Origin of the sequence: Massilia brevitalea, assembly GCF_030711405.1 — a bacterium.
In the GTDB taxonomy this organism is placed as follows: Bacteria; Pseudomonadota; Gammaproteobacteria; order Burkholderiales; family Burkholderiaceae_D; genus Telluria; species Telluria brevitalea.
In genome coordinates this window covers 114,536-166,756 of sequence record NZ_JAULSI010000009.1, presented here as the reverse complement: position 1 = coordinate 166,756, position 52,221 = coordinate 114,536, and the positions used below count along the sequence as shown (strand labels likewise).

Annotated in this window: 51 protein-coding genes and 1 rRNA gene (1 of these 52 running past the window's edge); 33 read left to right on the top strand and 19 right to left on the bottom strand. The window is 63.7% G+C overall.

The genetic code is table 11. The features are described 5' to 3' along the window. Positions 1-232 precede the first annotated feature (232 nt). From QWL29_RS07995 to rrf, 5 genes are all read right to left on the bottom strand, one after another. Positions 233-2,653, bottom strand: coding sequence for a penicillin acylase family protein (locus QWL29_RS07995; RefSeq protein WP_305822354.1), 2,421 nt, complete (start codon positions 2,651-2,653; stop codon positions 233-235). A 195-nt stretch (positions 2,654-2,848) separates the two neighbouring features. Continuing rightward, positions 2,849-3,664, bottom strand: a complete 816-nt coding sequence (locus QWL29_RS07990) for a M48 family metallopeptidase (RefSeq protein ID WP_305822353.1) — start codon at positions 3,662-3,664, stop codon at positions 2,849-2,851. After that, a complete protein-coding gene (locus QWL29_RS07985; protein WP_305822352.1) occupies positions 3,661-4,134 on the bottom strand; it encodes a YbjQ family protein in 474 nt (157 codons plus the stop codon). The genes QWL29_RS07990 and QWL29_RS07985 overlap by 4 nt, the downstream gene beginning before the upstream one ends. A gap of 1 nt (position 4,135) precedes the next feature. Continuing rightward, positions 4,136-4,450: a YbjQ family protein gene (locus QWL29_RS07980; RefSeq protein ID WP_305822351.1), complete on the bottom strand. Its 315-nt coding sequence runs from the start codon at positions 4,448-4,450 to the stop codon at positions 4,136-4,138. A gap of 361 nt (positions 4,451-4,811) precedes the next feature. Continuing rightward, positions 4,812-4,924: ribosomal RNA gene (rrf, locus tag QWL29_RS07975) — 5S ribosomal RNA — on the bottom strand. 145 nt (positions 4,925-5,069) lie between these two features. Here rrf and QWL29_RS07970 point away from each other — a divergent pair. From QWL29_RS07970 to QWL29_RS07920, 11 genes are all read left to right on the top strand, one after another. Then, positions 5,070-6,557, top strand: coding sequence for a B12-binding domain-containing radical SAM protein (locus tag QWL29_RS07970; protein ID WP_305822358.1), 1,488 nt, complete (start codon positions 5,070-5,072; stop codon positions 6,555-6,557). A gap of 56 nt (positions 6,558-6,613) precedes the next feature. After that, a complete protein-coding gene (locus QWL29_RS07965) occupies positions 6,614-7,747 on the top strand; it encodes an MlaE family ABC transporter permease (protein ID WP_305822350.1) in 1,134 nt (377 codons plus the stop codon). Beyond that, positions 7,747-8,604 (top strand): ABC transporter ATP-binding protein, encoded by an 858-nt coding sequence (locus QWL29_RS07960; protein ID WP_305822349.1) that lies wholly within the window; start codon positions 7,747-7,749, stop codon positions 8,602-8,604. The genes QWL29_RS07965 and QWL29_RS07960 overlap by 1 nt, the downstream gene beginning before the upstream one ends. 1 nt (position 8,605) lies before the next feature. Next, on the top strand, positions 8,606-9,553 hold the full coding sequence (locus tag QWL29_RS07955) for an MlaD family protein (protein WP_305822348.1): 948 nt from the start codon (positions 8,606-8,608) through the stop codon (positions 9,551-9,553). Between the two features lie 8 nt (positions 9,554-9,561). After that, complete coding sequence (locus tag QWL29_RS07950; RefSeq protein WP_305822347.1) at positions 9,562-10,182, top strand: ABC-type transport auxiliary lipoprotein family protein; 621 nt, start codon at positions 9,562-9,564, stop codon at positions 10,180-10,182. Beyond that, positions 10,179-11,339, top strand: a complete 1,161-nt coding sequence (locus tag QWL29_RS07945; RefSeq protein ID WP_305822346.1) for a VanZ family protein — start codon at positions 10,179-10,181, stop codon at positions 11,337-11,339. The genes QWL29_RS07950 and QWL29_RS07945 overlap by 4 nt, the downstream gene beginning before the upstream one ends. 53 nt (positions 11,340-11,392) lie before the next feature. Next, positions 11,393-11,719: a (2Fe-2S) ferredoxin domain-containing protein gene (locus QWL29_RS07940; protein WP_305822345.1), complete on the top strand. Its 327-nt coding sequence runs from the start codon at positions 11,393-11,395 to the stop codon at positions 11,717-11,719. A 13-nt stretch (positions 11,720-11,732) separates the two neighbouring features. Beyond that, positions 11,733-12,368, top strand: coding sequence for an alpha/beta hydrolase (locus QWL29_RS07935; protein ID WP_305822344.1), 636 nt, complete (start codon positions 11,733-11,735; stop codon positions 12,366-12,368). Positions 12,369-12,530: 162 nt separating this feature from the next. Next, positions 12,531-13,676 carry a D-alanyl-D-alanine carboxypeptidase family protein gene (locus QWL29_RS07930; protein ID WP_305822343.1) on the top strand — a complete coding sequence of 382 codons (1,146 nt, stop codon included), beginning with the start codon at positions 12,531-12,533 and terminating at the stop codon, positions 13,674-13,676. A 261-nt stretch (positions 13,677-13,937) separates the two neighbouring features. Beyond that, positions 13,938-14,855, top strand: a complete 918-nt coding sequence (locus tag QWL29_RS07925; protein ID WP_305822342.1) for an aldo/keto reductase — start codon at positions 13,938-13,940, stop codon at positions 14,853-14,855. 3 nt (positions 14,856-14,858) lie between these two features. Then, positions 14,859-15,167, top strand: a complete 309-nt coding sequence (locus QWL29_RS07920) for a metal-sensitive transcriptional regulator (RefSeq protein ID WP_305822341.1) — start codon at positions 14,859-14,861, stop codon at positions 15,165-15,167. Between the two features lie 117 nt (positions 15,168-15,284). On the opposite strand, the gene pssA is transcribed toward QWL29_RS07920, so the two are convergent. Then, positions 15,285-16,055 (bottom strand): CDP-diacylglycerol--serine O-phosphatidyltransferase, encoded by a 771-nt coding sequence (pssA, locus tag QWL29_RS07915; protein ID WP_305822357.1) that lies wholly within the window; start codon positions 16,053-16,055, stop codon positions 15,285-15,287. Positions 16,056-16,216: 161 nt separating this feature from the next. Between pssA and QWL29_RS07910 the strand changes: the two genes are divergently transcribed. Next, the gene (locus QWL29_RS07910) at positions 16,217-17,290 is read left to right on the top strand and encodes a CAP domain-containing protein (RefSeq protein ID WP_305822340.1); all 1,074 of its coding nucleotides are present in this window, start codon (positions 16,217-16,219) and stop codon (positions 17,288-17,290) included. A 5-nt stretch (positions 17,291-17,295) separates the two neighbouring features. After that, entirely contained in the window at positions 17,296-17,961 is a 666-nt protein-coding gene (locus QWL29_RS07905; RefSeq protein ID WP_305822339.1) for an Hpt domain-containing protein, read from the top strand. Between the two features lie 26 nt (positions 17,962-17,987). Here the strand turns inward: QWL29_RS07905 and QWL29_RS07900 are convergent, their stop codons facing one another. The 7 genes from QWL29_RS07900 to rpmH form a co-directional block, all read right to left on the bottom strand. Then, entirely contained in the window at positions 17,988-18,161 is a 174-nt protein-coding gene (locus QWL29_RS07900; RefSeq protein WP_305822338.1) for a hypothetical protein, read from the bottom strand. Positions 18,162-18,548: 387 nt separating this feature from the next. Next, a complete protein-coding gene (locus tag QWL29_RS07895; RefSeq protein ID WP_305822337.1) occupies positions 18,549-19,115 on the bottom strand; it encodes a DUF1439 domain-containing protein in 567 nt (188 codons plus the stop codon). Positions 19,116-19,295: 180 nt separating this feature from the next. Beyond that, a complete protein-coding gene (mnmE, locus tag QWL29_RS07890) occupies positions 19,296-20,675 on the bottom strand; it encodes a tRNA uridine-5-carboxymethylaminomethyl(34) synthesis GTPase MnmE (RefSeq protein ID WP_305822336.1) in 1,380 nt (459 codons plus the stop codon). Between the two features lie 66 nt (positions 20,676-20,741). After that, on the bottom strand, positions 20,742-22,397 hold the full coding sequence (gene yidC / locus QWL29_RS07885; RefSeq protein ID WP_305822335.1) for a membrane protein insertase YidC: 1,656 nt from the start codon (positions 22,395-22,397) through the stop codon (positions 20,742-20,744). 11 nt (positions 22,398-22,408) lie between these two features. Beyond that, on the bottom strand, positions 22,409-22,669 hold the full coding sequence (gene yidD, locus QWL29_RS07880) for a membrane protein insertion efficiency factor YidD (RefSeq protein WP_305822334.1): 261 nt from the start codon (positions 22,667-22,669) through the stop codon (positions 22,409-22,411). After that, on the bottom strand, positions 22,666-23,097 hold the full coding sequence (rnpA, locus tag QWL29_RS07875) for a ribonuclease P protein component (protein WP_305822333.1): 432 nt from the start codon (positions 23,095-23,097) through the stop codon (positions 22,666-22,668). The genes yidD and rnpA overlap by 4 nt, the downstream gene beginning before the upstream one ends. A gap of 28 nt (positions 23,098-23,125) precedes the next feature. Next, positions 23,126-23,260, bottom strand: coding sequence for a 50S ribosomal protein L34 (gene rpmH, locus QWL29_RS07870; protein WP_040378179.1), 135 nt, complete (start codon positions 23,258-23,260; stop codon positions 23,126-23,128). Between the two features lie 336 nt (positions 23,261-23,596). Here rpmH and dnaA point away from each other — a divergent pair, with 336 nt between their 5' ends. The 4 genes from dnaA (at position 23,597) to QWL29_RS07850 (ending at position 30,237) form a co-directional block, all read left to right on the top strand. Next, positions 23,597-24,994 (top strand): chromosomal replication initiator protein DnaA, encoded by a 1,398-nt coding sequence (dnaA, locus tag QWL29_RS07865; protein ID WP_305822332.1) that lies wholly within the window; start codon positions 23,597-23,599, stop codon positions 24,992-24,994. A 356-nt stretch (positions 24,995-25,350) separates the two neighbouring features. Continuing rightward, entirely contained in the window at positions 25,351-26,457 is a 1,107-nt protein-coding gene (gene dnaN, locus QWL29_RS07860) for a DNA polymerase III subunit beta (protein ID WP_229439883.1), read from the top strand. Positions 26,458-26,544: 87 nt separating this feature from the next. Then, positions 26,545-29,046, top strand: a complete 2,502-nt coding sequence (gene gyrB / locus QWL29_RS07855; RefSeq protein ID WP_305822331.1) for a DNA topoisomerase (ATP-hydrolyzing) subunit B — start codon at positions 26,545-26,547, stop codon at positions 29,044-29,046. Positions 29,047-29,250: 204 nt separating this feature from the next. After that, positions 29,251-30,237, top strand: coding sequence for an HNH endonuclease (locus QWL29_RS07850; protein WP_305822330.1), 987 nt, complete (start codon positions 29,251-29,253; stop codon positions 30,235-30,237). A gap of 45 nt (positions 30,238-30,282) precedes the next feature. Here QWL29_RS07850 and QWL29_RS07845 read toward each other — a convergent pair whose 3' ends face one another. From QWL29_RS07845 to QWL29_RS07830, 4 genes are all read right to left on the bottom strand, one after another. Next, on the bottom strand, positions 30,283-30,720 hold the full coding sequence (locus QWL29_RS07845) for an IS1096 element passenger TnpR family protein (protein ID WP_305822329.1): 438 nt from the start codon (positions 30,718-30,720) through the stop codon (positions 30,283-30,285). Further along, entirely contained in the window at positions 30,717-31,817 is a 1,101-nt protein-coding gene (locus tag QWL29_RS07840) for an ankyrin repeat domain-containing protein (protein WP_305822328.1), read from the bottom strand. The genes QWL29_RS07845 and QWL29_RS07840 overlap by 4 nt, the downstream gene beginning before the upstream one ends. A 39-nt stretch (positions 31,818-31,856) precedes the next feature. Beyond that, entirely contained in the window at positions 31,857-33,572 is a 1,716-nt protein-coding gene (locus QWL29_RS07835) for a UvrD-helicase domain-containing protein (protein WP_305822327.1), read from the bottom strand. Positions 33,573-33,645: 73 nt separating this feature from the next. Further along, positions 33,646-34,821: an acyltransferase family protein gene (locus QWL29_RS07830; protein ID WP_305822326.1), complete on the bottom strand. Its 1,176-nt coding sequence runs from the start codon at positions 34,819-34,821 to the stop codon at positions 33,646-33,648. Positions 34,822-35,098: 277 nt separating this feature from the next. Between QWL29_RS07830 and QWL29_RS07825 the strand changes: the two genes are divergently transcribed. From QWL29_RS07825 to QWL29_RS07795, 7 genes are all read left to right on the top strand, one after another. Continuing rightward, positions 35,099-35,824: a CHASE3 domain-containing protein gene (locus tag QWL29_RS07825; protein WP_305822325.1), complete on the top strand. Its 726-nt coding sequence runs from the start codon at positions 35,099-35,101 to the stop codon at positions 35,822-35,824. Then, complete coding sequence (locus QWL29_RS07820) at positions 35,824-36,093, top strand: hypothetical protein (RefSeq protein ID WP_305822324.1); 270 nt, start codon at positions 35,824-35,826, stop codon at positions 36,091-36,093. Before QWL29_RS07825 ends, QWL29_RS07820 begins: the two co-directional genes overlap by 1 nt. A gap of 110 nt (positions 36,094-36,203) precedes the next feature. Further along, entirely contained in the window at positions 36,204-36,827 is a 624-nt protein-coding gene (locus QWL29_RS07815) for a GGDEF domain-containing protein (RefSeq protein WP_305822323.1), read from the top strand. A gap of 251 nt (positions 36,828-37,078) precedes the next feature. Further along, positions 37,079-37,573: an Hcp family type VI secretion system effector gene (locus QWL29_RS07810; RefSeq protein WP_305822322.1), complete on the top strand. Its 495-nt coding sequence runs from the start codon at positions 37,079-37,081 to the stop codon at positions 37,571-37,573. Positions 37,574-37,581: 8 nt separating this feature from the next. Then, complete coding sequence (locus QWL29_RS07805) at positions 37,582-37,962, top strand: hypothetical protein (protein WP_305822321.1); 381 nt, start codon at positions 37,582-37,584, stop codon at positions 37,960-37,962. Further along, the gene (locus tag QWL29_RS07800; protein WP_305822320.1) at positions 37,943-38,524 is read left to right on the top strand and encodes a hypothetical protein; all 582 of its coding nucleotides are present in this window, start codon (positions 37,943-37,945) and stop codon (positions 38,522-38,524) included. Before QWL29_RS07805 ends, QWL29_RS07800 begins: the two co-directional genes overlap by 20 nt. A gap of 87 nt (positions 38,525-38,611) precedes the next feature. Continuing rightward, on the top strand, positions 38,612-39,193 hold the full coding sequence (locus QWL29_RS07795; RefSeq protein ID WP_305822319.1) for a hypothetical protein: 582 nt from the start codon (positions 38,612-38,614) through the stop codon (positions 39,191-39,193). 23 nt (positions 39,194-39,216) lie between these two features. On the opposite strand, the gene QWL29_RS07790 is transcribed toward QWL29_RS07795, so the two are convergent. Further along, complete coding sequence (locus tag QWL29_RS07790; protein WP_305822318.1) at positions 39,217-39,780, bottom strand: flavin reductase family protein; 564 nt, start codon at positions 39,778-39,780, stop codon at positions 39,217-39,219. Beyond that, positions 39,777-41,417, bottom strand: a complete 1,641-nt coding sequence (locus QWL29_RS07785; RefSeq protein WP_305822317.1) for an ATP-binding domain-containing protein — start codon at positions 41,415-41,417, stop codon at positions 39,777-39,779. The genes QWL29_RS07790 and QWL29_RS07785 overlap by 4 nt, the downstream gene beginning before the upstream one ends. 176 nt (positions 41,418-41,593) lie before the next feature. On the opposite strand from QWL29_RS07785, the gene QWL29_RS07780 reads away from it, so the two are divergent. The 9 genes from QWL29_RS07780 to QWL29_RS07740 all read left to right on the top strand — a co-directional run. Beyond that, the gene (locus QWL29_RS07780) at positions 41,594-44,083 is read left to right on the top strand and encodes a hybrid sensor histidine kinase/response regulator (RefSeq protein ID WP_305822316.1); all 2,490 of its coding nucleotides are present in this window, start codon (positions 41,594-41,596) and stop codon (positions 44,081-44,083) included. A 127-nt stretch (positions 44,084-44,210) separates the two neighbouring features. Further along, the gene (locus QWL29_RS07775) at positions 44,211-44,675 is read left to right on the top strand and encodes an Rrf2 family transcriptional regulator (protein WP_305822315.1); all 465 of its coding nucleotides are present in this window, start codon (positions 44,211-44,213) and stop codon (positions 44,673-44,675) included. After that, positions 44,650-45,570, top strand: a complete 921-nt coding sequence (locus QWL29_RS07770) for an NAD(P)/FAD-dependent oxidoreductase (protein ID WP_305822314.1) — start codon at positions 44,650-44,652, stop codon at positions 45,568-45,570. The genes QWL29_RS07775 and QWL29_RS07770 overlap by 26 nt, the downstream gene beginning before the upstream one ends. A 348-nt stretch (positions 45,571-45,918) precedes the next feature. Then, the gene (locus QWL29_RS07765) at positions 45,919-47,790 is read left to right on the top strand and encodes an AI-2E family transporter (RefSeq protein ID WP_305822313.1); all 1,872 of its coding nucleotides are present in this window, start codon (positions 45,919-45,921) and stop codon (positions 47,788-47,790) included. A 70-nt stretch (positions 47,791-47,860) separates the two neighbouring features. Continuing rightward, positions 47,861-48,502 (top strand): HAD hydrolase-like protein, encoded by a 642-nt coding sequence (locus QWL29_RS07760; protein WP_305822312.1) that lies wholly within the window; start codon positions 47,861-47,863, stop codon positions 48,500-48,502. 181 nt (positions 48,503-48,683) lie between these two features. Next, complete coding sequence (locus QWL29_RS07755; RefSeq protein ID WP_305822311.1) at positions 48,684-49,154, top strand: MarR family winged helix-turn-helix transcriptional regulator; 471 nt, start codon at positions 48,684-48,686, stop codon at positions 49,152-49,154. Further along, complete coding sequence (locus QWL29_RS07750) at positions 49,151-51,199, top strand: FUSC family protein (RefSeq protein WP_305822310.1); 2,049 nt, start codon at positions 49,151-49,153, stop codon at positions 51,197-51,199. Before QWL29_RS07755 ends, QWL29_RS07750 begins: the two co-directional genes overlap by 4 nt. Continuing rightward, the gene (locus QWL29_RS07745) at positions 51,196-51,402 is read left to right on the top strand and encodes a DUF1656 domain-containing protein (RefSeq protein WP_229439865.1); all 207 of its coding nucleotides are present in this window, start codon (positions 51,196-51,198) and stop codon (positions 51,400-51,402) included. Before QWL29_RS07750 ends, QWL29_RS07745 begins: the two co-directional genes overlap by 4 nt. A gap of 13 nt (positions 51,403-51,415) precedes the next feature. Further along, positions 51,416-52,221: the 5' portion of an efflux RND transporter periplasmic adaptor subunit gene (locus tag QWL29_RS07740; protein ID WP_305822309.1), read on the top strand. It continues 124 nt past the right edge of the window; 806 of the gene's 930 nt are visible here — the first part of the coding sequence; the start codon lies at positions 51,416-51,418; its stop codon lies beyond the right edge, outside the window.

Here is a 52,221-nt window from a genome sequence, read left to right as displayed (position 1 = left end):
ATTCTCGTCAACTCCTTCTTTGCTTCAGCTCAGTTTCCTGAGTTTGCTGGTGGAAGATCAACTACTTGATTTCGTTGACGTTTTCATACAGCGCTGAAGCGGAGGCGAATCATAGCAAAGGAGGATGAGGTATCGCAAGGGGATTTTTTTCCCGATGATCGTACGGTGAGACCGCGTGGGCTCGAGAGCCCACCCTACGGGCGCTTCCGGAAGGTGGGTTCGAGAACCCACCCTACTCTTTCAGCGTGACCGTCGTGTAGTTGGGGTCGGCCTTGATCTTCGCTGCGGTGAAGGGCAGCACCGGCCACTCCTTGCGCGAGAAGACCTGCGTCTGGTCGGCGTACCAAGGGGACTTGGGATCGGTCGACTGGCCGTAGGTCAGCATGGCTTGCGCCACCGGGCCGGCGTCGTCGAACGTGACGGTCTGGATATAGCTTTGGCCCCAATGCACGCCTTCATAGCCACCCGTGCCCAGCGGGTTGCGCATGGTAAGCGAGTTGTAGGAGCCGTCGAGGTTGCCAATGCCGCCGTGCAGCGGAATCCGCACGCCGTTGCGCGGTTCGACCTGGTAGTCGCCGAGGCGGCCATCCAGGGGGATACCGAGGCCTTGCAACTTGACTGCGGCATTCTTCAGCGCGGCCAGCATGGCGGGCACGGCTGCCGGCGCTACCCCGGAAGGCGTGTGCACCGGGTCGGCCGGGTTGAATAGCACCGCCCACTTGTTCGGAATCGCCACCGCCGTGTTCCAGAACTCGCGGAACAGGACGGCGCCGCGGCTGTCGATGTTCACGCGGCGGTCCCAGGCGCTCAGCACGTTGCAGGCCTGGACCAGCACGGCGTCGGCATTTCCGGCGCAGGCCGGCAACAGTTCGGGCAGCACCAGCTCGGCGGCGTACAGGCGGTTGGCAAAGGCCAGCTCCTGGATATCGCTGAGCTTGAGTTTGCCGCGCTGGGCGATCATGTCCTCGAACTGCAGGAAGCCGATGCGGGTACGCAGGCTTTGCTCGACGCCCACGCGGCCGTACAGCGGCGAATAGCCGAGCGGCGGCGCCCCGGTCAGCAGGGCCTTGGGATTGCTCAGCCAATAGCTGTCGTTCGAGTTCCCGACGTAATCGGTGCGCATCAGCCACGGAGCATTCGCCGGCGAGTAAATGCCCGGCGGTGCGCCTGCATCCTGGCCCCAGCCGCAGCTGCTGCGCGAGCCGTCGAACAGCAGCGCCGCCTGCAGCAGCAGGCAACCGTTGGCGAACTTGTCGGCATTCATGTGCGGCACCACGCTGGCGTCGGCATACAGGGCATTGCCTGCGCGGTCGGCCGCCACCGTATTCACCCAGGGCAGGCCCACCGATTGATCGAGCGAGGTCTTCAGCCCCTGTACGCTAGTGGCGGTGCCGATGCCCAGCCATTGTTCGATCAGGCGCGTGTTGTTGCGGTTCGGGTCGGCCAGCACGTAGGCGGCGCTGGCGGTCCAGGTCAGGCCCGCTTCCGGCTTGACGATGACGGCGCCCTGCCTGGCAAAATAAAAGGTCTTGCTGCGCTTCTGGATGGCGCCGTCGGCCTGCAACAGGTCCACCGTCACCGTCTTCGACGTCATTTTCTCGCGTGCGCCATCGACCATATAGGTCGTGCCGCTGGCGTCGCCGGCGTCCAGCGCCAGCCGGAAGGTGGTGAAGTGCATCGCCGTGGTCACGGTATGGCTCCAGGCAACATCCTTGTTGAAGCCGATGACGATCACCGGCACGCCGCCAATGATCACACCCATCGCGTCGTAGCGGTTCGGCACCGTCAGGTGGGCCTGGTAGAAGCGGTCGGTCGTGGTCCAGGGATAGTGCGGGTTGCCGAGCAGGAGGCCACGGCCGCTGGCGGACAGGTCCTTGCCGACCGCCAGCGCATTGCTGCCGAAGCCTTGCCGGTTCAGCTTGTCGAGCCGCGCCACCAGGAAGGAAGGGTCGACCTTGCGCGGGGCTTGTTTGGCCAGGCTGACCGGGGCGGCCGGCGTGCGTCCTGCGGCGACGAATTCCCTGGAGAATGCCTGGCCGGACGCGTGCAAGGCTTTTTCGGCGATCACCAGGATCATGTCGTCGACCGTCATCGGGCGTACCCAGCGCGCGCTGGCGCAGGGAGCGGGCAGCTTGCCGGCGTAATCCTTGAGGTAGCGGTTGTAGCCTTCGGTGTAGCCGGCGAGGAGGTCGCGGGTTTCCTGGCCGCCGGCAGCATAGTTGGCGCGCAATTGATCGAGGTCGATATAGCCCTTGAAGAAGAAGTCGCTGTCTTCGTTCTTCAGGTCCATGAAGCCGCTGGCGGCGCCGTATTCGTCGGCGCTGCGTTTCGGCGCGCGCGCTTCGCCGCCGAAGAAGGCCGAGCGCTCGCCGCGCACGGTGAGCAGGGAATCGGCGAACATGCAGACATTGTCCTGGGCATAGGCATAGGCCAGACCATAGCCGAGGCTGCGGAAATCGTTCGCCTGCACATGCGGCACGCCGTGGGTGGTGCGGGCCAGCTCGACGGAGATGCGCGAGGCGGTGGCCGGCGGCGGGAGCGGCGCGGCTGCATCGTCGTCGTCGCTGTGGTGACAGGCGCCCAGGGCCAGGGCGAGGGATGCTGCAAGGAGGAGTCGGCACGATGGATAGCTCGCGCTGTTACTACGCTTCATATGGACGCTTTCTGCGGCAGGGCCGCGTGACCGGGTGGGGAAAGTGAACCTACATGGGGCAGGCATGCCCCAGATTGATGCGAAGAACCAGCTTGAATGCTGGCATGCCCTTTATAAATTCGTCAAGCCGATGGGCTCGCTATTGCTGCCGCGCTTTTGCTTGTGTGGCTTTTAGGAGGAGCTTGCCGGCGTAGCTTACTTTGGGGCAACGAGCGGGACTACGGCGCGGGTCTGCAGGCCCTGCTGCGCGATGGCCGTCTTCAGCGCAGCGATGCGCTCCTGCATGGCCGGGTGGGAAGCGAAATAATGCGAACCCGCGATGTCTTCGCCCTTGTCGAGTGCTTCGAAGAACTCGGTGGCGCCGCCGGCGTGGCCATAGCGGCAGGCCAATACCTGCAAGGCGCGGGCATCGGCCGCCGATTCGCGCGAACGCGAGTAGTTGGCGTCGCCCAGCTGGCGCACCGGCGCCAGTACGCTGGCCAAGGCCGAGGTATCGCCGCTGAGCAAGGCGGCAAGGCCATACAGCACGATGCCGCGCCCCAGCGCCCGCAGGTGGTCGCGATGCGACAGGTGGGCCATCTCGTGGGCCAGCACGAAGGCCAGGCCGTTTTCTGACTGCACGTGTTCCAGCAGGGCCGAGAACACGTAGATGTTCCCGCCCGGGAGCACGACCGCGTTCGGTACGGTCGATTCGGTCAGCTTGACGGTGGCCAGCCCGGTAAAGCCGGCGCAGCTGCGCAGGCTGTCGACCAGCGCCTGCAGCCGGGCCTCGCGCGCGTTGCCCTGCCCCGGCGCGGCGATCTCGGGCGCCTTTTGGGCAAGCAGGCGCGTCAGCGAGGCTTCGGTGGAGGCGTCCATGCGGTCGACTACCGCATCGACCAGCAGGCCGAGCAGGAAAAAGGCGAGCAGCCCCAGCAATGCCAACCTGAACAGAATCGACAGAAAGTCCTTGAGCGGGTGCTCCTCGCTGACGTTGTCGTTCCGGCTGGGCTGCGAGGGCAAGTACTTCATGCCGCGCCTGGTTCCACCATATAGATGGCGGTGGCAAAGGCAAACACCTCGACGGCGCCGATGCCGCCCCTGGCATTTCTCGACAGCGGCGCCGTCTCCAGGCGCAGGTTCACGATCTCGTGGGCGCCGGGGCAGCTTTCCTTCAGGCGCAGGATGGCTTCGCGCTTGGCGCGGTCGAGCAGGCTTTCATACGATTTCACTGGGCCGCCGACGATGCTGCGCAGGCCGGCGGCGGCGCGTTTGAAGTAATCGACCGAGACGACCACGCTGCCGCCCACCAGTTCGCTGCGTGCGACCGCCCCCTGCAGCAGCGGATGGCGGCTGGCCGTGGCCGGCAGGTGCAGCCAGGTTTTTTCGCGCTCGTGGATCGAGCGGTAGTGGCGTTTCTCGTTGAACTGCCCGAACACGAAGCCGAGCACGAGGGGCACGACCCAGATCAGCAGCGGGAAGAAGGGAGCAAAAGCTTCCATGTCAGGCGACGGTGACCGCGGTCCCGTAGACGTAGATCTCGGCAGCGCCGACCGCCACCGAGGAGGTCGAGAAACGCACGTTGACGATGGCATTCGCGCCCATCTGCTGGGCCTGCGCCTTCATGCGTTCGATCGCCTGGTCGCGCGATTCGTTCAGCAGCTCGGTGTAACCGCGCAGTTCGCCGCCGACGATGTTCTTCAGGCCGGCCATGATGTCGCGGCCCACGTGCTTGGCGCGCACCGTGCTGCCCGAGACGACGCCATGGCTGGCGGTGATGGTCTTGCCGGGGATCGTTTCGATATTGCTGAGGAACATGATCTGCTTTCATGAAGAAGTGGCTGAGCATGTATTTTATGCATGGATATTTACGGAATGCAATGCAGGTAGGGTGGGCACTCCGTGCCCACGCGTGACGCATGCATGGTGTTGGCATAAAGCGGGCCAACACCGTGCACGATTTACGCGTGGCACGAGTGCCCACCCTACGATTTCATGCTGTAACAAGCACAAAGCAAAAAGCCCGCTAGCTTTCGCTAACGGGCTTTCGCATTTACTANCCGTGCACGATTTACGCGTGGCACGAGTGCCCACCCTACGATTTCATGCTGTAACAAGCACAAAGCAAAAAGCCCGCTAGCTTTCGCTAACGGGCTTTCGCATTTACTACATATAACTAGCCTGACGATAACCTACTTTCACACTGGTTGCAGCACTATCATCGGCGCAAAGTCGTTTCACGGTCCTGTTCGGGATGGGAAGGGGTGGGACCGACTTGCTATGGTCATCAGGCATAACTTGCTGGAAAACTGTTCCACAACTGGGCAACAGGCTTCCTGAATTCCGGCGTGCATTCTAACAGGCAAGTTCGCATTGCGCTAGTGTTCACCGGAGCCCAGCGCGTAAAATGGCTGTTTCGTCCGAACCGCCGCCCGCCATGACCATCCTGCTCGCCACCCTGAACGCCCGCTACGCCCACGCATCCCTGGGCCTGCGCTACCTGCTGGCGAACATGGGGCCGCTGCAAGACCAGACCCAATTGATGGAATTCGTGATCGGCGCCAAGACCACCGAGGTGGTCGAGCGCCTGCTGGCGCGCAAGCCGCGCATTGTCGGCTTCGGCGTCTACATCTGGAACGTGGAAGAAACCACGAAGATCGTCGCCATGCTGAAACGCGTGGCGCCCGAGGTGACGGTCGTGCTGGGCGGCCCGGAAGTGTCGTTCGAAACGGGCGAGCAGGAGATTTGCAGGCTGGCCGACTACGTCGTCACCGGCTGGGGTGACGTCACCTTCCCGAAACTGTGCGGCGAGATCCTGCACGGCCCGAAGCCGTTGATGAAGGTGCACGCCGGCGTGCAGCCGCCGATGGCGGAGATCGCCCTGCCCTACTCTTTATATAGTAGCGAGGACATCGCCCACCGCACCGTCTACGTGGAAGCCTCGCGCGGCTGCCCCTTCAAGTGCGAATTCTGCCTGTCCTCGCTGGACAAGACGGCCTGGCCCTTCCCGCTCGACGACTTCCTGGCGCAGATGGAAGATTTGCATGCACGCGGCGCACGCCTGTTCAAGTTCGTCGACCGCACCTTCAACCTGAACGTGAAGACCAGCCTGCGCATCATGCAGTTCTTCCTCGACAAGCTGGAAGCCAACCCGGACGACCCGGTGTACGCCCACTTCGAGCTGGTACCCGACCACCTTCCCGAAGCGCTGAAGGAAACGATTGCGAAATTCCCGGCCGGCGCCCTGCAGTTCGAGATCGGCATCCAGAGCTTCAACCCGGAAGTGCAGGCCCTGGTCAGCCGGCGCCAGAACAACGAGAAAGCCGCCGACAACATCCGCTGGCTGTGCGAACAGTCGCAGGCCCACCTGCACGTCGATTTGATCGCCGGCCTGCCGAGCGAAGACATGGCCAGCTTCGCACGCGGCTTCGACCAGCTGGTGGGCCTGGGCGCGCACGAGATCCAGTTCGGCATCCTGAAACGCCTGCGCGGCACGCCCATCATCCGCCACACCGGGCCGTTCGCCATGGTCTACGACCCCTACCCGCCGTACACGGTGCTGGCCACCAGCACGGTCGACTTCACCACCATGCAACGCCTGGTGCGCTTTGCCCGCTACTGGGACCTGGTGGCGAATTCGGGCCGCTTCGCGCACACGATCAAGGTGCTGCTGGGAGCCCAGCCTTTCGTGAACTTCATGGCCTTCTCGGACTGGATCTACAGCCGCACCGACGCCACCCACCGCATCGCCCTCGACAAGCTGGCGAAACTGGTGGGCGAGTGGCTGGTGGAGACCGGCATGGGCCGCGAGGAGGCCGCGCGTTTGCTGGCCAGCGACTACGCCGGCAAGGCCGACGCCAAGGCACACACCGCGCCGCAACCGGTTGCCGCCCCGGCGCGCCAGGTACGCCATCTGGCAGCCTGAGCACTCTACAGGAGCGCATCTCAGCAAATTTGGCCGATTCCTTTTACACTGCAACAATGCAGATTGATAATGCGCCAATATTAACTATCCAGAAATCCGCCTCCGGCGCCGGGCAATCTGTCATGGCGAGCGGCGTCTGGCAGGTGCACGCCCTCACCGCCAGCGGCAAGCTGAAGGGGATCAACCGTTCCCTGGCCGCCCTGAAAAAGGCCGGCACGCTGGAATGGGACCTGACTGAAGTCGACAGCATCGACCACATCGGCGCCCAGATGTTCTGGAATGCCTGGGGCAAGAAGCGCCCCGCGCAGCTGAAGCTCGACCCGCGCCAGGAAGAACTGTTCGCGCGTATCGAGAAGGCCAGCGAGATCAGCATGCCGCGCCCGCGCACCAGCGCGCTGAACTGGATCATCGTGCTGGGCCAGGGCTTGCTGACCTTTTTCGAGCACCTGCACAGCTTCATCGAACTGATCGGACGCCTGGTGCAAGACCTGGGCCGCCTGGTGCGCCGCCCGAATACCGGGCCCTGGCGCGAAATCTCGGCCAACATCTACCACTCCGGCTTCCAGGCCCTGGGCATCACGGCCCTGGTCGGCTTCCTGATCGGCGTGGTGTTGTCTTACCTGTCGGCGCAGCAGCTGCGCCAGTTCGGCGGCGACGTCTACCTGGTCGACATCCTCGGCATGGCCGTGATCCGCGAACTCGGCCCGCTGCTGGCGGCGATCCTGGTGGCCGGCCGTTCCGGTTCCTCGATCACGGCCCAGCTGGGCGTGATGCGGGTGAACGAGGAACTCGACGCCATGCTGGTGATGGGCATCTCGCACGGCTACCGCCTGATCATGCCGAAGGTGATCGCGCTCGGCATCGCGATGCCGCTGCTGGTGGTCTGGACCGACGCCATGGCCCTGCTCGGCGGCGCGGCCTCGGCCAAGATCGAGCTGGGCCTGTCGTTCCGCTACTTCCTGCAAAAGCTGCCGGACGCGGTGCCGCTGGTGAACTACACGATCGGCCTGCTCAAAGGGATGACCTTCGGCATGCTGATCGCCCTGGTGTCCTGCCACTTCGGCCTGCGCATCAAGCCGAATACCGAAAGCCTCGGGCGCGGCACCACCACCTCGGTGGTCACCTCGATCACCGTCGTCATCCTGGCCGACGCCGTGTTCGCCATCATCTTCAGCGGGGTCGGTTTCTGATGGTCGAAGAAAACAAGCGCCAGCAACAACTGAACCGCAAGCCCGAAGAAGACGTCGGCCCGCCGGTGGTCGACATCCGCAATTTGTGGACCAAGTTCGGCAAGACCGTGGTGCACCAGGACCTGAACCTGGAAATCTATTCGGGCGAAATCCTGTCCATCGTCGGCGGCTCGGGCACCGGCAAGACCGTGCTGCTGCGCCAGATGCTGGGCCTGAACCAGCCGACGCGCGGCTGCGTGCGCGTGTTCGGCGAAGACATCAGCGCGGCCGGACCCGAGCAGCTGCAGCGCATGCGCAACCACTGGGGCATGCTGTTCCAGGAAGGTGCGCTATATTCGGCGCTGACGGTGTTCGACAACATCGCCCAGCCGATGCGCGAACTGCGCGCCCTGCCCGAGGATGTGATCCGCGACGCCGTGCTGCTGAAGATGGACATGGTCGGCCTCGGCGCCGAGCACGCCAACAAGATGCCGTCGGATCTGTCGGGCGGGATGGTCAAGCGCGCCGCGCTGGCGCGTGCCCTGGCGCTGGAGCCGCGCCTGCTGTTCCTCGACGAGCCGACCGCCGGCCTCGACCCGGACCTGTCGGACGCCTTCGTGGCGCTGATCCAGTCGCTGCACCGGGAACTGAAACTCACCGTGGTGATGGTGACCCACGACCTCGACACGCTGTTTGCGCTTTCCTCGCGCATCGCGGTCCTGGCCGAGAAGCACGTGCTGGCGGTGGGACCGTCGCGCGACGTGCTGCGGGTCGACCATCCGTTCATCAAACATTTCTTCCTCGGCCCGCGCGGCCGCCGGGCACTCGAAGTGCTCGACGAACGCGACGAAGCCGCCGAAGACGAAGCGAAGGAGTGACATGGAAAACCGATCTTATGCCCTGATGACAGGCGTGTTCACGATTGCCCTGCTGGTGGCCACCGTGCTGGTGGGCCTCTGGCTGAACCGCGACAAAACCGAACTCTCGCCCTACGAGATCGTCACCACCCAGTCGATCCCGGGCCTGAACCCGCAGGCGACGGTGCGCTACCGCGGCCTGGAAGTCGGCCGCGTCGACGAGATCGTGTTCGACCCGAAGGTCACCGGCCAGATCCTGATCCGGCTGTCGGTGGAAGACGGCTCGCCGATCACCACCACCACCTTCGCTTCGCTGGGCTACCAGGGCGTAACCGGCATCGCCTTCATCCAGCTCGACGACGAGCGCACCGGCTCGCCGCTGCTGAAGACGGAAAAGGAGCACGTGGGCCGCATCCCGCTGCGTCCGGGCCTGCTCGACCAGCTGGAAAAGCGCGGCCTGGCGATCCTCGACCGCACCGAGGAAATCACGGCGCGCATCAACAACCTGATGAGCGAAGACAACCAGAAGACCATCATCGGCGCGTTCGACAACATCAGCAAGGCCGCGGCCGCGTATGGCGAGATTCCACAAAAACTCGGCCCGACCATCGACCGCCTGCCGGCCCTGGCCGACAAGATCGACCGCAGCGCCGATTCCTTCGGCGCCTTCTCCGACAGCGCCAAGGCCACCGCCGACAACTTCGACCGCCTGGCCACCGGCCTGCAGGCGCCGGACGGCCCGCTCAACCGCCTGAACGGCGCCATCGATTCGCTCACCGGCGTGACCGCCGACCTGGAAGCGGAAACCCTGCCGCACGTGGTGCGCATGACCGACGAGGCGAGAACGGCCCTGCGCTCGGTGCGCCGCACCGCCGATTCGCTCTCGGACCGCCCGCAAAGCATCCTGTTCGGCGCCCCCGACGCCCAACCCGGCCCCGGCGAACCGGGCTTCGTCGCCCCGACCAAATGAGGACCTCCATGATTTCGCCCCGCATTCTCGGCGCCGCCGCCCTTGCCATGAGCCTTGCCCTGGCCGGCTGCGCCTCGTCGAGTAAAACCAAGGCCAACAACGACCAGTACGACTTCGGCCCCCTGGGTGCGCCGGTCACCCAAATGACCCAGGCGCCGATCGCCGCCGTGGTCGTGATGGACGTCACCGGTTCGCCCGCCCTCGAGAACGAGCGCATGCTGTACCGCCTGAACTATGCCGACCCGCTGCAGGCGCGCACCTATGCCAACAGCCGCTGGAGCGCGAACCCGCTGATCCTGGTCACCCAGCGCATCAAGGCGCGCCTGGCCCAGTCCGGCGTGAAGGTGCTGTCGGCCACCGACACCATGAACAACGTGCCGATCCTGCGCATCGAGGTCGACGACTTCACCCACGCCTTTGCCAGCGCCGGCCAGAGCGAGGGACAAGTCGTGCTGCGCGCCTCGGTATTCCGCGGCCACACCCTGCTCGACCAGAAGACCATCAGCCGCGCCTCCCCGGCCCCGAGCGCGGATGCCGCCGGCGGCGTGCGCGCCCTGGCCGCCAGCACCGACGCCGCAGCCGCCGACATCGCCGCCTGGCTGGCCGGAATCGACACGCAGGCAAAATGACCACGAAGGAAGTCAAGGACACGGCCTCGGGCGCTGACCTGCCCGAAGCCGCGCCGCGCCGTGGCTCGCCCGTGGCGCGCGCGGCCTTGCTCGCCTACTTCCTGCTGATCGTCTACGCCAGCTGGTATCCCTTCACCGGCTGGCGCAACAATGGCCTGCCGGTATTCTCCTTCCTGAACCTGGTCAAGCAGCGCTACTGGACCGGCTTCGACGTGATGGTCAACATCGTCGGCTACGTGCCCCTGGGCGTGCTGCTGGTGCTGGCCCTGTATCCTTTCGTGCGCGGTATCTGGGCGGCGCTGCTGGCCGCCATCCTCGGCGTGCTGGTCTCGGGCGGCATGGAAGCGGTGCAGAACTTCCTGCCCAGCCGCGTGCCCTCGAATCTCGATTTGCTGACCAACAGCGTCGGCTGCCTGGCCGGCGCCTGCATCGGCCCCTTCCTGGCGCGCGGGCTGCTGCAGGAAGGACGGCTGCAACGCCTGCGCCAGCGCTGGTTCGCCCCGCACGCCAGCCAGGGCCTGGTGCTGCTGGCCCTGTGGCCGCTGGCCCAGATCTACCCGCAAAGCTTCTTGTTCGGCCATGGCCAGGTGCTGCCGATGGTGTCGGGCTGGCTGTCGGACCTGTTCGACGAAGACATCGACCTGGTCGCCATGCTGCGCCCCGGCCCTGCCATGGGCGTGGAACAGTACTGGCTGTCGGAAACCATCATCACCGCCTGCGGCATGACCGGCGCGGCGCTCACCCTGCTGTGCCTGCTGCGCCGCAGCGCGCCGCGCTATACGCTGGTGATGCTGATGCTGTTCGCGGCGCTGGTGCTCAAGACCCTGGCCAGTTCGCTGCTGTTCCGGCCCGATAACGCCTTCGTGTGGGTGACGCCGGGCGCCGAGGGCGGCTTCCTGATCGGCCTGATCATGCTGGCCGGCCTGGCCTTTGCGCCGCAGATCGCCCAGCGGCGGCTGGCGGTGGTGACGCTGGTGCTGAGTTTGATCGTGGTGAACACGATTCCGGCAAACCCGTATTTCACGTCCACCCTGCAGGGCTGGGTGCAGGGCAAGTTCCTGAACTTTAACGGGGCGGCCCAGTTCCTCTCGATTACCTGGCCCTTCTTTGCGCTCTGGTTCCTCCTGCTGCCCTCGCATAAACTCAATCGGCATTAGGACGGCGCACAAGAGCGCGTATCATGGCGCATGCCCTCTGCATTGGACACGATATGAATGACGACAAACCCTTCTACGAACACCACGTCTTTTTCTGCATGAACGTGCGCGAAGGCGAGAACTGCCGCCAGAGCTGCGGCAAGGCCGGCGCCGAGATCGCGCAAAAGCATGCCAAGAAACGCATCAAGCACCTCGGCCTGAACCAGCCGGGCAAGGTTCGCATCAACCAGGCCGGCTGCCTGGAGCGCTGCGAGGAAGGCCCGGTGCTGGTAGTCTACCCGCAGGGCACCTGGTACACCTATGTCGACACCAGCGACATCGACGACATCATCGACACCCACATCCTCGGCGGCCAGGTCGTCGAGCGCCTGAAGATCTGAACCGCTTAGCTACATGAACAAGTTTTCGAAGAAGTTCTACCTGACCGGCCTGGCAGGCAAGATGGAATGCCTGCTCGATCTGCCGGAAGACGCCCCGCGCGGCATCGCCCTGGTGGCGCACCCGCATCCGCTGTATGGCGGCACCATGGAAAACAAGGTCGCGCAGACGCTGGCGCGCACCTTCGTCTCGCTCGGCTACGCCACGGCCCGCTTCAACTTCCGCGGCGTGGGCGAATCCGAAGGCGAGCACGACCGTGGCCACGGCGAGGTCGACGACATGCAGGTCATGCTCAACCACATGCAGGAACAGTATCCAGGCTTGCCGGTCGCGCTGTCGGGCTTTTCCTTCGGCACCTTTGTCCAGGCCCAGCTGCATGCGCGCCTGGCGGCCGAGGGCAAGGGCGAGGCGATCGAGCGCATGGTGCTGGTCGGCACCGCGGCCGGCAAGTGGCCGATGCCGGCGGTGCCGGAAGACACCATCCTGATCCACGGCGAGCAGGACGACACCATCACCCTGCAAATGGTCTTCGACTGGGCGCGGCCGCTGGAAATCCCGGTGATCGTGATTCCGGGCGCCGACCACTTCTTCCACCGCCGCCTGAATCCGATCAAAAACCTTGTTACCCAGATGTGGCGCCGCGACGCCTGAGACCATCGCTGCAAGGTTTAAGCCCGCATTAAGATTTGCGGGCTTGAAGACGGTAGAGTTGGCCGCAGCACTGGCCTATAATGGGTCTCCTCTTTTTCCCTGGGCAATGTCTTTACAACATGGCCCGCGCTTCACCCACCCACTGAACAGACTTACGCTCCCATGAAAAAACTGATTGCGGCACTTGCCGCCAGCCTGCTGGTGGTATCGGCCAATGCGCAAACCGTTCCAGCGCCCCAGATTGCAGCCAAATCCTGGCTGCTGCTCGACGCCACCAGCGGCCAGGTGATCGCCGCCCAGGATCCGGGCATGCGCATCGAGCCGGCATCGCTGACCAAGATCATGACGGCCTACGTGACTTTCGAAGCCATCCGCGACAAGAAGCTGGCCCTGAACACCATGGTCAACGTCTCGACCCGCGCCTGGAAAGTCGACTCGAGCAGCTCGAAGATGTTCATCGACCCGGCCACCCCGGTCAGCGTGAGCGACCTGCTGCACGGCCTGATGGTACAGTCGGGTAATGACGCCGCCGTCGCCCTGGCCGAAGCCGTGGCCGGCGACGAAGGTACTTTTGTTACCCTGATGAACCGCGAAGCCCAGCGCATGGGCCTGAAGAACACCCGCTTCGCCAATCCGCACGGCCTGCCGAGCCCGGACAACTTCTCGACCGCGCAAGACCTGGCGACGCTCGCCACCCGCGTGATCCGCGACTTCCCGGAGTTCTACAAGATCGACTCGGTCAAGCAGTTCACCTACAACAAGATCACCCAGCAGAACCGCAACCGCCTGCTGTGGCTGGACCCGACCGTGGACGGCATGAAGACCGGCCACACCGAATCGTCGGGCTACAGCATGATCGCCTCGGCGCGCCGCCCGAACGGCAACAGCGGCGAGCGCCGTTTGATCTCGGTCCTGTCCGGCGCCAGCTCGGACGGCGTGCGTACCCAGGAAAGCCAGAAGTTGCTGAACTGGGGCTTCCAGAACTTCGACACGGTCAAGCTGTACTCGAAGGGTCAGGCTGTGGCGACCCCGGAAGTGTGGAAAGGTTCGCAGTCGAACGTGAAGCTCGGCTTCACCAACGACGTGCTGGTGACCGTGCCGAAGGGCGTGGCCGGCAAGCTCAAGCCTGTGCTGGAACGCAAGGACCCGCTGGTCGCGCCATTGGCGCGCGGCGCCCGCGTTGGGACGCTCAAGATGATGGTCGACAACAAGTCGCTGCTGGTGCTGCCGGTCGTGGCGCTGGAAGAAGTGCCGGAAGCCAGCATCTTTGGCCGCGCGTGGGATTCGATGCGCTTGTGGATGAAGTAAGCGCGTAGCGTGAGCTTGAAAAATGCCCGCCCGGCCTGTGCCCGGCGGGCATTTTCACTTTCGTTCTGCGGCGTGACGGATTGCGTAGGGTGGGCTCTTGAGCCCACGCGGTACGGCGGTCGATCATCGATTGCGGCGAGATCGTGTGGCGCCGTATATCGACCGGTGAGACCGCGTGGGCACGAGTGCCCACCCTACGAACGCCGACCAGGCTCGTCCCAGCTATAATTGCTTGTTACCGTTAAAGCAAGAAAGTCCCCCATGACCCAGCCCGTCCGCCCCTGCCCCCGCATCGCCACCCGCCAGGGCGGCCTCGACCTGTCGCGCATCGTTGCCGGCATGTGGCGCCTGGGCGAATGGAACATGCCGGTGGCGTCGCGCGTCGCCTTTATCGAGGAATGCATCGCCCTCGGCGTGACCACCTTCGACCATGCCGACATCTACGGCGACTACGGCGTCGAGACCCTGTTCGGCGAAGCCCTGCGCGCCCAGCCCGGCCTGCGCGAGCGCATCGAGATCGTCAGCAAGTGCGGCATCAAGCTCCTCTCCGCCAAGCGCCCCGGCCACACGATCCAGCACTACGACACCAGCTTCGACCACATCGTCGCCTCGGCCGAGGCCTCGCTGCGCCAGCTCGGCACCGATCGTCTCGACCTGCTGCTGATCCACCGCCCCGACCCGCTGATGCACTTCGACGAAGTCGCCGAAGCATTCACCCGCCTGCAGCAGGACGGCAAGGTGCGTCACGTGGGCGTGTCGAACTTCACCCGCCACCAGTTCGAATCGCTGAACCGGCGCGTGCCGCTGGCCACCAACCAGGTCGAGTTCTCGCCGCTGCACGTGGCGCCGCTGTTCGACGAAACCTTCGATGGCCTGCAAGACCTCGGCGTGGCGCCGATGATCTGGTCGCCGCTGGGCGGCGGGCGCCTGTTTACCTCGAACGAGCCACAGGTGGCCAAGCTGCGCGCCACCATCCAGGACGTGGCCGACCGCCTTGGCCAGTCGTTTGCCAGCGTGGTGTTCGCCTGGATCATGGCCCTGCCGAGCCGTCCAATGCCGCTCACCGGCAGCGGGCGCATCGAGGCAGTCGCCGCCGCCGTGGCCGCCACCGGTTTCACGCTCGAGCGCAGCGACTGGTTTACCATCCTGCGCGCCGCGCGCGGGCACGAGGTGGCCTGAGCCATGCCCGAGCAGCTGAAGATCGTCGAGGGCAGCGCGCTCACAGGCCAGCAGAAAAAAGACCTGCTGAACCGCCTGGCGCGCATCGAAGGCCAGCTGCGCGGCGTGCAGAAGCTGATCGCCATGGCCGCCGATCCCTCGGATTGCGACGCGGTGGCCCAGCAGATGGCGGCAGCGCGCAAGGCGCTCGACCGGTCGTTTGTGCAATTGCTGATGGCGACGGTCGTGACCGGCAGCGAGCAGGCCGGCGATGTGGAAGAAGCGCGCGCTACTGCAGCCAGGCTCGCGGCTTTACTGGACAAGTTTGCCTGATCGCCGTTGTAGGGTGGGCACTTGTGCCCACGCGGTACGTCGGTTGAATATCAATGCCATAAGATCATATGACGGCGCGTACCAACCGATGAGACCGCGTGGGCACAAGTGCCCACCCTACACAGCAACTTCTTCATCTTCGTACACCTTCGGCGGCGCAATGCCGCGCCAGCCGCTTTGCCAGGCAAGGTTCAGCAACAGCGTCGCGCAAATGTACAGCAGGAAAAACAACACAAAGAAACGCGTCTGCAACATGACCAGCAACAGCACCGCCACCGCCAGCACGATGTACATTCCCTTGGTCAATTTTTGCTTGCTGCTAGGAAAGCGCACGGTCGAAACCATCAGCGTGCCGACAGCGACCATCAGCGCCATCACCGCAAATGCCTGTGCCATATTTACTACTGGATCAGGCCAGGCGACAACCACCGCAGCCACGCAGGCGGCGCCGGCCGTAATCGGCATGCCGACGAAGTAGCGCGGGTCGGTCTTGCCGACCGAGACATTGAAACGCGCCAGGCGCAGGGCGCCGCAGGCAACGAAGATGAAGCAGGCCAGCCCGCCCATGCGCACGATGGTCGGGTGCGCCGCGCCCAGCTGGGCGAAGCCGTAGCAGTACAGCAGCAGACCCGGTGCGCAGCCGAAGTTCATGACGTCGGCAATCGAATCGAGCTGGACGCCGAAGCTGGACTGGGTGTTGGTGGCGCGGGCAACGAAGCCGTCGAGCGCGTCGAACACGCCGGCCAGCACCAGCAGGATGGCGGCCAGCCGGAAGTCGCCCGGCGCGCCGACCTGGGCGTTGTCGACCGAGATGACGATGCTGCCGAAGCCGCAGGCGATCGATAGCAGGGTGACAAAACTCGGCAGGGCAAACTTGGCGCGCGCCAGGCGCTTGGGTCGGGGCTGGTTCAATTGGTGTCCGCAAGAGAGGTGGTTGGCGTATTCTACCGTGGCGGCCAGCGCACGGTCGCGCACGCCGCCGCGGTCATGCATTCGGGATTTGCCCTAGAATGTGCATCCACAGACATGATTGACATCGGGAGTGACGGATGAGCGAACTGCTTCGCGCGAGGACGATTCTGGCGGGATGCGTCACCGCCCTGGCCCTGGCTGCCTGTGGCGGTGGCGGTGGCGGTGGCGGCAACGACAGCCCGGCCCCAACCAGCCCACCGACCGGCAACACGCCGAATCCGACCACGCCCGTGCCGGATCCTCAGCCGACCACCCCTACCCCGGACCCGAGCCCACCCGTTTTGCCCAACCCGCTCACGCCGAGCCCGCCTGTGCCCGATACACCGGCCGCGCCGGGCGGCCCCGCCGTCACCGGCAACATCGCCGTCGATGGCCGCGAATGGCTGAACTTCCGGCGCAGCCAGGTCGGCATGTCCACGCTCAACCAGAACAGCGTGATCAACATGGCCGCCCAGAATCACTCGGATTACCAGCGCCTGAACAACACCATCACCCATGACCAGATCCAGGGCCGCCAGGGTTTTACCGGCGTGACCGTGAGCGACCGCCTGACCGCGGCCGGCTACGTGTTCAACACCAGCGCCGCGCGCGCCTATGGCGAAGTGATCTCCGCCACCTCGAGCGGCACCGGCCAGTACATGGCCGAGGAACTGATCACCGCCATCTACCACCGCTTCGTCATCTTCGAGCCGGTGTTCAAGGAAATCGGCACCGGCGCCGCCACTGCCAGCAACGGGCGCAGCTACTTCACCGCCAACTTCACCGCCAACAATGGCTACGGCGCCGGCCTCGGCCGCGGCCAGGTGGCGGTCTGGCCCTACGATGCCCAGACCAGCGTGCCGCGCAACTTCTTCAGCGATACCGAATCGCCGGACCCGGTCCCGAACCGCAACGAAGTCGGCTACCCGATCAGCGTGCACGCCAACATCAACGTGCCGGTTGCGGTAACGAGCTTCACGGTGCGTCCGCGCGGCGGCGCCGACCTGAGCACGCGCCTGCTGAGCAACGCCAACGACAGCCACACCGGACGCTCGTCGGCCGCCATCGTGCCACTGCAGCCGCTGGCGGCGGGCACCACCTACGACGTCACCTTCACGGGCACGGCCGACGGCGTTGCGGTAACCCGCAGCTGGTCGTTCACCACCCGCTGACCGGGATGGAGAAGCCGCCCGCGGCTGCCAGTGTCGTACCGGGGCCGGCGCCAGCGGGCAAGGCGCCTGCGCCGCTGGTCGATGTCGAGGCCGGCGTCGAGCGCCTGATGGGCAACCGGCAGGTCTACCTGCGCGCACTCGCGCGTTTCCGCCACGACTACCGCAGCGCCGGCGCCGCCATCGGCACGGCGCTCGAGACCGGCAACCCGACGCTGGCCCAGCGCCTGGTGCACACGCTCAAGGGTGCGGCCGGGATGATCGAGGCACGTTCCCTGCATGCGGCCGCGCTGGCGCTGGAAACGGCGCTGCGCACGGGCGGGCCGGATTCCATTTCCGTTGCCGATCCTGCCCAGGTGGATGCGCTGTTTGTGCGCCTGGATGCCGAACTGGCCCACGTGCTGCGCGAACTCGACGGCATGGCGGGCCTGGCCGAGGCCGTCGTGGCCACGCCGCGCCCCGCGCCTCCGATTAACCTGCTGGAGCGCCTGCGCGCCCTGCTTGACATCGGCGACGGCGAAGCGGTCGACCTGGCCGAGCAGGCGCAGGAAGAATTGATCGTGCTATTGGGAGAAAGCGACTACCGCAGCTTCAGCGCCGCGGTGGGAGAATTCGACTTCGAGCGCGCGCTGGCGCTGCTCGACCGGCCAGAGCGGGCCGGCACTGCCGGTTAATCAGGCGCGATTGACAGGCGCGATTTTCAGCGCGTGTATTCGGCTTCTTCGTCGAAGGAGTCGGTGCAGGTCTTGCCGCAGAAACGGCGCACGCTGTCGACCGGCTTTTCGCAGTACCAGCACGACCCCTTTGGCGGCAAGCTCAGGCGCGTGGGCCGGGCTTGGGCGGCTGCCGCTGCTGCCGCCATGGGTTCAGCCATGGCGGTATCGCCAGCCAAACTTTCTTGTATCGTTTCCAAGATCACCTCCAACCAGCAGCACGTCAATCCGTAGAGCAAGATTACTTCAGCGGAACTTCCTGGGCATGAGAAAACGCAATCCGTTGCCCTGGTACCCGCTTCACAGTGCATTTCGCAAGGCAGCAACAGCCGTTTCGAAAGCTCAGTGTGCGCCGAACCCGGCGCCTCCGCAATGTCATCCACGCCCGACTTTCGTTGTTGCGGCAACAGAACAACACCTTGTCGTTTTCCGTGGACGCTGGACGCGGCAGCGCTTCCAGCTGCGGAAATCATAGCAGTATTGACAACAATTTCAGCACGATTCCAATTGTGTGCGGTGCTTTTGGAGAGGAAATTTTGTAACGGCGTTCAGCGCTTTGGCTCGGGTTCGAGCGAGACGCGCAAGCCGTTTGCCGTGGTCACGATGCGGGTCGGGACATACTGCACGCCGGCATAGCGCAGGTCTTCGCTGCGGAAGGTGTAGACCGGGATGTCGAGCACCACCTTGTTCATCAGGCCGTTCGCGGCGCGCGCCAGCTGACGCTGCACCGCGCCGTCGATCCCGTTGATCTCGAAGCGCTCGATGCGCGGCTCGGCCATGAAGACGCCGCTGCGCGACTGGTCGATGTACAGGCGGCCGGAAAAAGCCAGGCTGCCGGCCAGGGGCTGGCGCAGGAAGGACTGGGCGACCGTGGCGTCGACGCTGAGCGAGACGCGGTCGCCTCCGTGGACGGCCAGCTGCGGGCGGGTCAGGCGCACGTCGAACAGCTCCAGCATGCGGTTGTCCATCGGGAAGCGGCGGTCGAGGCTGGACTGGAGTGTCGACAGCGGCAGGTCAACTTCGCGCGGGCCGAGCATGCTGGCGCAGGAAGCGAGCAAGGCGGCGCCGGAGACGGCGGCAAAGCTGGTCAACAATCGACGGCGGGTGATGGGCACGTTAGCTCCTTGTAGGGTGGGCTCTCGAGCCCACGCGGTACGGCGTTTGAAATTTGATGCGCGTCCGGCGCACGCCCCGTTATCGGTAAATCAACGGTGCGGACTTGGCGGCGACGGCGCCTCTGATTAAAAGGTGAGACCGCGTGGGCTCAAGAGCCCACCCTACGAGGATGTGAAAGCCTACTTGCCGATACAGAACCGGCTGAAGATCACGCCCAGCAAATCATCCGGCGTAAATTCCCCGGTAATGCTCGACAGCTGATCCTGCGCCAATCTCAACTCCTCGGCAAACAGATCCAGCGACTGGTCGTCCTGCGCCGCGTGCTGCCCCGCCACGTCCAGGTGCGTACGCGCCGCGCGCAGCGCAATCAAATGCCGCTCGCGCGCCAGGTACAGCGATTCGCCGGTCTGCTGCCAGCCCGCAATACGCAGCAACTCCGCGCGCAGCAGGTCGATCCCGGTCTTCTCGTTCGCCGACAAATAGATGTGCGTCGCATCCGCCGCCCCCTCTACCACCGCGCGGTGCCCGGACAAGTCGATCTTGTTCCAGATGCGCAGCACCGGCACGCCCGCCGGAAACGCCGCGACAATCGCCTCGTCCGCCGCGCTCGGCCCCAGGTTCGCATCGAGCAAGTGCAGGATCACATCCGCCTTGCCGACTTCGCCCCAGGTACGCTCGATGCCAATGCGCTCGACCACGTCGATGCCTTCGTCGATCGCGCGAATCCCCGCCGTGTCGATGATATTCAGCGGAATACCCTCGATCTGGATCGTCTCGCTCACCTTGTCGCGGGTCGTGCCGGCAATCGGCGTGACAATCGCCACCTCGGCCCCGGCCAGCGCATTCAACAGTGAGGACTTGCCAACGTTCGGCTGCCCCACCAGCACCACGTTCAGGCCTTCGCGCAGCAGCGCGCCCTGCGCCGCCTGGCGAAACACGTGTTCCAGCGACTCGACAATGCCGGCCAGCTGCCCGCGCGCGTTCGATTTTTCCAGGAAGTCGATTTCCTCTTCCGGAAAATCGAGCGTGGCCTCGACCAGCATGCGCAAGTTGATGGTCTGCTCGACCAGCCGGTGCACGACTTGCGAGAAGGCGCCCGACAGCGACTGCGACGCGGATTTCGCCGCCGCTTCGGTCGAGGCGTCGATCAAATCGGCCACGGCCTCGGCCTGGGCCAGGTCGAGCTTGTCGTTGAGGTAGGCGCGGCGCGTGAATTCGCCCGGCTCGGCCAGGCGCAGGCCGTGCTCGGCGCCAGCTTCGAGTATGCGCGCCAGCAGCATCTGCAAGACCACCGGGCCGCCATGGCCCTGCAGTTCCAGCACATCTTCGCCGGTGTAGGAATGCGGCGCCTTGAAGTACAGGGCCAGGCCCTGGTCGAGCACCGTGCCGTCGGCGGACTTGAAAGGAATATAGGTGGCGTTGCGCGGTGTCAGCGCCGTGCCCGGGAACAGCGATTCGATCAGCGGCCCGAGCGACTTGCCCGAGGCGCGGACCACGCCGATGCCGCCGCGTCCTGGTGCGGTGGCAATGGCGGCGATGGGAGAGGTATCTAACTTCATGCGGAAATTGTAATGGATAAAAAAAGCCCGTGACGTGCACGGGCTTTTTGGAAGAGAAGCAAAAGCTTACTTCATGGTGGCCGGAGCCAGCTTCTTGGTGATCACCCACTGCTGCGCAATCGACACCAGGTTGTTGACCACCCAGTACAGCACCAGGCCCGACGGGAAGAACACGAACATGACCGAGAACGCCAGCGGCATGAACAGCATCATCTTCGCCTGCATCGGATCGGCCGGCTGCGGGTTCAGCTTGGCGGTGATGAACATCGAGATCGCGTACAGCACCGGCAGGATGAAGAACGGATCAGGCTGGGTCAGGTCGGTAATCCAGCCGACCCACGGCGCGCCGCGCATCTCGACCGAGGCTTGCAGCACGTAGTACAGCGCCAGGAACACCGGCATCTGGATCAGGATCGGCAGGCAGCCGCCCAGCGGGTTGATCTTCTCGGCCTTGTACAGCTCCATCGTGGCCTGCTGCATCTTGACCGGGTCGGCCTTGTAGCGTTCGCGGATCGCCTGCATCTTTGGCGTGACCACGCGCATCTTCGCCATGCTGCGGTAGCCGGCGGCCGACAGCGGGAAGAACGCCAGCTTGATCAGGATGGTAAAGGCGATGATGGTCCAGCCCCAGTTGCCGAGCAGCTGGTGGATATGGTCCATGATCCAGAACAGCGGCTTGGCGATGATCGCGAACATGCCGTAGTCCTTCACCAGCTCCAGGCCCGGGGTGATGGTTTCCAGCTTCTTCTCGTCCTGCGGGCCCGAATACAGGCGCGCGGTGTTCGAGACGGTGGCGCCCGGCGCCACGCTGCCCAGCGATTGCGTGGTGCCGATCGCGTACATGTTGGTCGCCAGCTTCTTGGTGTAGATGTCGCGCGCGGTGTTTTCGGTCGGAATGAAGGCCGACACGAAGAAGTGCTGCGAAATCGCCACCCACCCGCCATTCGACTTGTTCGAGTGCTCGGCCTTGTTCTTCTCGATGTTCTCGAAGCTCAGCTTCTGGTACTTGTCTTCCGGCGTCCACAGGGTCGGGCCGGTGAAGCTCGGGGTGAACCAGGAATCGCCAGGCGGCTTGTTGCCGTCGTGCTGGAGCTGCAGGTACAGCGAAGGCTGGACCGGCGCGGCCGTCAGGTTCGTCACATCGTGGCGCACGTCGATCACGTAGTCGCCGCGCTTGAAGGTGAAGGTCTTGGTCAGGCGCACGCCGGCCTGCTCGGCTTCGAGCACCAGTTGCACCTGGCCGTTGCTTTCGTTCAGCGGCTTGGCCGTGAAGATCGTGTTGTGGTTCGGCAGCACGCCGGCCGGGGTCGTACCGATCAGGCCGGTCTGGCCCAGGTAGGTATTGTTGCCGGCGACGTCGAACAGGACCTGGTTCTTCGTTTTATCGAAGTGGTCCGGGTAGTGCAGCAGCTCGAGGCGGCGGATCACGCCGCCCTGGGTGTCGACTTCGGCCTTCACTACGTCGGTGGTGATGGTGATGCGCTCGGCGCGCACCGGGGCCGGGGCTGCCGGCTGGCCGGGAACGGCGGCTGCGCCAGCCTGGGCCGGTGCACCTGGCACGCCGCTGGTGTTATGCGTATTGGCTGGCGCCTCGGCGACCTTGGCCGGCGGCGCCGGCGAGAACATCGACTGCTTTCCGTTCGACACCATCCAGTTGTTCCACAGAACGACTAGCGAGACGGCGAAGACAATCCACAGAATGGTACGTTTGTTGATTTCCATTGAGGTATTCGTCAGGAGTGGTTGCAACCGCAAGCGGCTGATGAGGAATGCGTGTGCCGCTTGGGCGGTACGGGGTCAAACCCGCCCGCGTTCCAGGGATGGCAGCGGCCAAGGCGGCGCACCGTCAGCCAGCTGCCGCGCAGCGCACCATGGGACTGGAGCGCCTCGATGGCATAGCAGGAACAGGAGGGATAGAAACGGCAGTTCTGCCCGAGCATCGGGGACAGCACGAGCCGGTAGGCGCGCACGATCCAGATGAGCAGGATTTTCATGAGGAGGCCGGAGAGGGCTGGACTGTCGCAGCCGGCGCCTGTGGCGCCGCCGGCTTGCGCGGGCGCTGCGAAGCGAGCAGGCGCGACAATTCCGCGTGCAACAGGCGTTTGAGGGCGCTGTTGGTCGCGGGCCCCTGCCTGGTGTTCACCGGACGTGCCAGGCGCACGATGCAGTCGACCGACTGGATCTCGCTGGTGCGGAACAGCTCGCGCGTGATGCGCTTGATGGTATTCCGGGTCACCGCACGCGGCGCAAAGCGTTTGGCCGCAACGATGCCCAGCCGCGCATGGGGCAGCGGGCTGGGCCGGGTATAGAGCACGAAATGCGCGGATTTTTGCGTGGGCCGCAAACGAAAAACGGATGAAAATTCATCCGTTTTCAGAATGCGCCGAGCGCGCGCGAAGTCGTGCGAACCTTCGCCTGTCATGTGACCGCGGTCAGCTGGTGCGACTGGCTTAGACAGCCAGACGCTTGCGGCCCTTGGCGCGGCGTGCGTTCAGAACCTGACGGCCACCACGGGTAGCCATACGTGCGCGGAAGCCGTGCGTGCGCTTGCGACGAACGACGGAAGGTTGGTAAGTACGTTTCATGGTGGTCTCGCTTAAAGCAAAATAGTATGCAAAATCGGGTCTGACGTCTGTTCGTCAGGAATCGGCGCCAATGACAGTTCGCTCGTCCAGCCAGCGTCACGCCACAGCTAGTCCGTGCATTTCTCGACCATCAAACGAAGGCTGAGCAGGCGGCCGGACAGGGAACCCTGAATTAGACCCTACTTGACAACCCCCTGTCAAGAAGCCTGTTGTTTTCAGCGGGTGGTGATAACTTTGCATTTATCCCCAGCCGTCGCGAAAATCTGTGCGCCACCTGTGGATAACCTTCGCGAAGACGGGTAAAATAGCGTGTTACGTATCACTAAGCCGCACACAATGGATAACTTTTGGCAGACCGCTTCCGCGCAGCTGGAGCTCGAGCTGACGCCGCAACAATATAGCGCATGGATCAAACCGCTCGTCGTGCTCGACTACGAGGACGGCAAGCTGCGCATTGCGGCGCCGAACCGCTTCAAGCTCGACTGGGTCAAGACGCAGTTCGCCAACCGCATCACCGCCCTCGCCTGCCAGTTCTGGGAAGCGCCGGTCGAAGTGCAGTTCGTGCTCGACCCGAACAATGCCCCGAAAAAACCGGCCGAAGTGCGCCCGGCGCCGGACAGCTCGCCCATGCCCGGCGAACTGCGCCCGTCCGTGCCGGTGCACAGCATCGAGCCGCAGCCGAACCTGAACATCGCCAACTCGCCGAAGCGCGAGCAAAGCCGCATCAACCCGGACCTGACCTTCGACAGTTTCGTCACCGGTAAGGCCAACCAGCTGGCGCGCGCCGCCGCGATCCAGGTGGCGAACAACCCGGGCGTGTCGTACAACCCGCTGTTCTTCTACGGCGGCGTCGGCCTCGGTAAAACCCACTTGATCCACGCGATCGGCAACCAGGTGATGGTCGACAACCCGGGCGCGCGCATCCGCTACATCCACGCCGAGCAGTACGTGCGCGACGTCGTCACCGCCTATCAACGCAAAGGCTTCGACGACTTCAAGCACTATTACCACTCGCTGGACATGCTCCTGATCGATGATATTCAATTCTTCGGTGGCAAAAGCCGCACGCAGGAAGAATTCTTCTATGCGTTCGAGGCCCTGATCGCGGCCAAGAAACAGATCATCATTACCTCGGATACCTATCCGAAAGAGATCACCGGCATGGACGACCGCCTGATCTCGCGTTTCGACTCCGGCCTGACGGTGGCCATCGAACCGCCGGAACTGGAAATGCGCGTGGCGATCCTGCTGAAGAAGGCGCAATCCGAAGGCGTGGTCCTGTCGGACGACGTCGCGTTCTTCGTGGCCAAGCACCTGCGTTCGAACGTGCGCGAGCTGGAAGGCGCGCTGCGCAAGATCCTGGCCTACTCGCGCTTCCACGGCAAGGACATCACGATCGACATCGTGAAGGAAGCCCTGAAGGATTTGCTGTCGGTGCAGAACCGCCAGATCTCCGTGGAAAACATCCAGAAAACGGTGGCCGACTTCTTCAACATCAAGGTCGCCGACATGTACTCGAAGCGTCGCCCGGCCAACATCGCCAGGCCGCGCCAGATTGCCATGTATCTGGCGAAGGAACTGACGCAAAAGAGTCTGCCGGAAATCGGCGAGCTGTTTGGTGGGCGCGACCACACCACCGTGCTGCACGCGGTGCGCAAGATCGCCGGCGACCGCCAGAAGAATGCCGAGTGCAACCACGAATTGCACGTGCTGGAACAGACCCTGAAGGGTTAATTGGGATGGGTCGTCTCTGTGCTCATGCTGGTTGAACGCGTGGGCACGGGGCGCCCACCCTACGTGCTTCAAATGTACGGGGCGAACAACATTGAGCGTTATGCCCAATTCAGTTTGATATCGTAGAGGATGTGAAAAATTGTCAGGGCAAGGCGCCGAGTCGAAGAAAGTACGAGCGTACGGCGAGACGAGGCAACGCAGCCATGGCGATTTTTTCACATCCTCGTAGGGTGGGCGCCCCGTGCCCACGCGTGCATGAAAGCCGATATCCGCCGCATTTGTGTTTGCCCCACACAACCGGCAAAATAGTGCTGTAGCAATAATTTCACTGTATTAACACTTATCCGAGGATAACTATGCAACTGGTCAAAACCACCCGAGACACGCTTCTCCGGCCACTGCAGATCGTGAGCGGTATTGTCGAGCGTCGGCACACCATGCCGATTCTGGCCAATATCCTCATCCGCAAGGACGGCGAAAGCGTCTCCTTCCTGTCGACCGACACCGAAGTGCAGATCACCACGCATGCCAACATCGGCTCCGGTCCAGATGTGACCGGCACCACCGTGGCCGCGCGTAAACTGCTGGACATCCTGCGCGCGCTGCCGGAATCCGGCGACGTGACCATGACCCTGGCCAACAAGCGCCTGGCCGTGCAGAGCGGCAAGTCGCGCTTCGCGCTGCAGACCCTGGCCGCCGAGGAATTCCCGACCGTCTCGGTCGCGGAAAGCCACAACGCCTCGGTCACCCTGCCGCAAAAAACGCTGAAGCACCTGTTCAACATGGTGCACTTCGCAATGGCCCAGCAAGACATCCGCTACTACCTGAACGGCCTGCTGCTGGTGCTGGACGGTAACAAGGTGATCGCCGTCGCCACCGACGGCCACCGCCTGGCCTTCAGCCAGGTCGAAGCCGAGCAGACCTTCGAGCGCCAGGAAGTCATCATCCCGCGCAAGACCATCATCGAACTGCAGCGCCTGCTGGAAGAAAGCGACGAGACCGTCCAGCTGGACATCGCCGCCTCCCAGGTCAAACTCACCTTCGCCGACATCGAACTGGTGTCGAAGCTGGTTGAGGGCAAGTTCCCTGACTACACCCGCGTCATCCCGAAGGGCTACAAGAACGACTTCACGATCAGCCGCGACGAACTGCTGCGCTCGCTGCAGCGCGCCGCGATCATGACGAGCGACAAGTTCAAGGGTGTGCGCTGCATCATCACCCCGGGCAGCATGAAGATCAGCTCGACCAACGCCGACCAGGAAGAAGCGGTCGAGGAACTGGAAATCGACTACGGCGGCGACGCCATCGACATCGGTTTCAACGTCACCTACCTGCTCGACGTGCTGAACAATCTGAAGTGCGACCAGGTGAACATCGCCCTGGGCGATTCGAATTCGTCGGCCCTGATCTCAATTCCCGACAATGGCGACTTCAAGTACGTCGTCATGCCGATGCGTATTTAATTCAACGCATCCGGGCCGCGCCTTGTTTTGCCGGGTTGCGGCCTGAACTGAGCAGTCTGAATACATAGTTTTTAGAGAAAGCAGTCCATGTCCGAGAACACTAACGAAATGCCGCAATCGCCGATGCAGTCGGATGAATACGGCGCCGCCTCGATTCAAATTCTGGAAGGCCTGGAAGCTGTGCGCAAGCGTCCGGGCATGTACATCGGCGACACCTCGGACGGGACCGGCCTGCACCACTTGGTATTCGAAGTGCTGGACAACTCGATCGACGAATCGCTGGCCGGCTACTGCACCGAAATCCACGTCACCATCCATTCGGATAACTCGATTTCGATCGCCGACAACGGCCGCGGCATCCCGACCGGCGTCAAGATGGACGACAAGCACGAGCCGAAGCGCTCGGCCACCGAAATCGCCCTGACCGAACTGCACGCCGGCGGCAAGTTCAACCAGAACTCGTATAAAGTCTCGGGCGGTTTGCACGGCGTGGGCGTGTCCTGCGTGAACGCACTGTCGAAACTGCTGCGCGTGACCGTGCGCCAAAAAGGCAAGGTCCACCAGCTCGAATTCGTGCGCGGCGTGCCGCAGAACCGCGAAATCGACATCGTCGATGGCTTCGAAGTCTCCCCGATGAAAGTCATCGGCGAAACCGACAAGCGCGGCACCGAAGTGCATTTCTGGGCCGACGAGGAAATCTTCACGCACGTCGAATTCCACTACGAGATCCTGTCGAAGCGTATTCGCGAACTCTCGTTCCTGAACAACGGCGTGAACATCAAGCTGAGCGACCAGCGCAACGGCAAGGAAGAAATCTTCGCCTTCGAAGGCGGCACCCGCGGCTTTGTGGAATACATCAACAAGGCCAAGACCGTGTTGCACCCGACCGTGTTCCAGGCCACCGGCGACCGCCTGTCGGATCAAAACACGAATATCTCGGTGGACGTGTCGATGCAGTGGAACGACTCGTACAACGAGCAGGTACTCTGCTTCACGAACAACATCCCGCAGCGCGACGGCGGCACCCACCTGACCGGCTTGCGTGCGGCAATGACGCGCGTGATCAACAAATATATCGACGAGAACGACTTCGCCAAAAAGGCAAAGGTCGAAATCTCGGGCGACGACATGCGCGAAGGCCTGACCTGCGTGCTGTCGGTCAAAGTGCCGGAGCCGAAATTCTCGTCGCAGACCAAGGACAAACTCGTGTCGTCGGAAGTGCGCGGCCCGGTCGAGGAAATCGTGGCGAAGACGCTCACCGACTTCCTGAACGAAAAGCCGAACGACGCCAAGATCATCTGCGGCAAGATCGTCGAAGCCGCCCGTGCGCGCGAAGCCGCGCGCAAGGCACGCGACCTGACCCGCCGCAAGGGCATCATGGACGGCCTGGGCCTGTCGTCGAAACTGGCCGACTGCCAGGAACGCGACCCGGCGCTGGCCGAGCTGTACATCGTCGAGGGTGACTCGGCAGGCGGCTCTGCCAAGCAGGGCCGCGACCGCAAGTTCCAGGCGATCCTGCCGCTGCGCGGCAAGGTGCTGAACGTGGAAAAGGCGCGTTTCGAAAAGATGTTGTCGTCGGAGCAGATCACCACCCTGATCGCCACCCTCGGCACCTCGATCGGCCCGGACGAATTCAACGTCGACAAGCTGCGCTACCACCGCATCATCATCATGACCGACGCGGACGTCGACGGCGCCCACATCCGCACCCTGCTGCTGACGCTGTTCTACCGCCAGATGCCGCAGCTGGTCGAGCGTGGCCACATCTACATTGCCCAGCCACCGCTGTATAAGGTCAAGGCCGGCCGCGACGAGCGCTACCTGAAGGACGACGTCGAGGAAGCGAGCTACATGATGATGGTGGCGCTGAACACCGCGTCGCTGCTGCCGCGCGAAGGCGCCGACCCGATCACCGGCGAAGCGCTGTCGGAACTGGTGCGCCAGTACAACCTGGCGAACGCCATCATGATGCGCCTGACCCGCGTGATCGACCGCGCCGCGCTAACCGCGATCATGAGCGGCGTGACGCTGGACATGATGACGCTGGAAGCGGCCTCGGCCTCGGCCAACGCACTGGAAGCGGCGATCAACGACCCGGCCGTACGCGTGGTCGTGCGTTCGGACGAGCTGAGCGAGAAGCACGCCCTGCGCATTGAGCGCATGCGCCACGGTAACGTGAACGTGACGTCGATCGATGCCGACTTCGTTGTCAGCAACGACTATGCCGTGCTGGCGAATGCAGCCGCCACCTTCCAGGGCTTGATGGGCGAAGGCGCCATCGTGCGCCGCGGCGAAGGCGAGAAGATGAAGGAATTTGCCGTGCGCGAGTTCCACGAAGCGATGATCTGGCTGCGCGAGGAAGCGGAGCGTGGCGTGTCGAAGCAGCGTTACAAAGGTCTGGGTGAGATGAATCCGGAACAGCTGTGGGAGACGACCATGGATCCGACCGTGCGCCGTTTGCTGAAGGTGCAGATCGAGGATGCGATTGCGGCGGATCAGATCTTTACCACGCTGATGGGGGATGAGGTGGAGCCGCGTAGGAACTTCATTGAATCCAACGCCCTACAAGCAGGTAACATCGACGTTTAATTGTCGTTCTTGCACACAGAAAGGCCAACGCATGCGTTGGCCTTTTTTTTTGCACATTCGGGAATCATCCGACCCAATTGTGACCGCCATTCATACAACAAAAGCAGAAACCAACTGGGTTTGTTCAATTTCTATTTGACACCATTGTGATACTCCACTCTACAATGCTGTGCCATCTGTTGGCCCATCAATGAGAGAGTTTCTGTGCACCTTGCCTCCGACACCGTCACTGCGTTCCATGCGCCATCGACGCAGCAGCTATCTGATCCACGCTACTGGTGGGTGAATCAGAACCAGACTTACGCAGAAGAAATCAACGGCAGCTTTCTTTGGTCGCCCAAGCTCAAAGCCAATGGCCATCAGAATCAGTTTTATAACTTCATGAAAGAGGTACGCCCTGGGGACGTCATCTTCTCGTATTGCGCGACCCGTATCAAAGCCATCGGCATCGCTACCGGCCCTGCAGAAAGCGCCCCCAAACCCGACTTCGGGCAGGCAGGCGGTAACTGGTCAGATGATGGCTGGCTGGTTCCAGTTGATTACACGGAGCTGACCGATACTATTCGTCCTAAAGACCATATCGAGATCCTTCGTCCACTCCTTCCTTCAAAGTACTCACCCTTACAGACTAACGGTGATGGACTGCAATCGGTCTATCTTGCGCATGTACCAAATCCCATGGCTGAGATGCTGATTGATCTCATCGGTAAGGAGTACGAAGCAGCCATAGAGCGTGCTCATGACCTACAGTACAAGAGCGAATGCGATGTGCTTGAGGAAGGCATCGTTGGACGAACCGATATTGGCGCAACGATGAAAGAACAATTAGTGAAGTCGCGACGAGGGCAAGGGCTCTTTAAAATCAACGTTCGTCGGAACGAAAAGTCCTGCCGAGTGACAGGCGTAAGAGACCCGCGCAATTTACGCGCAAGCCATATCAAGCCGTGGAAAGACTGTTCGGATATGGAAAAGCTCAATGGATGTAACGGCTTCATGTTAGCGCCACACGTCGACCACTTATTCGACCGAGGCTTCATCTCCTTCGCCGATAACGGTGACCTGATCATCTCCCCTGCACTGGACCGCTCCATCCTTCAGCGATGGGGCATTCCTGATGTAATGAACGTTGGCTCAGTCAAGAGCCAGGCGCCATTCCTTGCTTATCACCGCGCTTACGTTCTAAGAAAGTAAGCTCGATGAGCGATCGGAACGTAGGGCTCTGCGGCCGACTTCTCATCAGAAACCGTCATCATCGCCATATTCAAGCGGTTTGATGCCCTCCTCCATCACCAGCACGGGATAGGCTTGACCCTCCAGTGCTGACGTCTCCCGCCCCTTCCTGACAATTTCAAACTGCCACTCCGCACCCAGGTCGTAACGGTAGTACAGCTTCTTGTTGTGCCCAAGTGGGTAGAGACCGCACAGCCGCGTCTGCCAATCGTCGGTATCTCCCTCCGGCTCAACAAGCTTTGTCGACCACGCCCGCTTGCCGTGCGGCGTATTCGCCACGTAAAACTCGGAGAGGTGATCACCATCGAAATCCAGGACCTCAAGGATGCATGCCCCGAGTTCCTCCAGGGTGGACTCGGCCTGCAAGGCGAGCACGAAGCGATAGTCTTCAACGAGATGGGCACCGGAGATACAAGTAATCGACAGTGTCAGGATGGTATTCATTGCTCGGCCCGGCGCCGTTCGGCGCGGTGGATGATGGGATCGGGTGTGGGCGGCAGGCCGGCAAGTCCGAGCAGCTTGTCGATACGCCGGTCATGCCAGGGATCGGCAAATTCTTTTACGAGTGGGAGGTTAAGGGCGGAAAACGCCGGCACCCATGCATCGGCGCCGTCAGGGCCGGGCCGGCGCAGCGATAACGCGGGAGCGAGCTGGTAGACGCCAGTAGCGATGCGCTGGAACAAGCGCCGGTTGTAGGCGTAGTCACGATCGATCTCGTTGCGCGCCAGGATGCCCGAGAGATAGGCGCGCTTCTTGCGTTCCGGCGCCAATACGCTGGCCGGCATCTTGTCGTAAGCGGTAAGCAGGGTACCGGCGTCGAAGCCGCCGCGGTCGCTACGGTCGGCATTCCCGAAGCAATACTTGAACAGTACCCACATCAGTTGCAGCATCAGGTACTCGGCGTGGCGTGCGTCGAGGCGTACCAGGCGCTCGCCCGACATCACGTCGATGTGCGAGGGCGCCACCAGGCGGTAGACCGCGCCGAACGGGCCCTGCGCATAGCTCGGATCGCGCAGTGCGGTCGCGATGGCCCAGTGCAGGGCATTGCGGCCCAGGTGGTCGACGGCGTTGGTGTCGGCGCCGCGTTCAAGCAGGGCTTCGACCAGGGCGACATTGCCGGCCGCCGCGGCGGCCATCAGCGGCGTCTGGTTCATTGGCGTGCGATGCTCAACCCCATGCTTGTCGCACAGTTTCAGGATGTCCTTGAAGTTGCGTGCGAAATAAGCCTGGTAGTGACGCCGGCCGTAGACGGTGCCATGGGCCGGAAAACCCTGCGCCTGTTCGTAGCCGGCATCGTGCGCCAGGAACCAGGCAAGGACGGGCTCGTCGAAGCAGGTGGCGTAATCGTAGAGCTGGCCCTTGGTCTTGTTGCCTGGCGCTTTTTCCAGGAAGACCTTGGACAGCGTTTCACGCAGCCTGGTTTCGTCGAGCACCGGCCAGGGAACGGGCGCGGTCTTCAGGATCATGCGTTCGATCGCGTCGGCCTGTTCCTGCTTGCCTTGCAAAGCCAGCTTACGCGCCTCCCTCTGCCACTCTTCCATGCTCGATGACTGGGCGGCCACCTTTTCCGGTGCGCTCAGCTATGCGATATCGAGCAGGCGCAGCAAGGGATGGCCGCTGTCCGATTCGACAAGGTAGACGCTGCGAATGGCGCGCGTCAGGGCCACATACAAGGCATTGACATAGAACTTGTAGATTTCGAGCGACTTGTCGCTTTTGTCTTTGGCGCGGCTGTATTCCAGCTCGTCGCCTGCGAGATCGTCCGCGCCAACGCCTTCCGCGATTGCCGAGAATTCAGCGCGGTTGTCGGACACGAAACGGTAGAGGACGATGCTGTCGTACTCAAGACCCTTGGCTTCGTGGACCGAAAAGATCAGCGGGGTGTCGAAATGCTTGCGTGCTTCGGCTTTGTCCTCGTCGCGCAGTACCAGCACCGCAAAGCGGGTCGAGCGGCGCGTTTGCGCATTCAAGTCGCGCCGCACGGCATCGCTGTCGGCCAGCAAACTGACGGCGCCGGCATCCTGGTTCACGGCATCGACCAAAAAATTGCTCTCGCGGTCAATCGAGCCGAAGCGCCTGTGCTTGATTTTCAGGAGTGTGTTGGCAATCCGCGTGACTTGCTGACCATTCCTGAAATTAGCCCGAAGCACTTGCAATTGCTGCCGCTCGGCCAATTCGGGATCTTGCCAGAACAGGCTCTTGACTTTGCCCCAAGAGAAAAAGTTGGGGTGGACAATCTGGTTCGAGTCGCCACATAACAAGAACTGTCCCGGTTTGTTGAGCATGCCGAGCAGCAGCGCCAATTGCACCGGCGTCAGGTCCTGCACCTCGTCGATCACGATAAAATCATAGCGCGGCTGCGCCTGCTGCCGCCATTCATGGGCTACCAGATTCAGGTCGAACAGCCGGGCTTCGCGCAGCCACGCCCGGTATTTCTCGAAGAGCGCATACAGGGCGCCGCGCTCGCCGGACGCGAAGATCGACTGGCGCGTGCCGAGCGCCACATACTCGTCGCGGGTCAGCACGCCGCTGGCGCTTGCGGTGATCACGCCCCGGATTTCCTCGAAGGCCTGGTGGGCGTCGATACCCTTGAACTGCTGGCGCATGCGCGCGAACCAGGCGGAAAAATCGGGCCAGCCTGCCTCGCGGCCGGCCGGGACGCGCAGCGATTCGAGGAACTCGCGGAAGGACAGGAAATCGGTTTCCTGCCCTTCCCGTTCGAAGCCATGCGCGTAGTACAAATCGCGCGCGGACTGAGCCAGATACGCCGACAGCGTCACATAGAGAACATGGCCTTGCGCCTGCTTCATTTTCTCGAGCGTCAGCGCGGTCTTGCCGCTGCCGGCGCTGCCGACGATGATCAGGGGAGCGGACTGCAGGTAGACCTTCAGCTGCGCATCGTCGAAGGAAATGACCTTGTCGAGCCAATGCACCCGGGGCTGGCTCGGGTTCAGGTAGGTAACTGGCTGGGCTTCCCCGATGGCTTCGACCGGATCGGCCGACGGGACCTTTGCATCGTCGATCGTGGCGCCGCGCAGGAAGCGCGATTTATCGTAAGCGTGCTGCTCGATCACTTCCAGCATCAGCGCATAGGTTTCTCCGTTATAGCGAACGATAGAGAACAGCAAGCGGTCGGCATAATCGAGTTTCGCGCGGTAGAACTTACCGTGCGTAAGATTCGATAATTTCTTGACATCGGCTGCACGGAAATCGTCGCGCTCGATCGCGTCGCGTACCTTGGTGTACAAGGTCTTGTTACGCGGCGGAGAGAATTCGACGTACTCGAGGATTTTCATAGGGGCAGGATATGTGCTGGCAATGGGTAATTATGGGCACCGATCGCCACTGTCGGCTGGTCGAGCGAAAACGTCAACCGCCAGGCGCGCTTGTTGGACAGTTTTGGGCGCGCGAATGCTCGGCGCCGATGTGAAATGCTGTGACGCGCCCTTTGCCCAGTTCACACCAGCGGCCCAAGGGACGCTCGACCCATCGATGAAACAGTGCGCCAACGAGCATACTGGCCGCCCATGCAGCGCAGACGCCCAGCGCTTGCGTTTCAGGCCGCATAGCGACGAAGCGCACAAAGGCGGCATTCATGACCAGGCAAATCGGAAAGTGGACCAGGAAGACCGAATACGAGGCATTCGCAGCAGCGTGCAAGAAAGATGCTGTGAGTGAACTTGCTGTGGACAGGCTCCGGCGTCCAAACATGAACAGGAAACACGCAACGACCAAGGCCAGGGCGATGCGTTCCCTGAAGTCGGCTGCGAGCGCCGCCAGGGCCGGGATCAGCAGCATGCCGAATAAAATGGTGACTGCTTGCGGTGACCGCTTCGTATCGCTGGCCCACCAGGCCATGGCGCCCAGCCCATAGCTGCCAAAGAAATAGAGCGCCGTGATATCCCAGCTGGATTGCCGGTTGAAAAAGAAGAGTGAACTGCCGACTGCCGTCACGATGAGCATGGGCACCAGCCAGTTGACTAGTCGGCCAGCCGGCAAGCACCGGGAGCCCCATAGCAGCATGGTCATGAGCAGATACAGCTGGAAATCGATCGCCACATACCAGGCGCCGGCGGACAAGGCGTCGTAGCCAAGCAGGTCATGCAGCAGCAGCGCATGCGCGCCAAGTTGAGCAAAGCCTGGAGGAGCAGAAATCGACGGGTGCGTCATCCAAAGACTGGCCAGCGCAGATGCGCCAATCGCCAGCAGCATGGCGACCAGGAACGGTGGCGCTAACTTGAGATAACGGCGAAGGATCGTTTGCAGGGGATGGTCAATGCCGGGCACGCCATGCGGAGAAAGCGACTTCGCAGCCAGGAAGCCGCCGATAACGAGGAAGACCTGCACCGCAATCCGCGCATCATCCGCCAGCCAGTCGAACAGCCCCGGCGCCAGCACCCGCGCGTGATCCGCCATCGGCCCATAGAAGGCCAGGTGATGCAGCACGATCAGCTGCGCCGCCACGACCTTCAGCACATTAATCAGACCATACTGTTTATCTTGATTCCCGGCCAAACCGGGCGCCGCCATTACTGCTGTATTCATTCCGACCTCACCTGCTTTACCTCCAACATGTCCGCTCGACGTAACCCAAGCAAACAATGCTGTCGATACTGCCGGCTGGCCGCATCATAGCCGAGCTTGCAACTTTGTGTCGTCCTTATAGCTGAGCTTGCAATACTGTTGCCCTCGTGGAGGAGTTGCACTTCTATTCAATGTGTTACCCTCCCCGAATGCGCAAGCGTGAACGGAAGCAGTGCATGCACCGTTCATGCAGCACTCCCGCGCAACGTTTTCGTTATCCAAGGCGTGGCCTCACCTGATGAAATTTGAAACCAAGATCAAAGCCGCGGCAGCCGCCATCATCCTGGTCATGTCCACGGTTGCTGTCCTGCCGATGATCGTGAACCGCCAGGTCACGGTCGTCATGGACGAGCTCGACAGCGCGGCGAACGTCGAGCGCTTGCAGCTGACCTTGCTGGAAAGCCTGCTGAACGCCGAGACTGCCCAGCGCGGCTTCGTGGTCACCGGTAACGAGCGCTTCCTCGAACCCTACTATTCCGCCGTTAACGGCATTCCCGCCACCCAGGCCGCGCTGCGTAAGGAAATGACGAGCGACGCCGAGATCGCGCGCGCCGAGAAAATCGAACAAGCCACGGCGGCCAAGTTGCGCACCGTGACGGAAACGATCAACCTGCGCCGTGAACGGGGTTTCGATGCGGCCGCCGCCCTGATTGCGTCCGGCCTCGGCAAGCAGCAGATGGACGTGCTGCGCCAGCTCATCGGTAACGAACTGGCCGTGTTTGCGCAGCGCCGCAGCCAGCTCAGCGATCAATTGCGCGCCACTTCTAACTCGGCGGCCACGGCCAGCCTGGTCGCCACGCTGACCAACATCCTCTTCCTCGGCGGCATGCTGCTCGCCGGCCAGCGCGTGCTGCGCCAGCGGAATGCGGCCGAGCTCAAGGCCCAGGCCGCCGCCGAACAGGCCGAGGTGACGGCCGAGCGCATCTCGTCACAGAACGACTGCTCTTCCGCAGTGCCGAGCTGATGCATTCGCTGGAGCTGGCGGAGTCGGTCGACGAATCGGCCGGCATCATCGCCAGCTATTTGCCGCGCCTGCTGCCGCAACTGTCGGGCAGCCTCTACCTGTACAACAACTCGCGCGACCTTCTGGAACGCAAGGCCGGCTGGGGCGTGTTCGATGGCGAACCGGAGACCATCGAAGCGCTCGACTGCTGGCGCTGCGGCGCGGCAGCCCGCACCTCTACGTCGGCGGCGACGGGCTGGCCTGCCGGCATGCATCCGATACGGGCGTAGACCGCCTGTGCCTGCCGCTCGTCACGCAAGGCGACGTCATCGGCTGCATCACCGTTACCGGCGACGAGCTGGCCAAGGCCGGGGAAAACCAGCGCGCCTGGATCGGCCAGGTGGCCGAGCAACTCGGGCTGGCGCTCAGCAACGTCAAGTTACGCGTGTCGCTGCGCCAGCAGTCGATCATCGACCCGCTCACCCAGCTCTACAACCGCCGTTACCTGGACGAAGTGCTGAAGCGCGAGCTGGCCCGCTCCAGCCGCAGCGGCGTGCCGCTGAGCGTGCTGGTGCTCGACCTCGATCACTTCAAGCGCATCAACGACACCTATGGCCACGAGGGCGGCGACGCCATCCTGCGCAAGGTGGCGCAGGCGCTGCGCGAGAACATCCGTTCGGGCGACGTCGCCTGCCGCATGGGCGGCGAGGAGATGATCGTGCTGCTGCCCGAGTGCGACGCCGAGAATGCCGTCAAGCGCGCCGACGCGCTGCGCCTGGTGATTGCGGCGGGCGACGTGCTGCACAATGGCCAGCGCATCGGTGCGACCGCGTCGATCGGGGTCGCCTCGTATCCGGCACATGGGCACAACACGCAGACGCTGGTGCATGCGGCCGACCTGGCGCTGTACGAGGCCAAGCATGAGGGGCGTAATTGCGTGCGTGTGGCGCAAGCCAGTGCATTGCTTGAACTGGGCAGGCAGGAGTCTGTCGCGGACAATCAAGAAGAGCGCGGATCCAGCTAAGAATTTTCTTATCTCGACAGGAATTTAACAGCAGATCCCGGCGTCAAACCGGCGAGTTTCTCGATCGAACTCGTCGTCCGTTTTTTTCTCCGCTCATCAACATCTCCGGCAATTGCCATGCGCTCTAGGCATTGACGTTCCTTAACGTCGGCCAGTAATCCTCGCTCCACAATCTCGGCTGTTCGAATCGCGTGCAGCGACCTGCTTGCGCTCACGAACACACCCATTTGACGATCAGGATTGGAGCGAACATGGCTATCGACGCATATCTGCAAATAGACGGAATCAAAGGTGAGTCCCAGGACGACGGGCACAAGGGATGGATCGAATGCCTCGATGTGGACTTTGGCGTGACACAGCCGCGCAGTGCAACGGCATCCACGGGTGGCGGCCACACTGCGGAGCGTGCCGAGTTCGACGACATCCTGCTGTCGAAGATGACGGACCTGTCGACACCCATCCTGCTTCAGCACTGCGCGATGGGCAAGACCATCCCGAAGGCGAAATTCGAATTCATGCGTGCGGATGGCGATGGCAAGCCGATCAAGTATTTCGAGATCGAGCTTGAGAATGTGCTGATCGGTATGTGCAAGCCAGGTCTCCAGCCGGGTACCGGGATGACCGAAAACATCTGTCTGAAATTCTCGAAGGTCAAATGGAAGTATACGCAGCAAAAGATCGCAGGCGGTACGGGCGGCAGCACCCTGGGTGGCTGGGATTTGGCCATTAACCGAGTCGCTGCATAGGTCACGGCATGCCGCTCGATATCGAAAAATTCGTCAAGCATTTGCGCACAAACGCCGGGAAGTACAGTAAAGGCCAATGTGCGAAATACGTTCGCCTGGCCTTGCGGGCTGGAGGCAGCATCGTTCCAGAACAACCAGGGCATGCGAAGGAGTACGGGCCTGTTCTGCGAAGAATGGGTTTCAGCGAACTTGCAGTGGAAAACTCGGCCACTTACCGGTTCATCAAAGGCGACATCGTCGTGATCCAACCCTATCTCGATCAACGCAAGTCAGGACACATTGCAGCTTTTGATGGCCGGATCTGGATTTCAGATTTTATTCAAAAAGACTTCTGGTCCGGTTCCGGTTATCGCACTCATAGGCCAAGTCATGCATTCTATCGTCCTTAGACATATCACTTCTGCCGTGTTGATCATCTTCAGCGGCAGCCTCCTCGCTGCTGAACCGGGACCACGTGTCCTGAGCGAGCCGGTGCTGGGACTGCGTTATGAAGCCGCGCGCGTCAAATTCGACCTCCTGCCTGCACAAGCGCTAAGCCATTGCGAAACAATGCAGGACACGAAGTACAGGCGCAGCATCTCGTTCATTTTTGCGCAAGCCGAGGCTCCATCGGGCAGAACCTACTACATCAGTGGAGGATATGAAATCAGGAACGACGAGCGGGGGTATGCACGTTTCCAAACCGGTAACCTAGGCGCTGTATTTTTTACAGAAGGAAAGTCGTGCACCTATATCGACACAGCCCGTCAGGTATTCGAGGACCGTCTATTCGACGAAGAATTGCCGGAATCCGTACTCAAGCTGTTGGCTGCGGATATCCCCAAACGCTTTGAAAAAGCGTTCGGTGGCGCGGACAGGCTGCGCACAGAACTCCGCAAACAACACGTGGACAAGAGCGCTCTCCCACCCGAGCTATTGGCTACGTTGAAGCCTTACTTCACCGATCAATAGCGCGGCATTTTCAGGCCGAGATGCATCGGCCTGGGAAACCACTGCCCTTCGACACTGCAACCAGTAGTTTTTTCGGAGCCGAGCACGATGCAATCTGTTGACTTCAGCCGTTTCCTCGTCACAGCCTTTCTTACTTTCATCAACTACAGCGCATTTGCAGCGTTGCCTGCTCCTGATATCGCTACCGATCCCGTACTTGGCTTACGTTATGAAACGGCCCGCGTCAGGTTCGATCCTTTGCCGAAGCACGCAATCGCAAACTGCGAATACATGAATGACGAACCAGGCTGGAAAAGTGTATGGTTCATCCATGCACAGGCGCAAGACTCTTCGGGCAAGATTTATTTTGTCATCGGCGGCTACGACATTGGCAGCAACGCGGTCGGCGCTCAGAAGTTCTTTACCAATGTCTACGGCCTCATCGTTGTTACCGACCGGGGAACGTGCATCACCCTCGATGAAACAAGAGAAACGTTCGAGGCTAAGCCGTTCAATGGAGAAATTAAAAGGCCTGTTCGCAAGCTGCTCGCGACAGACTACGCAAGAAGACTGGAGCGCGCATTTGGCGGCGCTGAACAGTTGAGGACCGAGATGCGCAATCAGTACGTGGACAAGGACACGCTTTCGCTCGACATGCAACGAGCGCTCAAAGCCTACTTGCCCAGATAGCGGACCGGATGCTGGCTAGACCATTACGGCTCCTTCGCCAGCATCCCCTTCGTCTTCCGGCTGATCACCTTCCCCGCCACCATGAACTCCCCGGCCCCCGTGTAATGCAAGGTCTCCGGATGCTTCGGCGAGCGCGCCACCCTGGCCGCCACCACTTCCCAGATAAAGAAGTTGTACTTCTCCACCAGGCAATCGTCATGCAAGCGGCAGACAAAATTCGCATGGCACTCGCGAATCACCGGCGCCTGCGCATCGAACCCATCTTCGACCGTCAGCCCGAAGCGCTCGAACTTGTCCACCTCGCTCCCCGAACAGGTACCGATCCCCACCACCGCATCCACCAGCGCCGCAGTCGGCACATTGATCACGCACGCCTTGCTCCGCCGCACGAGCTCGAAACTGTGGTTCGACGACGCAATCACGCAGCCAACGAGAGAAGGCGAAAACTCCATCACCGTATGCCACCCCATGGTCATCACATCGCGTTCGCCTTCAAACGCTGAACTGAGCAGCACCACCGGCCCCGGCTCCAGGTAGCGCCGCACCTGCTCCAGCGGCAAGTCCACCTTGTCGAAACGGCGTGTCATGTCGACGCCTCGCTGCGGTCCAGCATCTGCAACGACGCCCGGTCGCTCATCACCATCACCAGTTTCAATCGCGCCCGCGTCATGCCGACGAACAGCTTACGCAGCACCAGCTCGTCCATCTGTTCGAAGTCGATCTCGGTAAAGATCAGGCAAGGCGCGCTCTGTCCCTTGAAGCGGTACACCGACTCGGCCAGCAAGCCACCTTCGCGGAACACCGGATTGCCGAACAAGTCGTAGGCGCCGGTAAACGAACGCAGCGTATGCGAGTCGCTCAGCCTGTCCATGTTCAGGATGGTCGACTTTTCGCGCCCGCGGAACGAACAGATGGCAATGTCCTGGCGCTGGAAGCCGGCCTGCAGGCACAGGGTCACCGCGCGCCGGGTCTTTTCCAGCATGGCCTCCACGTCGCCCTCGGGATAGGTCAGCTCCTCGATGTCGGCGCCCTTGAACGGGCTGCCCGCCTCCACCGGCTGGCGCGCCGCGCCAAGCGACTGCAGCATGCTGACGATCTGGCGTGGGCTGCGGTAGTTGGTGTTCGAGTGCAGCACCACCCAGCCCGGCAGCGGCACCATGGCGCGGCCGTACAGGTTCTGGTCCGGGTCCTCGAGCCAGATCGCGCGGCCATTCTCTTTTAGCATGCCCAGCACGATGTCGCGCCAGGCTAGTGAAAAATCCTGGCCCTCGTCGACGATCAGCACGTCGAACTGCCAGGTTTCCGGCAGGGTGGCGGCGGACAGCGCGCCTTCGATCTTCTCCCAGACTTCCGGCGCGCCGTAGTCGGGCGTCACGTCCTGGGCGCGCATCCAGGCGTCGCTCAGCATGTGGAAGGTGGCGACGCGTCCGCCGGCCGGCACCAGGCGCTCGATGTGGTCGGCCAGCGGCCGGTTGAAGCACACGTATAGCGGGCGCAGCCCGGCGTCGATGGCGGCGGTGTATTCGGCCAGCGCCAGCTGGGTCTTGCCGCTGCCGGCCGTGCCCACCACGCGCAGGCGGAAGGGCGAGAATTCCAGCCGCCGCGCCCAGGTGGCGAGACCGCCGGACAGGCGCGTCACCATCTTCACGGCCGAGCCGATCATGGCGCTCGGGTCGGGGCGCAGGCTCAGGGTGTCGCCGAGGAAGCGCGTCACCCTGTCGAAGTCCTCGGTCTTCTCGGTCAGCGGCAGCGCCTCGCGGATCACTTGCGCCAGGCGGCCCTTGCGCGTGGAATCGATGATGTGGGCGGGGTCGATGCCGGCCAGGTGCGGGTCGCGCACGATGTAGTCGGGACAGTACAGCAGGTAGTCGATCGACAGCTCGCCCTGGTAGCGCCGGCTGAATCCTTCGATGGTGTGCAGGATCTGGGTGCGGATCTTGCGCGGCTTGCCCTGGTAGTTCTTCACCAGGCCGTCGCGCGTTTCGTTCAGGAAGCCGGCGACCTGTTCGATCAGCAGCATGCGCCCGTTCGGCGCCACCACGATGAAGTCGACGTCGCCGTACACCGAGTAGCCCTGCTCCACGTTGGTCCAGTGCACGCCGTGGTAGATGACGTAGGGATCGTTGACGAAGCGCTTGTCGAGCAGGGCGAGGGTTTCGATCTCGCGCGCGGCGGCGCCGGTGACCGACATTTCGCGCCAGCCAGTAGGGTGGATTTGGGCCATGGTGGTTTCCAGCATCTGCCGAGACGATGATGACAAGATTGTAACGGTGTTCGCGTGAAGCAAACACACTGTTGGCAGGCATTTGCCAGGAGACGCACGCATGACGTATGGAAGCGCTATGCAATTGCCATAAGCTACAATCGCCAATGCAATTAGGCCACCGACAGGACAGATGCATGAAGCCACACCAAGAAGGCTTGGATTTCGACGGACTCAAGAATGTCCTGGCCATCGCAGTACGTGGCGCGCCCTACGCCGTTACCCTGCAGAGCATGCTGGACGAGGCGCGCCGCATGATCGGCGAGCAAGCCTGGGCCGCCATCTACCTGGCCGATGACGCCTGCGCCCAGCTGCGCCTGGCCGCGGCCAGCGGCCTGCCGCCGGACTTTGCCGCTGCGCTGGCGCTGGTGCCGGTCGGCCCGCGCGAAGCCGCCTGTGGACGGGCCGTGCATTCGGGCCAGATCATCATCGTCGACGACGTGCTGGCCGAGCCGCTGCTGGAACCCTATCGTCCGCTGGCGGCCAGCCACGGCGTGCGCGCCTGCTGGTCCTTCCCGCTGCATTCGCCGGGCGGGCGCGTGCTCGGCACCCTTGCCTTCTACCACCCGGCCCCGAGCGCGCCAAGCGCGGCGCTGCGCGGCGAGATCGCCTATTTCGCCGACCTGGTCGCCCTGCTCACCGAGCGCCACCTGCGCGAGCAGGAAAACGAGGCGCGCCACGAGCATGCCCAGCGCGCGCTGGCGGTGTTGGTGGCCGACGCCGAACGCGAACGCCGGCTCTACGAAGCGGTGCTGTCGAACACGCCCGACCTGGCCTACGTGTTCGACCTCGATCACCGCTTCACCTACGCCAACGCGGTGCTGCTGCAGATGTGGGGCATGACGCGCGAGCAGGCGCTGGGCAAGAACTGCCTCGAACTCGGCTACCCGGACTGGCACGCGGAAATGCACGGCCGCGAGATCGAGCAGGTGCGCGCCACCAAGGCGCCGATCCGGGGCGAGGTGCCGTTCAACGGCGCCTTCGGGCGCCGCATCTACGAATACATCTTCGTGCCCATCCTCGGCCCGGACGGCGAGGTCGAGGCGGTGGCCGGCACCACGCGCGACGTCACCGACCGCAAGCGCTTCGAGGAAGAGCTGCGCGACAGCGAGCAACACTTCCGCACCATCACCAACGCCATGCCGCAGATGGTGTGGACGGCGCTGCCGGACGGGGCGATCGACTACCACAACGAGCAGTTCTACGATTTCGTCGGCCTGCAGCCGGGCCAGGCCGAGGGCACGACCTGGGCCGAGCTCATGCTGCATCCCGACGACCAGGACGGCGCACACGCGGCCTGGATGGACTGCGTCGCCAGCGGCGTGCCCTACGAGCGCACCTTCCGCCTGCGCCACCGCTCCGGCGAGTACCGCTGGATCCTGACGCGCGGCCTGCCGCTGCGCAGCGACGCCGGCGAGATCGTCAAGTGGCTCGGCACCGACACCGACATCCACGAGAAAAAGCTGGCCGAGGAAGCGCTGCAGGAAGCCAACCACCGCAAGGACGAGTTCCTGGCGATGCTGGCCCACGAGCTGCGCAACCCGCTGGCGCCGATCAGCGCCGCGGCGCAGGTGCTGCGCATCGCGCCCGGCCAGCCGGACAAGGTGCGCCAGTACAGCGAGGTAATCACGCGCCAGGTGAACCACATGACGACGCTGGTGAACGACCTGCTCGACGTCTCGCGCGTCACGCGCGGCATGGTGCAGCTGGAGATGGCGGAGGTCGACATCAAGGCGGTAGTCACCCAGGCCGCCGAGCAGGTGCATCCGCTGATCGAGGCCGGCGGCCATGCGCTGACCGTGCAGCTGGGCGCGGCGCCGGTGCTGGTGCGCGGCGACCGTGCACGCCTGATCCAGGTGACGGCGAATTTGCTGGCGAATGCGGCCAAGTACACGCCGGCCGGCGGGCGCATCGTGCTGTCGGTCGAGCCGGCGGACGGCAAGGTGCGCATCGCGGTGCGCGATAACGGCAGCGGCATCGAGGCGCAGCTGCTGCCGCAGGTGTTCGAGCTCTTCGTGCAGGGCAAGCGCACGCCGGACCGGGCCCAGGGCGGCCTCGGGCTCGGGCTGGCGCTGGTGAAGAACATCGTCGGCATGCACGACGGGCAGGTGGCGGCGCACAGCAAGGGGCCGGGACGGGGCAGCATGTTCACGGTGGAGCTGCCGCTGGTTGCGCGCGCAGATCGCCCGGGTCCGGGGCCAGCGGCGCAGGCGATGCCGGCGGCGTCTCCTGTATCGGGCGCCGCGGCGCGCAAGCCCCTGCGCATCATGCTCGTGGACGACAACGTGGATGCGGCCCAGACCCTGGCGGCGCTGCTGGAGGGGGTGGGCCACTTTGTACGCACCATCCACGATCCGCGCCAGGTGCCGGCCGCCGCGGCGCAGGAGGTGCCGGATGTGTTCATCCTCGACATCGGCATGCCCGACATCGACGGCCACGCGCTGGCGCGCCGGCTGCGCGAACAGCCGGCATTGCGCGAAGCGGCCTATGTGGCGCTGACCGGCTACGGCCAGGCCAGCGACCGCGCCAGCTCGCGCGCGGCGGGGTTCGATCATCACCTGGTGAAGCCGGTGGATGCGGGGCAGTTGCTGGCGCTGCTGGATGAGCGGTCAAACGCCTACGCTTGAAATCCGGCCTGCGGCTGTGACCCCACCGTACGGTTAGCGCCAACGTAGAACTGGGCCATAACTGGAAATCTCGGCTTTTTAACGGCACCCGCCCCACTCTGCCCATTTTTGTACTATCATAAGTTACATGAGACGCGACAGCAAACTATCCTCGGTCCTGCACCTGCTCCTGCACATGGCCCACAGCGACCGGCCGCTCACTTCCGACGAGCTGGCCGGCTTCCTCCACACGAACCCGGTGCTGGTGCGGCGCACCCTGGCCGGGCTGCGCGAGCGTGGCTATGTCGGCTCGGGCAAGGGCCATGGCGGCGGCTGGATCGTCACGGCCGACCTGCACACGGTCACCCTGCGCGACATCTACGACGCCGTCGGCGCGCCGACCGTGTTCGCGATGGGAAACCGGGTCGACGCGCCAAGCTGCCTGGTCGAGAAAGTAGTCAATCAGTCGCTGGCCTCGGCCTTCGACGAAGCCGAAGCCCTGCTGATCAGCCGCTTCGCCGGCGTCACGCTGGCCGAGCTGTCCGATCGCTTCAACGCGCAGTACACCCAACATCGAGGAGCCCACCATGCACACCACCCCGAACCAGACTGAGTTCGACGCCATCGTCATCGGCGGCAGCTATGCCGGCCTGTCCGCCGCCATGCAGCTGGCGCGGGCACGGCGCCGCGTGCTGGTGATCGACGCCGGCCAGCGCCGCAACCGCTTCGCCACGCACTCGCACGGCTTCCTCACGCAGGACGGCACCGAGGCCGCCGCCATCGCCGCCCAGGGCCGCGCCCAGCTGCTGGCATATCCGAACGTGCGCTGGGTCGAAGGCAAGGCGGTGCAGGCCGCGCCCGAGGGCGAGGGTTTTCGCATCGCGCTGGACGATGGCGCCAGCGTGCACGGGCGGCGCCTGGTGCTGGCCACCGGCGTCATCGACGACCTGCCGGCCATCGTGGGCCTGCGCGAGCGCTGGGGCCGGAGCGTGTTCCACTGCCCCTACTGCCATGGTTACGAACTGGACCAGGGTGCGATCGGCGTCATCGCCACGGGCGAACTCTCGATGCATCACGCGCTGATGCTGCCGGACTGGGGTTCTGTGACGCTGTTCCTGAACGGCGCCTTCGAGCCCGATGCGGCGCAGCTGGCGGCGCTGGCCAGCCGCGGCGTGGCGCTGGAGCGCACCCTGGTGGCGCGCATCGAGGGCGAGGCCGACGTGGTACTGGAAGATGGCCGCACGCTGCCGATGGCGGGGCTGTTCGTGATGCCGCAGATGCGCATGGCGAGTCCGGTCGCGGAGCAGCTCGGGTGCGCGATGGAGGATGGCCACGCGGGCCAGTTCGTGCGCACCGATGTGATGAAGGCGAGCAGCGTAGCGGGCGTGTTCTGCTGCGGCGACATGGCGCGCGCGGCAGGGAACGTGGCGCTGGCCGTGGCGGATGGGGCGATGGCGGGAGTGGGGGCGCACAGGTCGCTGATCGAGGCGTTGAACGTCCCGGCGTAACTTCTGGCCCGCTGCACTGACCGTATGGTGGGCACGCTGTGCCCACGCGGAATGCCGCGCATTGCCAGCTTCCTTCGGTGACGCGATGCGGGCCGACCGCTAACGTGTCCAAATGATCATCCGGACACGCCGCGTTTTGGCGGCATGCACGATACAAACGCGGCCAACACCACGCACGCATCCGCGTGGGCACTTCGTCATTGATGCCCCCGGCATCAATGACCCCACCGTACGGTTACCGCCGCCGGTACAATCGCGCGTCGCGTGAACACTATCCCCACCCTCCTGCCGCGTTCCCATTGGTGCTAGACTGCACGCGCCGACCGACTTCCGACGCTCCCGCATTCGATGCCCGATTCAAGCCTGTTCAAACACCTTACCGCCAGCACCATCGTCACGGCCACCTGCGTCCTCGGCCTGCTGTATTTCGGCCGCGACGTGCTCGAACCGCTGGCGCTGGCCTCGATCCTGAGCCTGGTGCTCGCGCCCCTGATCCGCACCCTGCGCCGCGTCGGCCTGCCGCAGCTGCCGGCCACGCTGCTGTCGGTGGTCCTGGCCGGCACCTGCGTGGTCGGCATCGGCACCATCCTCGCTTTCCAGCTGGTCGCCGTCACGCGCGATTTGCCGCAGTACCGCGCGGCGATCAAATCCAAAGTGGAAAAGGTGCGCGAGATTACCGAGCGCCCCTTCGCCCGCCTCGAGGCCGAGCTGAGCGCGGTCACGCCGCAATTCGCGCCGCCGCCGGCGCCGCCGGTGACGGTCAAGCGCGGCACGCTGACCACCGCCGCGAATCAACCGCTGCCGGTGGAAGTGCGCGCGCCGCGCCCGACCACGCGCGACGCGCTGGCGCGCCTGCTGTCGCTGGTGCTGGGGCCGATCGGCGAGGCCGGCCTGGTGCTGGTGCTGCTGGTCTTCATCCTGCTCGAACACGAATCCCTGCGCGACCGCGCGATCCGGCTTGCCGGCCAGGCCGAGATCGGCCGCACCGTGCGCGCGCTGGCCGACGCCACGCGCGGCGTGTCGCGCTTCTTCCTGTCGCAGTTCATCGTCAATCTCACCTTCGGCGCCCTGATCGGCGCGGTGCTGTGGGCCTTTGGGGTACCGCACGCGTTGCTGTGGGGCGCCCTGAGTGGCCTGATGCGCTTCGTGCCCTACCTCGGCATCATGGCTGCGGGCGCCATGATCGCGGTGTTCGTGGCCGCCATCGACCCGGGCTGGACGCTGGCCCTGTCCTGCCTGGCCGTGTTCGTGGGGCTGGAGCTGCTGGTGGCGAACGTGATCGAACCGAAGGTGTATGGCCACAGTTCCGGTTTGTCGCCGCTGGCGGTGATCGTCTCGGCGCTGTTCTGGGGCGCGCTGTGGGGGCCGATCGGCCTGCTGCTCTCGACCCCGCTGACCCTGTGCCTGGTGGTGGCCGGGCGCCACGTGCGCGCGCTGGAACCCGTTACCATCCTGCTCGGCGAAGTGCCGAACGTGACCCACTCGCAGCGCTTCTACCAGCGCGTGCTGAGCGGCGACCGGCGCGCCATCATCGAGGACGCGCGCGGCTACATCGCGCGCCACGGCTTTGCGCGCTATTGCGACCAGGTGCTGCTGCCCGGCCTGGTGCTGGCCGCGGCCGAGCAGCGCGGCAACCAGATCGACAAGGCGCAGGCCGAGCATATCCGCGCCACGATCGCCGACGTCGCCAACGCGCTCACGCCGGTCTCGGCCTACCCGGGCAACCGCCGGCGCCAGCGCGTGTCGCTGCTCGACGCGAACGTCGGCGCCCACCTGCGCAAGATGCGCGAAGAGAAGCTGGGCCGCTGGCAGGGTTCGCTCGACGTGCCCGCGCGCTCGGTCGTGCTGTGCGCCGGCCTCGCCACCGAGCGCGACGACCTCCTCACCGAGCTGCTGGTGCGCACCCTGCGCGAAGCCGACATCGATGCGCGCAGCACCGTCGTCGGCGCCGAGCAGGAAAGCCCGGGGCCCGATGCAGCCGACCTGATTTCGACCGTGTTCATCACCTACCCGGTCGAAGCCACGCTGGCGCAGTGGCTGGACGCGGCGCAGGACCTGCACGCGCGCCTGCCGAACGTGCTGCTGGTGACGATCCGCCTGCCTTTCGGCGAAGCTTCGGTCAGCCAGGCCGTGGTGCAGGACCACGTCGACATGGTGCTGCGCTCGTTCGAGGAGGGCCTGGCCTTCGTGGCGCCGGAACGTACCGCCCAGGCTGCCTGACCCTGGCGGAACAAGGCCTGCGGGCGCCCTTGTGTATCATGCAAGTGCGCCCACCGATTCTCTTGTCAGCATGACCTACCGTCTCGCCATCTTCGACTTCGACGGCACGCTCGCCGACTCGTTTCCCTTCTTCCTCAGCGTGTTCAACCAGATCGCCGACCAGCACGGTTTCCGGCGCATCGACATCACGCAGGTGGAACGCCTGCGCCACTACGAACCGCGCGACATGATGCGCCACGTCGGCATGCCGCCCTGGAAGCTGCCCCTGGCCGCCGCCAGCTTCAAGACCCTGATGAGCGAGAACGCCGGTCAGGTGCGCTTGTTTCCTCAGGTCGACCATGCCCTGCGCGAACTGGCGCGCGGCAATCTTGAACTGACCATCGTGTCGTCGAATTCCGAATACAACGTGCGGCAGGTGCTGGGGCCGGAACTGGCTTCCCTGATCAGCCAGTATGAATGCGGGATGTCGATCTTCGGCAAGACCTCGCGCATCCGCAAGGTTGTGAAGCGGGCGATGGTGGAGCCGGCGGCGGCGCTGTACATCGGCGACCAGGCCACCGATGCCGAGGCCGCGCGCAAGGCCGGCGTCGATTTCGCGGCGGTGCACTGGGGGTATGCGCCGATCGAGGTGCTGCGCAAGGTGGCGCCGGAGCATGAGTTCGAGCGGCCCGGGGCGCTGGTGGCGATTTCTACTTTGCAGGCTAATCGCTGACTTGTAGGGTGGGCACTCGTGCCCACGCGGTGATCGTTATCGGCTCCGATATCGTGCCGGATGATCTTGCCGCTAGCTATCACCGCGTGGGCACAAGTGCCCACCCTACGAATTCGTCCCTCGCCTGCAAAAAAATACTTCGCATGCTAAACTTTAGCACTCAAACGAATTACTTCTCGGCATGGACTCCTTCGATCAAACCCTGATGCAACTCACCGCGACGCTCACCCACGCCTCGCGTGCCTACAAGGCCATGGCGGACAAGGTCGCCTCGCAGTACAGCCTCTCCCAGGCCACCGCCCTGCCGGTGCTGATCCTCGGCCGCCTCGGCCAGGACGGCGTGCGCCCCGGCGTGCTCGCCGATGCCCTGGGCCTGGAAGCCTCGTCGCTGGTGCGCGTGATCGACCTGCTCATCGAAAACGGCCTGGTCCAGCGCCACGAAGACCCGCAGGACCGCCGCGCCAAGCTGCTGCAGCTCACCGCCGACGGCCAGACCCGCGCTGCCCAGATGGAAGAAGCGCTGATTCCCTTCCGCCGCAATCTGTTCGCGGAGTTCGCGCAAGCCGACATCGATGCCTGCCTGCGCGTGCTCACCGGCCTGCAATCGAAGACCCGGTCCTGCGACCCGGCCAATGGGGACAAGCAGGCGTGAAGCTCTTCAGCAAGGCCGAAGTTTTGTTTTCGGTAAAAAGTTTCACGGCAGCGATGCTCGCGCTTTACCTGGCGATGCGCATCGGACTGCCGCGTCCATTCTGGGCGCTGATGACGGCCTACATCGTCGGCGCCCCCTTTTCGGGTCCCACCCGCTCGAAGGCCCTGTACCGCTTCGGCGGCACTTTCCTTGGCGCCTTTGCCACCGTGCTGATCGTGCCGGCGTTTGCGAACTCGCCCGAGCTGCTCTCGCTGGCACTGGCGCTGTGGGTCGGCGGCTGCCTGTACGTGTCGCTGCTGGACCGCACCCCGCGCTCCTACCTGATGATGCTGGCCGGTTACACCGCCGGCCTGATCGCCTTCCCGGCCGTGAATGACCCGGGCACCATCTTCGACATCGCCCTGGCGCGGGTGGAGGAAATCCTGCTCGGCATCACCTGCGCCACCGTCGTGCATTCGCTGGTGTTCCCGCAAAGCTTTGGCCCGGTGATGCTGGCCCGTCTCGACCACGCCCTGCGCGACGCCCGCAACTGGATCGCCGATGCGTTGTCGCCGAATGGCGATGCCAACAGCCCGGGCGACCGCCGCAAGCTGGCCGGCGACATCACCGAGCTGCGCATGATGGCCGTGCACCTGCCCTTCGACACCTCGCACCTGCGCTGGACCGGGCGCGCCATCCACGCGCTGCAGGAACGCCTGGCCGCGATGGTGCCGATGCTCTCGGCCATCGAAGACCGCCTGCTGGCGCTGCGCCAGCTGGGTGCGCTGGAAGAAAATTCGCGCTGGCGCACGCTGCTGGCCGACATCACCGCCTGGGCCGGCACCCGCAAGGACGACACGCCGCAGGACCCGCAGCGCCTGCGCGCCGCCATCGATGCCCTGGCGCCCCAGCCTTCGCGCAACAGCAGCTGGCTGGAACTGGTGCAGATGAACCTGGCGGCACGCCTGCGCGCCCTGGTTGACGCCGGCGCCGAGGCGCAAACGCTGCGCCGCCATATTGGTGCCGGCGCGACAGGCGCCCTGCCGCTCGAAGCGCGCCACCTGCCCGGAGTGCCGGCCAACGCCCTGCACCTGGACCGCGGCATGGCCGTGGTGTCGTCGCTGGCGGCGATCATCGCCACCCTGGCCGGCTGCGCCTTCTGGATCGCCACCGGCTGGCCATCGGGCGCGGCGATGCCGATGATGGCCGCCGTGATGTCCTGCTTCTTCGCCACCCAGGACGACCCGGTGCCGTTCATCAAAGGCTTCCTGGTGTGGACGATTTATTCGGTGCCGCTGTCGGCCTTTTACCTGCTGGCGGTGCTGCCGGCGATCCACAGCTTCGAGATGCTGGTGCTGGCCTGCGCCCCGGCCTTCCTGGTGCTGGGTGCGCTGATCGCGCGGCCGGCCACCTTCGGGCGCGCCATGCCGTTTTTGTTCGGCATCGGCGGCACACTGGCCCTGCAGGACACCAACACGGCCGACGCCGCCTCCTTCATCAACTCGACCCTGGCGCAATTGGCCGGGCTGGCGTTGGCGGTGCTGGTGATCGGCATGTTCCGCAGCGTCAGCGCCGGCTGGACCGCGCGCCGCCTGCTGCGCGCCGGCTGGAAGGAACTTGCCACTATGGGCGATGGGCGCCAGGCGCCATCGATGCCGGAATTTTCCGCGCGCATGGTGGATCGCATCGCCCTGCTGACGCCGCGCCTGGCGATGGCCGGCGTCCAGCAGGATCTGCAGGCGGCCGATGCCCTGGTCGATTTGCGTATCGGCCTGAACATGACGCAATTGCTCGCCGCGCGCCACGAACTCGGCCGCAGCCAGGCCGCGCTGTGGGCGCTGCTGGAACATTTGTCGCAGCACTTCGATGCACGCCCGCATGTCAATGCCGAAGAAGACGCACGCCTGCTGGCCTCACTCGACAACGCCTTGCGTTCGGTGAGCGCGGCGCAAACCTCAAGTGCGCAGCGCGACGCCCTGGCGGCCTTGGCCGGCATCCGCCGCGACATGTTCCCCGAGGCGCCACCTTATCAACCCTCGCCCGTATTAGAGAAGGAGATCCGATGATCGGCGAAGTCAGCCTCTACGGCATCTATGTTCCCCCGCTGCTGCTGCTGGCCCTGCTCGCGCTCGTGGTCTCGCGCCTGTTCAACTGGGTGCTCGCGCGCACCGGCCTGTACCGCCACATCTGGCATCCGGCGCTGTTCGATTTTTCACTATTCGTCATCGTGCTCGGCGCGCTGGTGTTCTTTGGTTCCAATCTGTTCTGAATTTACTTTGACCATGTTCAAGAAATTTTCTCTTCCGGCAGTGGGCCGGGTCGCTATTACCCTGATCGCCGCCGCCGGCGCCGTGTATGCGGGCTGGCAATTGTGGCGCCATTACGAAGTCGAACCCTGGACCCGCGACGGCCGCGTCAAGGCCTATGTGGTGCAGGTCGCGCCCGACGTCACCGGCCAGGTGACCAAGGTGTACGTGCACGACAACCAGCAGGTGAATGCGGGCGATTTGCTGTTCGAAGTCGACCGCGCGCGTTTCGAGCTGGCCCTGCGCCAGGCCGAAGCCGCCGAGCAATCGGCCCAGGCCGCGTTGAACCAGGCCCAGCGCGAATCGCGGCGCAACGTCCAGCTCGACGACCTGGTGGCGCTTGAGACCCGCGAGCAAGGCCAGTCGCGCGTGGAAACGGCGCGCGCCGCGCTGGCCCAGGCGGTCGTCAATCGCGACACTGCCAGGCTGAACCTGGAACGCACGCAGGTGAAATCGGTAGTCAACGGTTTCGTCACGAATCTCGATTTGCGGCCGGGCGCTTACGTCAGCGCCAGCCATCCGGTGATGGCCCTGGTCGACCGCGGCTCCTTTTACGTCGAAGGCTATTTCGAAGAAACCAAGCTGCCGATGATCCACCTGGGCGACCGCGTGACCGTGTCCCTGATGGGCGCGCAGCAAAAGCTCGGCGGCCACGTGGAAAGCTTTGCCGAAGGGATTTCCGACCGCGACCGCACCACCGGCACCAACCTGCTGCCAAACATTAACCCGACCTTCAACTGGGTCCGCCTGGCGCAGCGCATTCCGGTGCGCGTGGCGCTCGA

Bases quoted from the DNA above. Each gene is read 5' to 3' on its own strand.
- QWL29_RS07995 (WP_305822354.1), bottom strand. From the start codon at position 2,653: ATGAAGCGTAGTAACAGCGCGAGCTATCCATCGTGCCGACTCCTCCTT.
- QWL29_RS07990 (WP_305822353.1), bottom strand. From the start codon at position 3,664: ATGAAGTACTTGCCCTCGCAGCCCAGCCGGAACGACAACGTCAGCGAG.
- QWL29_RS07985 (WP_305822352.1), bottom strand. From the start codon at position 4,134: ATGGAAGCTTTTGCTCCCTTCTTCCCGCTGCTGATCTGGGTCGTGCCC.
- QWL29_RS07980 (WP_305822351.1), bottom strand. From the start codon at position 4,450: ATGTTCCTCAGCAATATCGAAACGATCCCCGGCAAGACCATCACCGCC.
- QWL29_RS07970 (WP_305822358.1), top strand. From the start codon at position 5,070: ATGACCATCCTGCTCGCCACCCTGAACGCCCGCTACGCCCACGCATCC.
- QWL29_RS07965 (WP_305822350.1), top strand. From the start codon at position 6,614: ATGCAGATTGATAATGCGCCAATATTAACTATCCAGAAATCCGCCTCC.
- QWL29_RS07960 (WP_305822349.1), top strand. From the start codon at position 7,747: ATGGTCGAAGAAAACAAGCGCCAGCAACAACTGAACCGCAAGCCCGAA.
- QWL29_RS07955 (WP_305822348.1), top strand. From the start codon at position 8,606: ATGGAAAACCGATCTTATGCCCTGATGACAGGCGTGTTCACGATTGCC.
- QWL29_RS07950 (WP_305822347.1), top strand. From the start codon at position 9,562: ATGATTTCGCCCCGCATTCTCGGCGCCGCCGCCCTTGCCATGAGCCTT.
- QWL29_RS07945 (WP_305822346.1), top strand. From the start codon at position 10,179: ATGACCACGAAGGAAGTCAAGGACACGGCCTCGGGCGCTGACCTGCCC.
- QWL29_RS07940 (WP_305822345.1), top strand. From the start codon at position 11,393: ATGAATGACGACAAACCCTTCTACGAACACCACGTCTTTTTCTGCATG.
- QWL29_RS07935 (WP_305822344.1), top strand. From the start codon at position 11,733: ATGAACAAGTTTTCGAAGAAGTTCTACCTGACCGGCCTGGCAGGCAAG.
- QWL29_RS07930 (WP_305822343.1), top strand. From the start codon at position 12,531: ATGAAAAAACTGATTGCGGCACTTGCCGCCAGCCTGCTGGTGGTATCG.
- QWL29_RS07925 (WP_305822342.1), top strand. From the start codon at position 13,938: ATGACCCAGCCCGTCCGCCCCTGCCCCCGCATCGCCACCCGCCAGGGC.
- QWL29_RS07920 (WP_305822341.1), top strand. From the start codon at position 14,859: ATGCCCGAGCAGCTGAAGATCGTCGAGGGCAGCGCGCTCACAGGCCAG.
- QWL29_RS07910 (WP_305822340.1), top strand. From the start codon at position 16,217: ATGAGCGAACTGCTTCGCGCGAGGACGATTCTGGCGGGATGCGTCACC.
- QWL29_RS07905 (WP_305822339.1), top strand. From the start codon at position 17,296: ATGGAGAAGCCGCCCGCGGCTGCCAGTGTCGTACCGGGGCCGGCGCCA.
- QWL29_RS07900 (WP_305822338.1), bottom strand. From the start codon at position 18,161: ATGGCTGAACCCATGGCGGCAGCAGCGGCAGCCGCCCAAGCCCGGCCC.
- mnmE (WP_305822336.1), bottom strand. From the start codon at position 20,675: ATGAAGTTAGATACCTCTCCCATCGCCGCCATTGCCACCGCACCAGGA.
- yidC (WP_305822335.1), bottom strand. From the start codon at position 22,397: ATGGAAATCAACAAACGTACCATTCTGTGGATTGTCTTCGCCGTCTCG.
- yidD (WP_305822334.1), bottom strand. From the start codon at position 22,669: ATGAAAATCCTGCTCATCTGGATCGTGCGCGCCTACCGGCTCGTGCTG.
- rnpA (WP_305822333.1), bottom strand. From the start codon at position 23,097: ATGACAGGCGAAGGTTCGCACGACTTCGCGCGCGCTCGGCGCATTCTG.
- rpmH (WP_040378179.1), bottom strand. From the start codon at position 23,260: ATGAAACGTACTTACCAACCTTCCGTCGTTCGTCGCAAGCGCACGCAC.
- dnaA (WP_305822332.1), top strand. From the start codon at position 23,597: ATGGATAACTTTTGGCAGACCGCTTCCGCGCAGCTGGAGCTCGAGCTG.
- dnaN (WP_229439883.1), top strand. From the start codon at position 25,351: ATGCAACTGGTCAAAACCACCCGAGACACGCTTCTCCGGCCACTGCAG.
- gyrB (WP_305822331.1), top strand. From the start codon at position 26,545: ATGTCCGAGAACACTAACGAAATGCCGCAATCGCCGATGCAGTCGGAT.
- QWL29_RS07845 (WP_305822329.1), bottom strand. From the start codon at position 30,720: ATGAATACCATCCTGACACTGTCGATTACTTGTATCTCCGGTGCCCAT.
- QWL29_RS07840 (WP_305822328.1), bottom strand. From the start codon at position 31,817: ATGGAAGAGTGGCAGAGGGAGGCGCGTAAGCTGGCTTTGCAAGGCAAG.
- QWL29_RS07835 (WP_305822327.1), bottom strand. From the start codon at position 33,572: ATGAAAATCCTCGAGTACGTCGAATTCTCTCCGCCGCGTAACAAGACC.
- QWL29_RS07830 (WP_305822326.1), bottom strand. From the start codon at position 34,821: ATGAATACAGCAGTAATGGCGGCGCCCGGTTTGGCCGGGAATCAAGAT.
- QWL29_RS07825 (WP_305822325.1), top strand. From the start codon at position 35,099: ATGAAATTTGAAACCAAGATCAAAGCCGCGGCAGCCGCCATCATCCTG.
- QWL29_RS07820 (WP_305822324.1), top strand. From the start codon at position 35,824: ATGCATTCGCTGGAGCTGGCGGAGTCGGTCGACGAATCGGCCGGCATC.
- QWL29_RS07810 (WP_305822322.1), top strand. From the start codon at position 37,079: ATGGCTATCGACGCATATCTGCAAATAGACGGAATCAAAGGTGAGTCC.
- QWL29_RS07805 (WP_305822321.1), top strand. From the start codon at position 37,582: ATGCCGCTCGATATCGAAAAATTCGTCAAGCATTTGCGCACAAACGCC.
- QWL29_RS07800 (WP_305822320.1), top strand. From the start codon at position 37,943: ATGCATTCTATCGTCCTTAGACATATCACTTCTGCCGTGTTGATCATC.
- QWL29_RS07795 (WP_305822319.1), top strand. From the start codon at position 38,612: ATGCAATCTGTTGACTTCAGCCGTTTCCTCGTCACAGCCTTTCTTACT.
- QWL29_RS07790 (WP_305822318.1), bottom strand. From the start codon at position 39,780: ATGACACGCCGTTTCGACAAGGTGGACTTGCCGCTGGAGCAGGTGCGG.
- QWL29_RS07785 (WP_305822317.1), bottom strand. From the start codon at position 41,417: ATGGCCCAAATCCACCCTACTGGCTGGCGCGAAATGTCGGTCACCGGC.
- QWL29_RS07780 (WP_305822316.1), top strand. From the start codon at position 41,594: ATGAAGCCACACCAAGAAGGCTTGGATTTCGACGGACTCAAGAATGTC.
- QWL29_RS07775 (WP_305822315.1), top strand. From the start codon at position 44,211: ATGAGACGCGACAGCAAACTATCCTCGGTCCTGCACCTGCTCCTGCAC.
- QWL29_RS07770 (WP_305822314.1), top strand. From the start codon at position 44,650: ATGCACACCACCCCGAACCAGACTGAGTTCGACGCCATCGTCATCGGC.
- QWL29_RS07765 (WP_305822313.1), top strand. From the start codon at position 45,919: ATGCCCGATTCAAGCCTGTTCAAACACCTTACCGCCAGCACCATCGTC.
- QWL29_RS07760 (WP_305822312.1), top strand. From the start codon at position 47,861: ATGACCTACCGTCTCGCCATCTTCGACTTCGACGGCACGCTCGCCGAC.
- QWL29_RS07755 (WP_305822311.1), top strand. From the start codon at position 48,684: ATGGACTCCTTCGATCAAACCCTGATGCAACTCACCGCGACGCTCACC.
- QWL29_RS07745 (WP_229439865.1), top strand. From the start codon at position 51,196: ATGATCGGCGAAGTCAGCCTCTACGGCATCTATGTTCCCCCGCTGCTG.